This window comes from Staphylococcus pseudoxylosus (assembly GCF_003697915.1).
Taxonomy (GTDB): domain Bacteria; phylum Bacillota; class Bacilli; order Staphylococcales; family Staphylococcaceae; genus Staphylococcus; species Staphylococcus pseudoxylosus.
In genome coordinates, this window is record NZ_RCVN01000003.1 from 1 (window position 1) to 57,671 (window position 57,671).

The following is a 57,671-nucleotide window of genomic DNA, read 5'->3' on the forward strand; positions in this document are numbered from 1 at the left end:
TACAACGGTATAACCATACTGCACCATACGCATAGCGTATGGTTTTTTTATAAAAAAAAACTGTCAACAAAGTTGGAAAATTTGTCGACAGTCTGGGACTAATCCGCCTTCATACGGATTAGTCTTTTATTTTGTTAATGTAACTTTTGTACTACTATTCATCTTAATATATCTTTATACTACTATGTTTCAATATTTTTATTTTTCTTTCTATATGACAAAGCATAAGTTACGCCAAATGCTACGATAAATGCAATGATCATTGCTATCCCGTAATGTAACCAACCATTATTTTGACCACTAATAGATATAAATCCTGGTATACCTGCAGTACCTAATGCAATCGCTTTTACTTTAAAGCATGCTATATAGGCAGAACCGATACCTGAACCTACAATGGCACCGATAAATGGATATCTTAGCTTCAAGTTCACACCAAACATGGCTGGTTCTGTAATACCTAGTAGCGCAGATACACCTGCAGCGGATGCGACACCTTTTAATTTTTTATTTTCTTTTATAATAAAGAATGCTGCAAGGGCAGCCGCTCCTTGTGCAACATTAGACATTGTTGCAATCGGGAATATAAATGAACCACCTGTTGAAGAACTGTCAGCGATAAGTTGAGTTTCAATTGCAATAAAACTATGATGCATACCTGTAATCACGATCGGCGCATATAACAAACCAAATATAAGCCCACCGATAGCACCACCAAATTCATATAGCCACGTTAAACCGTCTGATAACCAATATCCTAAAGTACGTGTTAACGGACCAACAAATGAAAATGTTATAAAACCAGTTGATAATATTGCTAATAAAGGTGTTAATAAATTATCTAATACGGTTGGTATAACTTTCCTTAGGCCTTTTTCAATTGTTGCAAGAATATATGTAGCTACTAGCATTGGTAATACTTGGCCTTGGTATCCTACTTGATTAATTTCAAGTCCAAATAAGTTCCAATGAGGAATCTCTTTACCCGCTTCTAATGCTTTTGGATAATCATAAGCACTCATCAATTCTGGATGAACCAATATCATTCCAAGTGCTGCTCCGAGGTATGTATTACCTCCAAATCGTTTTGCAGCACTAAAACCAATGAGTATAGGTAGTAATGTAAACGGCGCATTAGCAAAAATGTTAATCATTTCAGCTAAGCCACTAAACTGATTTTGTACTTCTATTAATGATTGATTATCATAAAAAATACCAGGTGCAGTTAATATATTATTGATACCCATAAGTAAACCACCAGCTACAATGGCTGGTATGATTGGAACAAAGATATCTGAAAGCATTTTCACAAACCTTTGAAAAGGATTCATGTTTTTAGTGCCTTGCGCTTTCACATCTGACACCGAAGACGCTTCTTTGCCGGTAATCTTTTCTAATTCACTAAACACTTTATTTACCGTACCAGAACCAATGATAACCTGAAATTGTCCCCCTGTTGAAAACGTACCTTTTACAACATCCATATCCCCTAATGCCTTTTCATCAACCAACCCTTCATCCTTTAACACAAGTCTCAAACGCGTTGCACAATGTGTCATTGCTTCAACATTATCTTCCCCACCAAGCGCTTGCAATATATTTTCTGCAGCCTTTTTATAATTCATTATATAACCTCCTTTTGAACGGAACCGGTACCAAAAAACTTTATAATCATATTGTAATCGGTTCCATTAAATAACGCAATCCTATTTTTGTATATTCTTTGTGACTAAATTTAAAGTGTTAATTATTAGCCAACTACTGACATATCACTCTCTTTTATATTGACGTAATAAGATTTAATCTTGTCTATAAAATAGTCCTGTAGCATTTTCATATTGTCTTCATTTGTAGGTGCATTATCCAAATGCATTGACCAAGCTCTTGCAGGACATTCCGTATCATAAAACATTTTATGCAGCTTTACGGTCTCTCTATTTACTGGTAACTGATATTTTTTCAATAGTAATGCTGCAATCCAATAACTCGCTTCTTCATTCTTCATAAATTGTTCATCAGACAATATGCCATTCATTTTTGATTGGCAACGTTCGATACCTATATAATGCTCATTCGCAAAAGTATTACCACAGTGCCATTCTACATATGGAGATGGATGAAACCAATAACATGTCTGCTTATCAACATATGCACACGCCCACCCTTTTTCCAATTCATTATTATCTATCCTTTGTTGTAGCCAAACGATATAATCCTCTGCACTATTATTTTCTGCATCGTCATGTAACACGACACCTAATATTTCAGATTTTAATTCCGTTATTTTAGATGCTTGATTGTAAAATTTAGAATAAATGTGTTTCATTTTTAAAACCTCCGTGGCAAATAGAACAATATGAATTTTTAAGTTGATTTCTCAGAAAAAATTATCTACTCATCAAAATACATTGTTCAAAATTTAATTTTTAACATCGAATCTCTTTATAAGATTAAAAAATATTTATATTTAAAGGATTAAAATTCATAACTTTTTGTAATATAATGTATTTTGAACAATATACCATTTTAAATTATTATCAGGAGTTGCCTTTACTATGAATAGTACAACTTTGTGTATTCATGAATTTCTAAACACTCATACACAACGATGTATACATCAAGTCATACTTTTATTTTCATTAAACAATAAGCTAGATGTTACCCTAAATGGCCATCCATTATCTGCTGAAAACCATATCATTATCATAAATCACAATGATTTATATCACATTTCAGATTCTGAACAAGTAGTAGAAATGTGTATACCTATCCAACAATTTACAAAAACAATTAAAAATTTCTTCAATTTTTACTATAACTATAAATTGTTAAATTCCAATGAATATCTTAAGTTCCAAATCTTAACGATGATTCAACAGTTGAGCCAATGTGGACCTACTGAGTCACCTATACTCAATGAAATTATAACTATAATCAATAAGGAAGCAAAAATAGAACATGAGTTTACTCATATTCCATCTATTTGCACAGAAAACGTCTTATTAAACGATATAACTGAGTTTATAAAAGCTCATGTTACTCAAGCACTTTCATCCAAAGATGTTTCGAGTACGTTTTATATTTCTGCGCCTTATATTTCTATACTGTTTAAGAAATATTTAGGTATTAGCTTTAAACATTATATAACTAGCCTTAAGATTGCTTTATCACTCGCTGATCTTATTCAAACGAAACACGCAATTTATCATATATCTGAACATTATGGATTCAATCATTATTCAAATTATATTCATCAATTTAAATTTTTCTTAAATATGACACCTAATGAATTTAGAAAATCAATACATGCTTCACACCAAAACAACATTGTACTAATCAATAATGATTTGAATAGGTTCATGCCTCAAATTGATTTAATAACTAAAGAAAAGCCTGTCTCATCAAATCAATTACGGATTGATACTAAGCAATTAGACTTTAAGGATTTGGCGAAACGCCCTACTATCTTTATTCATATAGACAGTTTAATGGATATTATTCAGTCTGACTTTAATTCTAAATTCAGTTTTAAAGATTTAACTGATGCTTACGTATTAATTAATAATATTAGAAATCTCTCGTTAGAAAATTTAAGTCTCACTGGTATGATTGATTTTATTGATTCACTATTCTCTGATTATATTGGTATTGCACTAAGAATAAAATCTATGTCACAGTTTGATTTTATCGAAAGCTTAATACTGCAATTTTTAAAATTCAAACCAAAATATGCAAAACATCAGCAGAATTATAATTTCCTAATTCTCTTTGATACCTCTCATTTATCATTAAACGAAGTGAATCGATTATATATTAAAATAAAAAATCTGAACTTTAATATAAAAATGGCTATTACCATCGAAGGTGTAATGAACCAGGTTAATTCTTTAAAAAATGCTTTCACACTACTCCAAAGGTTTAACTTTGATTATTATTTTATTGATATAGAGCAAGTACAAGTTCGAAATCTATTAAATAAAAAAGGCGAAGGATTTAATAATTCAATGAGTTATTACGCTTACTTTAATAAAGTAATTAAAGCTTCACATATTGATACATCAAAGTTTGTATACACAAAAATTACAAAGCAATGCTTCAAGTTTTACGAAGAAAGCCATCCTTTAGAAATAGCTGATTTAATGTGTCATATGCTTATTTTGTTAAATAGAGGTTGTGGTGTCGGGTACGAATTAATGCGTAAAGAGAAAGCTGATGTCGCTTTGATGAACAGTCATGGAATTTATGAACCCCTAATGTATATATATCAATTTATTAGACCTTTTATTGGCAAATCAGTTTCTATCCATAAAAACTTTATTATACTCAAGGAAAAAGAAGAAATGCATTTACTTTTATTCAATTCCATAAACCACCGTACTTCACCAAAAGAAGTACTTCATCTGGTCTTAAAAAAAACTATATTAAATTCAAAAATCACATTGTTCATACAGACATTAAACCGTGAACATGGATTTATTGACTATGCTTTGCCACCTTCATTCAACGATATATATATCGAAAGATCATTATTACGATATATTGAACAATCCACTATACCAAAAGCAGAAATTAAACAGTTTACAGAATTTAAAAATAGCTTAGAATTTATTTTGCATCATGATGAACTAAAATATATTCGTATATTACCATCTTAACTTTTCATATTTTAATTACGATAAACTTAACAAGCTTTAAAATTAGTAACATACGTTTAGCTAAATCATGGTTTGTACTTTCGATTGCATAAATTAAATATTTTAGATATAACAGAAGAAAATAGATATAAAGGAGAATGATACTTTGAAAAACAGTAAAATGTTCGCAATTACTATAAGTGCATTAATGTTAATTGTTGCTATTGTATTGATTATTATGATGTTATCGAGTGGTCAAAAAGAAACTTATTATGGCTATATGAAAAATGAAACAACCGCCGATAAAATAATAAGTGAAAAAGATCATAAAATAGAAAAAGATGTTAAGTTACCGGCTGAATCAGGGTTTTCTCCTAAAAAAGGAGATTTCGTTAAGTTAATTAAGGCTGAAGGGGATGGCGCTTTTAGTAAAATGGAGGTTGTCGATCATGACGACATTCCTCATGGTTTAATGATGAAAATCCATGACATGGATGGCATGAAAGGCATGTAAGCTTTGTGCTATAACCTCAATGCAAAAACTTATACATGCACATCTCTCATAACATGCTAATATATAAAAAATGAGGAGAGGTGGGGACAAATAATTAGTCCCTGCCTCTCCTCATTTATTAACAATGTATTCCTATTTATCTTTAGGCTTATAATCTTCCTTAAATTCGTTATGTTTAGCATCTTTGATATTTTTATTGGTTTCACTATCAAAACCTTGTACTAAAATACCTTTAAATGTACTAATTGGTTGCACTGTATACGTATGTTCTGAATCATCTTTAAATTTAACTTGTTTATAATATAAACCCTTTTTAGCACTATACAATGTTTTCTCGGATTCAATTTTTTCAGTTAAATTTTGTTCATCCATATAATGATCTACTAGTTCTAGATTTTTATGTCCCTGATATGTTCTCATGCCAAAGAAAAATACAATAGCAATAATCAGTGACACCACTAATAGACCTATGATTTTAAAAAATGTTTTCATCATTAATCTCCTTTAGTTAAAACGATAACTTTCTAACTGATAGATGAGTAGTTACGCCCCTCATTAACGCCTTATTACACCTTTTTTATATAATAAAACACATAATATTACCAGTATGACTGATTACAAACCATTTATAAAGTCATATAGACTTTTTGTAACAAAATCTCCTTAAATTAATTTCAAACCTAAGATCATTTTTTATCTTCTAAAAGCATACTTTATTAATTTAAAAGCACTTCATATTACAGTACTTTTTCACTATATTGTTTCTAGTTAAGTAAACGTCGATAAATATTATTTTTTTAATAGAAAGAGGTGCGCAACCGTTCCTTGACAACAACCATAGTTCATAATATGGTTAAATTTCAAAAGGGGTGATTAAATGGAGGAAAAAGACAGCTACTTAGAAAGACAACTATGTTTTCTTTTTTATGTGTCTTCTAAAGAAATCATTAAGAAGTATACGTCTTACTTAAAAGAATTCGATTTAACATATACAGGCTATATTGTGCTACTTGCAATTAAAGTAGATGAAAAACTCAATATTAAAACGCTTGGCGAACGTGTTTATTTAGATTCAGGGACACTTACACCTTTACTTAAAAAACTTGAGAAAAAAGGCTATGTAACTAGAACACGTGAAATTGATGATGAGCGTAACCTACAGATTGCACTTACTGAAAAAGGTGCAAATGTTAAAGAACCACTCTCTAAAATATCAAAACGTGTGTTTAGCGAATTCGATATGGACATGGATGAAGCTATTAATCTAAAAGAAACATTACAACACTTCGTTAATAAACATTTTTCTAAAGATATTTAATCTGTCAGAGGTAAAGTTAAAGTTAGAAGTTCTAGTTTTCATGTTATTATTTTTAACTTTACTTGCCTCTTACTTAAATCTTTTTACTACGCCCCACTCCGTCACAACCCCACCAATGGTACTAACTCAATCAAGCTAATATTTAACTCTTTTTTATTTTTACATAGTTTGACTTTGACTTTCTTTGACTAACGTATTATACTGTATTTGTAAGATAAAAGGAGAGGTGAATAGAGATGATACAAAGCACTAACAATCTTACTAAAGATTTATTAGAAAGTTTAGTCTCAGACCATCACGATTTCAAAGTAACTGTACACCAAGCACAAGATAGCTATACAGTTGAAGCTGAACTTCCTGGTTATCAAAAAGATGATATTACTATCAATTTCGAAAATAAAACATTAACTATACTAGCAAAACGTGCGTCTAATTTAGAACAACAAGGTACTTATTTAATTAACGAACGTAATTCTAATAAGCAAAGTAGACAGTTTATCTTTAAACATATAGACACAAATAAAATAAAAGCATCTATGAATGACGGCATCTTAACGATAAAACTGCCAATCAAGCAAACAAAGACACAAATTTCAATCGACTAAATCTAAAAAATTAAGGAGAGATATATCATGGCTTTTGATAAAAAACCGTATAACAATCCATTTTTCGAAGGTGATCCAACCGAATTATTTAGAGATTTTGGACGTCAATTTTTTGAAAACTTTCCTGAAACTTCAAGCATTAAATCAGATGTGAGAGAGTTAGACCATGCCTTCACCATCGAAGCTGAACTCCCTGGTTTTAAAAAAGAAAATATCAGTTTACAATTTGAAAATGACACTTTAACAATTGAAGGTCAGCAATCAAACGATAATAAAGAACAAGATGAAGATGGTCGCATCCTTCATCAAGAACGGACTTTTAGCGATGTTAAACGTCAATATCCTTTTGAAAATATAGATGAAACTGCTATTAAAGCATCATTTGAAAATGGTATATTAAATGTAACACTACCTAAAAAAGAACAAGAAGAACACTCAGCATCAAATATTCAAATAGATTAATATAGTCATTTTGTTGGCTACTGATAATCTTTATAAGATAAATTTAAAAGCTGAAGTTAGATGAATGATCTAACTTCAGCTTTTTTATAATGTCGGATTTAATTTTTCACGTTTCATAATATGAATCATGGTAACTAAAGCAATCACTCCGAATATAGCCAATAAGATAAAAGAGAAATGACTGGTTCCAGTGAGACTTGTTACATAAGCTATGACTAATGGTGGGAAGAAACCGCCTAAGCCCCCCATCATCGAAACGATACCATTAGCTGATCCAGCCTCTTTTCCAAAATAAGTTGGCACGAGCTTAAATATTAGGCCATTACCGACGCCTGCGCACATACTAATAAGTAAACATCCAATTGTAAATAATAAGATATGATCTGATAGACCTAGCGTAATCGCACCTATAATCATTAATATAAAGTCACAAATTAGTAAAGTTACAGCATTAAACTTATCACCTAATACGCCCCCTAGCGGTCTTAGGAAAGTTGCTAATGCGATAAATACCCCTGCTCTTATACCAGCATCAACTTCGCTGATGCCAAAATTTTGTACTAAGAAATTAGGTAAAAACAATCCAAAAGCTACGAATGAACCAAATGTAATAAAATACCACAGTGATAAATAATATAATCTTAAATCTTTCATCAATATTTTATATTGTTTAACTAAAGGGACTTTAATTTTTGGTTCTTTACTGTCACCTAACAGAAACATAAAAATTGCAAAAAGTACGATGACGATTAAATAACCTCTAACTGTTGATTGCCAACCTATGATACCAGCAATCGGAGGCGCTAAGAATGAAGAAATGGCAGTTCCTATATTTCCCATCCCATATATACCATTTGCTAATCCTACGCGCTCTTTAGGAAAATATTTAGGAATAGATGTCACACCTACTGAAAATACAGCACCACCTACACCAAGAAAGAAACCTGACGCCATTAACATCTTAGGTGATTGTGCATGGCTTAGAAAGTAAATCGGAAATAATAATATGATAAAACTACAAAAGAATACCCATTTCGCACCAATAATATTTGTTAAATAGCCAAAAGGCACTCTTAAAATAGAACCTAATATAACAGGAATAGCTAAAATAATAGAAAGTTGGCTACTTGTTATATGTACATCCTGAGAAATAAAAGGCATTAGTGGCGCAATAATACTCCATGCCATGAACCCTACAACAAGACTTAAAGACTGCAATGTTAGTTGAAAACCACCACTTGCTTTGTTCATTCATTTCACCTTCAATTTATAATTATTTTGATAAATTAGGCCAGTATTTGCATATAGTTGAAGTGCTGTATTTCTCTATGACAATTATAAATATTAGCACCGGTGTAATATGAGTAAGTATAAACGTTTCTATTAGCAGAATACTGACCACATTATTATTATAAAATCTTTGTGAAAAATTGAACATAAGGATTATCCCTTAACAAATAGAGGAATTTCCCTACTTAATTGAGGGGATTCATATAAGAAAAATATACTTAGAATTTAAAGTTATCCACGATTCCTCCTTTTATTTAATAAGTCCTAATCAACAAGAAAGAGCCAACCTACGCCTGATTATTTAGGCAATTAAGTTAGCTCATTTATATAAGTACTATTTTAAAAATCAATCAATTTTTTCTTCATGGCATATTCTACTAATTCCGGCTTTGATTTTAATTCTAATTTTTGCATGATATGTGTTTTATGTGCCTCGACTGTTTTCACAGAAACAAATAACTTCTCAGCGATATCTTTGTTCCCATAACCTTTTGCTATTAAAGGTAATATCTCTATTTCACGTTTTGATAAAATTTTATAAGGATCCGTTGTGGTTTGCTTATCGTTCCCTGAATTATTCACGAATTCATTGACTAACGATGTCGTCAATTTCATATCTACATATGTTTCACCTTTAAATACTGTTCTAATTGCTAGTATCAATTGTTCATCTGGGGCATTTTTTAAAATATAACCTTTAGCACCATTTCTCAATACGTGAAATAAATATTCTTCATCATCATACATTGTTAATATTAATATTTTTGTATCTGGAAAACTTTCTGTAATTTTACTTGTTGCTATAAGCCCTGACTCGCCAGGTGGCATACTTAAGTCCATAATTAGTACATCAGGCTTGTACTTCATCACTTTTTGATAAGCTTCCACACCATCTGCTGCAGTCCCAACGACTTCCATATCTTCTTGATAATTTAATATCATTGAAAATCCAGTACGCACAACTGCATGATCATCCGCGATAACTATTCTCAAAATTAATGTCTCCTTATCCCCTATATTGGAACTTCTAATGTAACAATTGTGCCTCGACCTATTTGAGTATCAATATTTATCTGAGCATTTACGAGTTCTGCACGCTCGTTCATACCATAAAGTCCCAAGCCAGTTCCCTTTGGCTGGTCTGTCTTTATAAATCCATTGCCTCTGTCTATAATTTCTGCAATTAGTTTACCGTGACTAACTTGTACCTCAACTTCAATTGTATCAACATTTGCATATTTAATGGCGTTAAACAAAGCTTCTTGTACTATTCTATAGACTACAGTTTCAATTTCATTATCAAACCTACGCATCGTTAAATTAGATTGATAGATAATATTGATACCATAATTTACTTCTACCTGTTTTAAATATGTCTTAAAGGCTGCGTCTAATCCTAAGTCATCTAATGAAGATGGTCTAAGTTCTACAGATAAATTACGTATATCATCAATTAATTTAGACATCAACCCTTCTATACGCTTAGAACCATTAACCAACTGCTCTATTTCTTGTTGATATTTTAAGAGTCTTAATTCAACATCTATATTTAACATTTCTTGTACTACACTGTCATGTAATTCTCTAGATATTCGTTTTCTTTCATTTTCTTGAGCAGAAATTGTTTTTTGCATCATTTTTCGTTGATACATCTTATCATGTCGTTCTATTTGCGGCGACACATTTTGTAACGTGAACGCTTTAATTCCTTTGGATTCGTCAATTGTTTGATAGGTAGCTGCAAAAGGCTCAACTGTACCACGTGTCGTTTTCATAAATACCTGAAAGCTTGTATTCCCAACATTTTCAGCTTCTAAAAAGCAATATCTACAAGATTGCAAATCGAATTCATTAGTATAACCCTCACAATGATTACATATGACATTGGTCATGCCTTCATAGTCATTATCCAATGAGATAATATCACTTGCTGCCTGGTTCATTGCAATCACTTGGCCACGATTATCGACAAATACAATTTTTTCACTCGTATTGTTAAAGTATTGCATTAATAATGCTTCCATATCTAGCTGTTGATTGCTTTCCATTATAATCACCTAATCTTCTTCATTAAATATACCCAATTTACTTTTAAGTGATATGCTTTTATATGTTTTGGGCAAGGGTTGTTGATTTCGCTGACCTAGTAGCAAAACACCATAAACTTTCTTTTCATACCATAATGGTATGGCAACCATCGCTGTTAATAACTCACAAAGGACGATAGGATATTTATGTTGTTCATGTGAAGATAATAATTGCCCTACATTTTCTATCACCATACGCTTACCCGTCTTCATCACATTACCTGCTAATCCTTTTCCTTTGCGCAGTACAATTAATTTATAACGATTATTTAAATTTCCAGAGGCGTAGCACCATTTAATTGGCGAAATATCACTTTCTTGCTCATAAAATGCGATTGCAGCAAAATCAAATCCTTCTTCGATTCGAATTGAGTCTAATATTGATTGGTAATTAATACTTTCTCTTAACGATAATGCATTCAACTTATCGCCTCCATTCAAACTTTATGTTTACGATAAATAATATAACTACGACTTGCATATGTGAGTGGCACACTCCATACATGCACGAGTCTAGTAAACGGCCAGAATGCCATAATAATAAAACCTAAAAGTATATGCATTTTAAAAGCTAGCGGCACCTGTAACATCAAATCGGCATCTGGAGAAAATATAAATAATTGTCTAAACCAAACTGATATTGTTTCTCTATAATCAAATGATGGTATTGTTGCGTTAGTTACTAGTGTTGCGTAGCATCCCATAAAAACAATTGCTAATAATAAGAAATTAACAATAATATCAGATGCTGAACTTAGTCTTCTAATATTTTTTTTAGTTATACGTCGTGCAGTTAATAACAACATACCAATCAGTGTTATTATACCAAAAACACTTCCAATATAAACAGCTCCAATGTGATATAAATGATCACTTACACCTACTGCTGTTAGCCAAGAAGCAGGCATAAGCAAACCTATTATATGTCCCATTGCTACTGGTATAATACCCAAATGAAACATCAAACTTCCCCATTTAAGTTGTTTCTTTTCTATAAATTCACTAGATTTTGCAGTCCAAGAAAATTTATCAAACTTAAATCTAGCAAGATGTCCGAGGAAAAATATAGCTATACATAAATAGGGTATAATCACCCATAAGAATTGATTAAACATGTTGCTTCACCTCATTTACAGGCTCTATACAAGCTTTTAACGTCTCTCTTAACCCTTTTATCAAGAAATAATAAGGACTATTTTGCTCTGCCAATTGATTTGCCATCGCATACGTACCATCCTCAATAATCATAATGACAAATTCAATGTTCCCTTTTGCTCGTGGATCATTTTTCCACTGGGCAATATATAAAAATTCAAGCATTAATGGCAGAAAATCAGATAGTTCATTATCTGCCATTTTCAATCCAAACATTTCGTATAGCACTTTTAATTTAGCTAATAATTGCCCTCTTTCTTTTTGAGTATCAAATTTATTATATGTCATATAGAGTGGCGCAGTTTTATTAAAATCAAATGTATCGGAATACAATTGCTTTATTTGTAATAAACTTAATTCATACATTTGTTCACGATACTGAATTAAATCTTGGTATGCAGGATGTTCCTTATGAATAACTTCTTCAAACGTTTTAGGGTGCAATGTCAGCTTATCTGGAAATATTAATTGCTGTGCAAAGTATCCAAGTGCCTCTTGATGTTTATTAAACTGCGTTAAATTAATCACGGAAAATCCCTCCATAGAAGTTATCATTATAGATTTCTTGTCCTGATTTTCCAGAAGAAGTAGTTACGGGTACACCGCATCCTTCACAATTTGAACCGAAGTATTCTCCTCCATATCCTTCGCTACCTTGTGCACGATATGTGTCCATATATGCTTCTTTGTGTGATTTAGGTATGACAAAACGGTCCTCGTGTTTAGCAATTGCCAATAATCGATACATATCTTTAGTTTGTCTTTCTGATAACCCAAGTCTTGATAATCTATCTACATCAAAGTCTTTTTTTGTTACCTGTGCACGCATGTAACTTCTCATCATTGCCATGCGTTGTAATGCAGATTTCACTGGTTCAGTATCACCTGCTGTGAATAAGTTAGCCAAATATTGAATAGGTAACCTCATTTCTTCGATTGCTGGAAAAATCATATCGGGATTTCTATTCGCTTTTGTTGCAGTTTGCCCTTCAAAATAACTCATAATAGGGCTGAGTGGTGGACAATACCATACCATTGGCATTGTGCGATATTCTGGATGTAAAGGAAATGCCAATTTATATTCAATAGCTAATTTATAGACTGGAGAATTCTGAGCAGCTTCTATCCATTCTAATGAGACGCCATCTTTTTGTGCTTGTTCTATAACCGCTTCATCATAAGGATTCAAAAATAAATCCAATTGTTTTTCGTATAATGCTTGTTCATTTTCAGCTGTAGCAGCTTCTTCTACTCTATCAGCATCATAAAGTAATACACCTAAATAACGCATTCTACCTGTGCACGTTTCTGAACATACCGTTGGCATCCCCGCCTCAATACGAGGAAAACAGAATGTACATTTCTCTGCTTTATTTGTTTTCCAGTTGAAATAAACTTTTTTGTATGGGCAACCTGTCATACAATATCTCCAACCACGACAAGCATCCTGATCTACAAGAACAATACCGTCTTCGTCACGTTTATACATTGCTCCAGATGGACATGATGCTACACAACTTGGATTCAAACAATGTTCACATAATCTAGGTAAATACATCATAAATGTTTGATCAAATTGAAATTTAATATCTTCTTCAATACGTTTAATATTGGGATCTTCTGGTCCAGTAACATGCCCACCTGCCAAATCATCTTCCCAGTTTGGTCCCCACTCTAAGTTTAATTTATCACCTGAAATCAATGAGTGTGCTGTAGCAACCGGCGAGTGATCTCCAGCTTTAGCTGTTGTAAGGTTTTCATAATTATATGTCCAAGGCTCATAGTAATCTTTAATCACTGGCATATTAGGATTGTAGAATATTTTCCCTAAAGCAATTTTCGATAACTTACTGCCTGATTTCAGTTCTAATTTACCTTTTTTATTTAAATACCAACCGCCCTTATATTGCTCTTGATCTTCCCATTGTTTCGGATAACCAATACCAGGCTTCGTTTCTACGTTGTTAAACCACATATATTCCGCGCCAGGACGGTTAGTCCACGTACTCTTACAAGTAACACTACACGTGTGGCAACCTATACATTTATCTAAATTTAACACCATTGCAATTTGCGCTTTAATCTTCAAGCCAGTCAACCTCCTTCAGCTTTCTCACTGCTACATAAACATCTCTCTGATTCCCTATAGGTCCATAATAGTTAAAGTGATAACTAATTTGTGCATAACCTCCAACAAGTTGTGTTGGCTTTAAATGAATACGTGTTGGGGCATTATGTGAACCACCCCTTGTGTCTGTTATTTGTGATCCTGGTGTTTCAATATGTTTATCTTGAGCATGATACATAAACATCGTGCCTCTTGGCATTCTATGAGATACTACTGCTCTTGCTGTTACAACACCATTGCGGTTATAAATTTCTAACCAGTCATTATCTTTGATATCATGTCTTTCCGCATCCTCATTGGAAAGCCATACAGTTGGCCCACCTCTAAATAAAGTCAACATATGTTGGTTATCTTGATAAGTGGAGTGGATATTCCATTTACCATGTGGTGTTAAATAGCGTAAGACAAGCGTACTTTCATCTCCCGTTAGTTTCTTGTCTCTCGTACCGAATACCATTGGCGGTAAAGTTGGTTTATATACAGGTAAACTTTCACCGAATTGTTGGAACACTTCATGGTCAACGTAATAACTTTGTCGTCCTGTTAATGTTCTAAATGGAACTAAACGTTCTATATTTGTAGTAAATGGTGAATAACGTTTACCATTTTTATTTGAGCCCGGGAACACAGCTGTTGGAATGACTTCTCGGGGTTGAGCAGTTATATTTAAAAATGAAATTTTTTCTGATGCGCGTTCACTTGAAATATCTTTCAACGGCATACCAGTTTGTTGTTCTAAATCTTCATAAGATTTTTGCGATAACTTACCATTTGTAGCTGAAGATAAATTTAATACAACGTCTGCAGCTCTTCTTGCAGTATCTAATCTCGGTCTATTATTTTTTATAGAATCCTCGACCTCTTCATTCCATGTTCCTACCATGCTTTTTAACTCTTCATATTGTTCTGCTACTGAGAAACTTACGCCATGAGCCCCTATTTTAGCTTTTTCTAATAAAGGACCTACTGTAACGTATTTATCAAATATTTTAGTATAATCCCTATCGACTACTGCAAAACCTGGCATTGTTTTTCCAGGTATTGCTTCAATTTCGCCCTTCGTCCAGTCTTTAATTATGCCATTCACATTAGATATTTCTTGTTTTGAATCGTGTGCAAGTGGTGCTGTAACGACATCTTTATAAACATCTTTAAGATGTATTTTAGCCATTTCTGATATTTCTTTACTCAATGTTTTAAAAATATCCCAATCTGAACGTGATTCCCATAATGGGTCTATCGCCGGATTAAACGGATGTACAAATGGGTGCATATCTGTCGATGACAAATCATGCTTTTCATACCAAGTGGCAGCAGGTAAAACAATGTCTGAATACAATGGTGTGGATGTCATTCTAAAATCTAGGGATACAAGTAAATCCAGTTTACCTTCTGTATCTTCTCTCCATTGAATTTCTTCTGGCTTCACCTCTTCGTTTGGCTCAGCTAATAAACCTGATTTTGCACCGAGTAAGTGTTTCATAAAGTATTCTTGCCCTTTAGCAGAACTAGATATTAAATTAGAGCGCCAAAGGAACAATGTTTTTGGATGATTCTGTTTTGAATCTGGATCTTCAATTGCAAATTTCGTTTCTCTAGACTTCACGGACTCAATCGCACGTTTCAAGATTGCTTCATTATTAAATTCTCCAGCGTCTTTCGCTTCCTCACCAAAAGATAAACTGTTTCTATCAAATTGAGGATAAGACGGTAACCAACCACATCTAGCAGCTAAGACATTGTAATCAGCAGGATGTTGATGTTTAATATTTTCTGCCAAAGGAGATTTCAAACTATCGATATTTGATTCTTCATATTTCCATTGGTCTGTTGCGAAGTAAAACCAACTTGTTCCATTTTGTAATCGAGGTGGTGCTTGCCAGTCTTTAGCAAAGGCAATCGTATTCCATCCTTCGATAGGGCGACATTTTTCTTGTCCAACATAGTGTGCCCATCCGCCGCCGTTTATACCTTGACATCCACATAATAATACTAGATTCAAAATAGAGCGATAAATCGTGTCCGAATTAAACCAATGATTAATACCTGCTCCCATGATAATCATTGAACGACCTTTGGTATCAATTGCATTTTGCGCAAACTCTCGACCAACTTGGGTCACAACACTTTGTTTAACACCGGTAATTTTTTCTTGCCATGCAGGCGTATAATATGACGCTGCATCATCATATCCTGATGCCTCAAGTTCATGATTGAAACGTTTCACTCCATACTGACTCGTCATTAAGTCAAATACAGTGGTAATATATTTCTCTTCACCATTTGCTAATTTAACCTTTTGTACAGCAATAGGACGCTCAAATATACCGTTACCTTCATTATTAAAAAATGGAAATTGTATGTGTTTTAATTCATAGTCATCTTCAACAAAACTCATTGCTGGGTCAATCTGCTTACCTTCTTCATTTTCTAATTTCAAATTCCATTGTTTGCCTTCTTCCCAACGCTGACCCATCGTGCCATTTGGAACGGTTAATTGTTTTGCTAATTTATCAAAAATCACAGGTTTCCAGTCGCCATTTTCAGTGTGTTGCCCTAAATCCTGCGCACGTAAGAAACGCCCAGCTTTCAAACCGTTATTATCTTCATCTAACATTAGAACAAATGGCATATCGGTATATTGTTTTGCATAATTAATAAAATAATCATTCGGTTTATTCACATAATGTTCTTGTAAAATAACATGCGTCATCGCCTGTGCGACTGCAGCATCTGTGCCTGGGTGTGGAGCTAACCAATTATCAGCAAATTTAACATTTTCTGCATAATCAGGCGCAACTGATACTACTTTTGTACCTTTATAGCGAACTTCTGTCATAAAATGTGCATCTGGTGTTCTTGTTAATGGGACATTAGATCCCCACATCATAATATAAGCTGCGTTGTACCAGTCACTAGATTCTGGCACATCTGTTTGTTCACCCCATATTTGTGGAGAAGCAGGTGGTAAATCAGCGTACCAGTCATAAAAGCTCAACATTTCTCCACCTAATAAACTCATAAAACGCGCACCAGAAGCATAACTTAACATAGACATAGCTGGGATCGGCGTAAAACCAGCCAATCTGTCTGGACCATATTTCTTAATTGTATATATAATTTGAGCTGAAATGAGTTTTGAAACATCTTTCCAATTCGTTCTTACTAATCCACCCTTACCTCTTGCTTGTTTATAGGTTTTAGCTTTTTCTTCATTTTCAACAATCGATGCCCAAGCAGCTATTGTATTGTTTTGATGCGTTTCTAATGCTTCTGTCCACAACTCCCATAACTTACCACGAATATAAGGATAACGGATGCGTAAAGGACTATATTCATACCAAGAAAAAGAGGCACCTCGAGGACATCCACGGGGTTCAAATTCAGGTAAATTTGGTCCACAACTAGGGTAATCTGTTTGTTGGTTTTCCCAAGTAATGACACCATTTTTCACAAATACCTTCCAGGAACAAGATCCTGTACAGTTCACACCATGTGTTGTTCTGACTACTTTGTCATGACTCCAACGTTCTCTATACATTTTTTCCCATTCCCGACTTTTACTTTCTAAGATTGACCAATCACCATTAAATTTTTCTGTTGGCTTAAAGAATTGCAATCCAAATTTTTTCATTTTATACATCCTCTCACATCATTCATGTATAATTTATATAGCATTCACAAATTTTGTATTTCTTTAATTCTTATAATCATTGTACATTTTTTCACAAAGTCTAAATATTAGGGATTTACCTATTTAGGCAAAAGAATCCCCTAATAACTTTTCGAATATAAAAAAACTCCCTTTACTCGTAATAATGATTACCACCATTACAAGTAAGGGAAGCTTTGATTAAAATTTGAAAGTCATATTTCTTTTATTTATACGGCAACTGCTTGTTCTTCACGTGCCTCTACACGCATTAAATGGTCAATAATACCAGTATAAAATGCTTCAAGTTCTTCTCCTGTACGTTTTCTATCAAGGTTATCAAGCCCTACGAAGTCTACATGATCCCAATCATTTTTAACTGGCATCACATTCCAAACACCTTTTTCTGTAGCTTGTGTTAAATCTTTTACTTTTTTAGCGGGTTGTCCAGTTGGACTTAATGCAGAAGTAACTGCTACAACACCATCATTTTCTTGCCAATCTTCTCTAGAATCTTTACCTATCAATTTACTTGTTAAATCCATTAGTCCAAACAAACCTTTATTAGGTCTGTGATGACCAAAACTATTTTTCTTCGTTGCTTGTCCTGCAAAAGATGTGTATACAATATTAGGGTTAACTAATGTATTTAAGTTCAAATCTTCTGCACCAAATGTTGTTAAATCTCTAGTTGCGACATCTTCCGTATTCCAAATTGGGCTATCTTTCAATCTATTTACATATTCTATATAAGTTTCATTAGGCTGCTGTTCGAATCCCCATTGTGAAAGTCCAAAATCAATTTTAGATTTTTTATTATTACCTAATTTCGCTATATTGTTTAATACATTTTTGATAAAATTTGTATTTGCTAACTTATCAGAAGCTTGAGAGCCTTTATGCTGTGTTGCCAATGTAGTAATTGATGAAATCATATTATCTTTTTGTCCTTGGAATAATGGAGAAATTGTACCGCCATGTAGTTTTTGATATTCAATCTCTTCTGGATTTCCAAAACGTAAAAATTGCTCAAGTAAACGAATCGTTTGTCCACCCATACTGTGGCCAATTAGATGTACTTTCTGACCTGGCTTCCAATTGGGCATAACGCCTTCGTATGTCTTACCGTTTTAGGCTCTTGTTTTACTTCATTTTTATTTGGGTTAAAACCATTTTTTGTTTTTAAATTTTCTAACTTTTTGCTATTTTCATCATTTTTATTTTCAGTGTCTGTTTGTGCTTCTGCTTTATCCGGAGTTGCTTCTTCTTTTTCTACTTCCGCTTTATTTGGAGTTACTTCTTTTGCTATTTTATTTTCATTATCAATATCTGCTAACTGCATTTGATCAGTATTTTGATTCACACTATTATTTTTTTCAGTAGTTGTATTTTCTTTCACTGTTGGTGCATCTTGAATAGTAGGAGCCTTTTGTTTTACTAAGTCATTGTGGGATGCAGGAGATATTTCAGATGATTGCTGACTTAATGCTTCAGATGCATTACTTGATTCTAATTTAAAATTATTTTCAGAAGGGGCTTGTTTAACTTGGTTTGAATTTAAGTCGTTATCTTTATCGGCGTTAATCATTGTAATATTGTTTCCATTATTACTTTCTTGTGCATGATTCAATTCACTTGCTTCAGAAACATGTCCACTTGCTATAAAAAATGTTGCTGCTAATACTGAAACCGTTCCGACTGAATACTTTCTAATACTGAACCTTTGTACTTCTGTTTTTGTAGATTGTTTCTCATTTCTTTTCATTAAAATCACCTCATAGTATATTTTTTAAAACTACACCCCTTAAAATAAAATTGCTTCCCCAACTAATAACTGTACGTTTATAACTTAACACATTTTATATTGTGATAAATTAATTTAATGTAAAATTTCAATGACATTATTTTTATATTGTATTAATATATTTGGTTTTTTAAAATAATAAGACTTAATTTATGATCGCTTTTATATAAATTAAAACCTTTAACCATCGTATTCAATCCGGCTTATCTAACTACTATTAGTACAAATAAAAAAATGACAAATTACTATGTTAGTAATTTGTCATTTTTTTATATTGCTTATTAAATTATGAAAGTTCTACAAATAGAATTATCTAAGCTTGATAATTATCCGTAAATATATGTTCATCAAATTCTAAATCTTTTTCCTGCTGTTCATAAAGTTTAAATTGAGATTTATGATAAGGCCGTTGGGGATCTATTTTAATCAAGCAATAATGTCCCGCTGCATATAATTCAAAAGCCTTTTCAATAGCTAAACTGCGCTTTCCAGAAATCAAATAATTTTTTCGTTTCTTATTATCAATGTTTCTGGACATTTCATTTGTTATATCCATGACTTTACCTATTATAATGATACCTGGTGTCATTCCTAAATCTTGCTCTTCTACTTGTTTGATTATTGTAGTAAGGTGGCCAGAAATCATTTGTTCATGATAAGTAGACACATTATAAAAAATGGCTATAGGAAAATCTATTTTTGTTTCTTGATATATTTGTTTTACTATTTGCGGTAACCTTTTTATGCCCATATAAATAGCCAAGGTGTCTCCGTGCATAAGACTGTGTAAATCAAGTGCCTCTATTTGCCCTTTACAGTGAGAAGCAGTTGTAAAAGTAATAGCTTTAGCAACATTTCTTGCAGTTAGCCCTATACCCATTTTAGCAGCCGCAGCACTAGCTGATGTAATACCTGGTACAATTTCAAAAGGGATTCCCTGTTCAGATAATGCCACGGCCTCTTCTTGTACTCTTCCAAATATTGCAGGGTCGCCACCTTTTAATCTGACTACACACGAATAACGTTGTGCCGCTAAAATGATTTGTTCATTTATTTCAGTTTGTTGTATATGCTTTTGGTAAGGCCGTTTTCCCACATCGATAATTTCAATTTCTGGTTTAGCTAATTGTAATATGAAAGGATTTACTAACCTATCGTAAAATATAATATCTGCACTTCTTATCAATTGCTCAGCCTTTCTTGTTAAAAGTGTTGGGTCACCTGGACCAGCACCAACAATATGCACTTTGCCTGATTCTACTAAATGCATATATAAACATCCCCATCGATAATTTCAACTTTATATACTTCTACACATCCTGTATCTGGTTCTTGCACAATGCCTGTCTTTAAATCAATCTTTTGATCATGTAAGGGGCAATATATAAAGTCACCACTCACTGTCCCTTCCGAAAGTGCCCCTTGTTTATGAGGACAAATATTATTAACTGCATGAATTTCACCATTAGCCGTTAAAAAGATACCTATTTCGTGCTCTTTAACTCTTACTTTCTTTCCTATTAATGGTGTGAGTTCATCCATACTCGCCACCTTTACTTTGTTTGTCGCTATCATACTTTCACTTCCTCCACTTCAAATATACTTTGTGCAAATTCACTTTCTACAATCTGTCTCCACGGTTCACTATCTACTGCTGCTTTCGCATCCATAATACGATCAAATAATTTTTGTTGTTTTTCTGAATCTAATAGTACTGTTTGTACATTTTCAAAGCCCATTCTGTCTAACCAAGGTGCAGTACGCTCAGCATAATTTGCAGTTTCTCTATAATACTGCATCAATGCACCACATAATAAAATCACTTCATCTTCAGTTTCTACAGTAGTTAAATGCTGTCCAACGGTTACTTCTGTTCCACCGTTACCACCGATATATATTTGAAAACCGTTTTCCACACCAATGACACCAAAGTCCTTCACACCTGATTCTACACAGCTTCTTGGACAACCAGACACACCCATTTTGAACTTATGCGGCGTATCAATATACTCAAATGTTTTTTCTAACCTGATTCCTAGTTGTGTTGTATGTTGTGTACCAAAACGACAAAATGATTTTCCTACACAACTTTTAACTGAACGTGTCTTTTTACCATACGCAGAAGCAGAACGCATCTCTAGATCTTCCCAGACTTGTGGCAATAACTCTTTTCTAATACCGTATAAGCCGATACGTTGAGAGCCTGTTACTTTCACTAATGGTACGTTATATTTTTTAGCTACTTCCCCTAATCTAATTAATTGATCTGCATCTGTCACACCACCACGCATTTGTGGAATTACAGAAAAAGTACCGTCTTTTTGAATATTTGCATGATAACGTTCATTAGCAAATCTTGAAGCAATTTCATCTTCATGATCAAATGGATATACCATATTTAAATAATAATTTAATGCTGGTCTACATTTAGGACATCCATCTTTATCTTTAAAGTTCAATTGATTTCTCACGTCTTCAGACGTTTTTAATTGTTTCGCTCTTATTTGCGTCACAATTTGGTCACGTGTTAAATCAGTACATGCACAAATTCCTGTAGGTTTAGCAGCAATGAAGTCATCACCTAATGTAAACTCTAATATTTGACCAATTTGTCCTTTACATTTACCACATGAGTTACCAGCTTTTGTCGTCTTTGTTACTTCTTCCACATTTGTTAGTCCGTTTGTTTTGATGGCTTCAACAATCGAACCTTTTGATACACCATTACAACCACAGATAGTTTCATCGTCAGCCATATCTTCAACACTAAGTCCTGATGACTCTCCGCCTTTATGTAGTAGCGATACCATCGTATAATCATCAAGTAATTCTGATTTTTTCATCATGTTAAAGAAACGTGGCCCATCTTCAATGTCACCATATAATACTGAACCTACGATTACATTCTCTTTTAAAAACACTTTTTTATAATGTTTTTGTTGACTATCAAAAATTTCAATACCTCTAACATCTTTATCTTCAATAATATGACCCGCACTATACAAATCACACCCTGAAACTTTTAATGAAGTAAATGTTGTAGAACCTTTGTAACCTTCCGTACTACGTCCTGTTAAATAATCAGCTAGAACTTTTCCTTGCTCATATAAAGGAGCAACTAACCCATATACTTTTCCATCATGTTCTGCACACTCACCTACAGCGAAAATAGCTGAGTCATTAGTTTGCATATAATCATTTACCTGAATACCTCTATTTACCTCAAGTCCACTTTCTTTAGCAACTTCCGTAAATGGTCTTATCCCGACAGCCATAACTACTAAGTCCGCTTCCAAAATCGTTCCATCTGATAGTTCAATACCTGTCACATCTTCATCACCAAGTATGGCACTTGTACTTGCTTGTAATTTAAAGTTCATGCCTTGTGCTTCTAAATCTTCTTTTAATAGTTCTCCGGCTTTTTTATCAAGTTGCATTTCCATTAACCACTCCGCCAAGTGAACAACAGTAACCTCCATGCCTTGATCCATTAATCCTCTCGCACATTCTAACCCGAGTAATCCTCCACCAATCACAATGGCGTTTTTTTTGGATTGTGCTATTTCAATCATACGTTCAGTATCTTCAATAGTACGCCAACCAATTACGCTTGGTAATGAGGCACCAGGTATTGGTAATACAAATGCTTTTGAACCAGTAGCAAATATACACACATCATATTCAAATTTAGATCCGGCTTTTGTTGTTACATATTTTAATGAACGATTAACTTCTACAACAGTATCACCGGTAACAAGTTGTATATGGTTTTCTTTATACCAATCGTAGTTATTCATAATAGTTTCTTCGACTGTCATTTTCTTTTGTAAAATATTCGACAACATGATTCGGTTATAATTAGGGTATGGTTCTTTACCAATTATCGTTATTTCATACTTTTCAGCGTCCCGTTCTAATATTTCTTCTATTGTACGTAACCCTGCCATACCATTACCAATCATTACTAATTTTTTCTTAGTCATGTTTCTCCTCCTTATAAACCTCTGTTAAATAAGTTTGTACTGCTTGTGATATTTGCTTCACTTTTACACAATCATTTCCATTGGATCTCAAACAAATTTTTATATCTTCGAATTCTATCTCTAACATATTAAAGAAATCGGACTGTCTCTGATCACTTGTATGATTAACAAGCTGGTGCGCCTTTGCATCTCTTTTTATTTGGTCGTTAACCTTTGAATCATCAGTAGCAGCTATAATCAAAGCTGCATTTTTAATATCATTTTTGTCATAACACTTTGTTAATAGCTTTACTTTAGGATGTTCAATCTCAAAAAATTGAGGTAAAAATTTTTTACTAATAATCCTTATTGAACAAGCATCTTCTTTTAATATTTGCATTAGTTTTCTATATGCAATCTTGCCTCCACCTATAATGACAATTTGTTTGTTGGTTACATTAAGTTGAATAGGATACATTGGCTAATTCCTCAATTTCTTGTATTCTGTCTTCTATTATTGCTGAAAGCTCATTATTAAAATTAATCACATCGCTATAATAAACACGCGACGCTATATTTAATTGGCTAATTTCTTTTTTTATTTTATTTACTAAAAAGCCGTTATAAAGAAAAACTGGCACGATCAATATACTTTCACCTTTATTTAAATACTGTTCTATGTGCAATTGATAGCTATAGTCGCCATACACTGTCATCATCTGTATTGGTGTATTAAAGCCACTGCAATCGGTCATTAATTTTTTTAACGCGTAATCTGGCTCTTTATAATAAGAACTTCCATGTGCAATCAAAATAATTCTGTTTACATGACCTGCTGATACTAAAGCATTAGCAATCCGTCTGTTAATAATGTTCGGCAGTCCTCTATGTGTGCCCAATGGTTGTGCAATATTGCTTGTAATATGAGGATGGTCTCTTTTCAAGGATTTCAAAACTGATGGTATATCATGTAAATAATGTTTTGCCGGAAACAACAACAAAGGGATGATATTAAATTCAAAATATCCTTGTCGTATTAAATTGCTCATAACAACTTTCAAATTGCACGTTTCACACTCTAAAAATGCAATATATACATGTCTATGTTTTGACATCATCAATTGTTTTACAAATTCATAAATTACGTTGTTTTGTTTACCTTTTCGCATGCCATGTATTACTAAAATATTTTCAGCCATTTCCTCACCACCCATCTTATACTTGCATTGTAATACAAATCCACGAACGAATGTGAATTTATTCACATTAATATATAAAAATAGGGAATCCCCTTATACCTAAGATAAAAGGATTCCCTGACATATATGCTTATTAATTAATGAAAAGGTGGCATACCTAAAACTGCTTCATCAAATCTTTCAGGTATTAACACTTTACGCATGATTACACCTAAATCACCATCATCACTTTCATGCTCCGCGTATACTTCATAACCACGTTTTTTATAAATATCTAATAACCATGGATGTTTACGTGCGGAAGTACCTAAAGTTACTGCAGGTGCTTTAAGTGTATCTCGTAAGAATGTTTCTTCGACATAATTTAAAAGTTTACTACCATAACCTTTCCCATCATAAGAGGGTTTTGTAGCAAACCACCAAACGAATGGATAATGAGAAATACGACGTTTACCTTCCCAAGGATAACGAACCGTAATTGTTGAAATAATTTCCGACTCATTTTCCAATACAAATGTCGTACTTGTAATGATATTTTTTTTGACCAAATCTACATTTGCATTAACAGATGGCCAATCAATACCTAACTCTCTTAACGGTGTAAATGCTTCATACATTAGTTCTTGTATTACTTCTGCATCAGATTCTACCGCAACTCTTATATTATAATCAGACATGTCGTCACTCCTATCTATTGTTCGCTCATTTATCCACTAAAATATTCCTATAATAATAAACAATTTTGCAATCATATCAATACAATATGGCTTCTTAATAATTGAGTCAATCGATACGTTTTATAAACCTAAATTAAATAAAGAGCAGTGAAACAATCATCTATTCTTAATGAATAAACTTTCGTTACCTCACTGCTCGAGAGATGCTCAGTATTTAAATTACTTAATTTGCTTGCTAAGATTCAACTTCAACTTTGTCATATCATATTAAAGTCATAACTAGTATTTTAGTTAAAGATAAATTAATTGCTCAAACTATCTCTTCTACCGTTTAAATATGCATATACAAGCCCAACAAAAATACCACCGCCAATATAGTTACCAATAAATGCGAATATAATATTTTTCAATACGTGTAACCACGCCACGGCGTCAAAATCATAAAAAATCATACCTGAGTACAATCCAGCATTAAATACAACATGTTCATAGCCCATAAATACAAAAACAACTACACCACAAGCAATAAAGAATGCTCTAGATAAACCATCCTTAAATTGAATTGACACATAAATACCAATATTAATAAAGAAATTACAAAAAATAGCTTTCACTAAAATAGCGTACCACGTCGCATCAACTGTTTTTCCATTAACCATTTTAGTTAAACTGTTAACCATTTCTGTTGTCATAATAGGTGTAAATTTCATTAATCCAAATAGTATAAGACCACCTATAATGTTAAAGAAGAAACAGACAAGCATAATTCCAAATGCTTTATTCATACCAATCATTTTATAATACCAACCGACAGTTAAATACATAAAATTACTCGTTAATAATTCAGAATGTGTTAATACAATTAAGACTAATGCTAAACTAAAAGAAATTGCCCCCATTAAATTAACTAAACCTTCATTTGTTCCAGCAAACTGCGTCTTGATGCCTAACATAAATACTGTAACAATAGCTAACAAAAATCCTGACATCACAGATTTAAGCGCATAACGTCCTGGCGTCTGATTAAACATAACTTCTTTCATTTGTACTTGGTTGTTTATGTTTTCAATAGTTTCATTCGACATATATGTATCTTTTATAGCCTTGTTATTATCTATCATTGACATGTAAGCACCTCTTGTAATTCATTTTTCAACACTTTTCTATACTAATAACCATATTATATTGGTTTCGCTTGATATTTAATAGTGTATTCAGCAATTTTTTATAAATTTAATTTATTGCGATTTTGCAAAATCAGCGTAAACTTCATGCGTATAAACAACTAACACAAGTTTATAGTTAAGCGTTATTACTGTAAACATACGGTTTTCAGCGTCGATACATATGCTTAGTTTATTAGGCACAAAATATGTGCCTAGGTCTAGTTATTTTATTGTAAACAGTAACAATAGCAATGCTACACGTGCTAGAAAATGATGTCGTCACCTTTAAAGATGTCATTAACCAATTATAAAAAGCTTGTGCTACCTGTTTACGACTCATTTAATACATTGAGTAAAGCTCATCACACAAGCATTTTATTTTTGTGAAGGTATATAAAAATAGGCATTTTGATAATGATAGTGTAAATGAGAACAATCAAATGGAACCCCTGTCGTGGTATAAAATACTTGCTCATAATTTAAACAAGGATCCCCTGCTGCTAATTCCAACTTGTCTGCATCTGACGCATTTAATTTGTCTACGGTAAAATAAATATCAGAAAAACCGATTTTAACTTTTAGATGTTGCTCTAAATAATTAAAAATAGAATGCTCAGCAATCGACTCATTTAAAAATAATACGATATCTTTATTAAAATAAGATCTTTCATAACAAAGAATATCACCATTTACGTATACGATACGCTCTAGTAAATAAACTGACACGTCACCTTGTAGTTTTAATTTTTGTTGAACACTTTCAGGTGGGGTCACTTCCTCTACTTTCAAGACTTTATTAGTCACTTCTAGACCTACAATCTCATCACTAAATCCTCCGGTAGAGAATAGATTGAGGTAGCCTTCTCTTTGTTTATTACGTACATAAATGCCACTGCCCCGAGCTTGATATATAAATCCTCGTTTCTCAAGTACTTCTAAAGCTTTAATCACTGTACTTTTACTCACTTGATATTGCTCTTTTAAAGTTTCAACACTTGGTAATTTATCCCCTGCTTGAAAATGCCCTTCTTCTATAAATATATTAATCTTTTGCGCAATCTGTTCATACTTGAGCATATATTTACTCCTTTAAATTATAAATTCAATTCATTATAACATGTACACGACATAAATAAACTGAATTATATTTTTGTAAGGGTCTTTACAAATTATACCGGTATAATTATAATGAAGTTTAAATGAAACGCTTACATTTTATTTGTGTGCGTATATTAAGGAGTTGAAGCATGTGGCTGATAAAAACGAGATACTGGCACAACACATTTTAGATGCAGTGGGCGGTGAAGAAAATATTGTCAATAGTACGCATTGTGCTACGAGATTACGTTTAGTATTAAAAAGATCAATTCCTGATGCTAAACAAAAGGTATCAGGAATCGAAGGTGTTGTCACAGTCGTAGAAAATAACGGACAATTCCAAGTCGTAATTGGTAATAATGTTGGTGAAGTATTTAAATCTTTTGAAGATTTAACAGGTGAACGTCAAAACGATAACAATGATCACTCTGACAACAAAGGTTCTATACTCAATAGAGTCATTGCAACCATGTCTGCAGTATTTGCACCATTCATTTATATTTTAGCTGCAGCAGGTATTTTACAAGGTTTATTAATTGTCATAAATCTTATTATTCCATCGTTTAAAGACACAGGGACTTATGAAGTATTTAACTTTATGTCCTGGGCACCTTTCACTTTTTTACCAATATTTATTGCTATGACAGCTGCTAGACATTTCAATGTCAACGTCTATATCGCTGTCGCTTGTACTGCTGCACTTGTTAGTCCTGATTTAACTAACATAATTGAAAGGATACAGGATGGAGAAGCAATCAAACTGTTCGGCATCCCTTTAACAGAAACAAGTTATACGTCTTCTGTTTTACCACCACTATTCTTAGTATGGATACTTTCTTACGTTGAAAAATATTTGAATAAATGGATTCATGATGTGGTTAAACCTTTATTCACACCATTTTTAAGTATTGTCATCATGGTACCAATTACATTACTAGTTATTGGACCTATCACAACAATAGCTGCACATGGTATTGCAGGAGGATTTAATTATCTTGTAGACGTCGCACCATGGTTAGCAGGTGCCCTTATTGGTGGTTTATGGCAAGTATTTGTCATTTTCGGAGTACATTGGGGGATTACACCTATGGTACTAGCTAACTTTGAACAACATCAAAGCGATGCCTTCCAAGCTTTCCAAACCATTGCTGTAATTTCACAAATTGGCGCTGTTATAGGCGTCTTAATCAAGGCTAAGCGTACAGAGATTAAACGTGTAGCTTCATCAGCAGGTATTACAGGCATATTCGGTATTACCGAACCATCAATGTATGGGATTAACTTACGCTTCAAAAAACCATTTATTATCGCATGTATAAGTGGTGCAATTGGTGCTTTTATCGCTAGTTTCTTTAATCCTAAATACTATGCATACGCTGGCTTACCAGGACCTATTACAATCGTTAACGGTTATAGTGCTGATAATCCTTCATCAATTTGGGGAATCATAATCGGATCAATGGTTGCTATACTCTTACCGATTATTTTAATTCAATTTTTAGGATATGGGGACGATACAACTGAAGAGGTTGATAATAAAACCGACTCAACAACTAATGTTCAAAACACAGACACGCCTTTAGAAACGATTGCCTATGCACCTATTGAAGGACAAGTCGTATCGCTTTCAAAGGTTAACGATCCTATATTTGCTGAAGGTATGATGGGAGAAGGTATAGCTATTAAACCTGAAGGTCAAACCGTCCATGCCCCTTTTGATGGTGTTGTAAGTATGGTTGCAGCCAGTAAACATGCTATAGGGATTACTTCTTCAACAGGAGTAGAATTATTGATTCATGTTGGTTTAGACACTGTTCAATTGAACGGAGAAGGATTCAACATTTTAATTAATGAAAATGACTCAGTACAACAAGGTCAACAGATATTAAAATTCGATAAAGCCTTACTTGATTCAAAAAATTATGACAGCATTATCCCTGTTATTATAACTAATTCTGTTGAATTTAGTGAGACTATAGCAACAAAAGAATCAAACATAACTACAAACGATGAATTACTCACTGTCATTAACAAATAATAATCTACTAGGAGGCAATTAAAAATGACAAAATTACCAAAAGACTTTTTATGGGGTGGCGCGCTCGCTGCCAATCAATTTGAGGGTGGCTATGATCAAGATGGCAAAGGACTAAGTGTCATAGATGTTATGACCGGTGGCGCTCATGGTAAAGCACGTGAAATCACTCAAAATGTAGAACCTGATAAATATTATCCAAATCATGTTGGTATCGACTTCTATAATCGCTACAAAGAAGATATCGCTCTATTTAATGAAATGGGATTGAAATGCTTACGTACTTCAATCGCTTGGTCTCGTATTTTCCCAAACGGTGATGAAACTGAACCAAATGAAGCAGGTTTAAAATTTTACGATGACCTGTTTGATGAATTATTAAAATATGATATTGAACCGGTCATCACATTATCTCACTTCGAAATGCCCTTACACCTAGCACGTGAATATGGTGGTTTTAGAAATAGAAAAGTAGCAGACTTCTTTGCACATTTTGCGGAAACAGTATTCACTCGTTATAAAGATAAAGTTAAGTATTGGATGACATTCAATGAAATTAATAACCAAATGGATACAGACAACCCTATTTTCTTATGGACCAACTCAGGTGTAATTGTTGAGGAAGATGAAAACCCTGAAGAAGTTTTATATCAAGTTGCCCATAATGAACTTATCGCTAGCGCAAAAGCAGTTAAAATTGGTAAAGAAATCAATCCAAACTTTGAAATTGGTTTAATGATTTCTCATGTCGCAATCTATCCTTACTCATCAAATCCTGAAGATATGATGGAAGCAGTTAAAGCAAATCGCCTACGCTTCTTCTTCCCTGATGTACAAGTACGTGGTTATTATCCAAGTTACGCAAACAAAATGCTCGCACGTAAAGGTTACGACATAGGTTGGCAAGATGGTGATGAACAAATTTTAAATCAAGGTACTGTAGATTACATTGGCTTTAGTTATTACATGAGTACAGTTGTTAAACACGACGCTGAAGCATACACTGGCGAAAATGTTACAAACGGCGGTTTAGCTAATTCAGTAGATAACCCTTATATTCAACAAAGTGATTGGGGTTGGGCAATTGACCCAACAGGTTTACGTTACACGCTAAATATATTATATGACCGCTATCAAATTCCATTATTTATAGTAGAAAACGGTTTCGGCGCAGTAGATGAGATAAACCATAATGGAGAAATTAACGATTCATATCGTATTGAATATTTAAAAGCGCACATTGATGCTGCTATTGCTGCTGTTGATGAAGATGGCGTTGACCTTATAGGCTATACACCTTGGGGCATTATAGATATTATTTCATTTACTACAGGTGAAATGAAGAAACGCTATGGCTTAATATACGTAGACAGAGATAATGAAGGTAACGGCACGTTAGAGAGGAAGAAAAAGGCATCCTTTGATTGGTATCGTAAAGTTATTGAATCAAATGGTGAATTATTAGATTAAATATATGCACAATAAGAAGGACCGAAGCATAAATATATGTCTCGGCCCTTCTTATTATTGTTTAAACTTACTTAATATGTGTAATCCATAGTCAAAAATACCATATCCAGCTAATGTACGTAATACCCATTTCAATGTATGATTGGGTACTAATTTTTCAGTTGCTATGATAGCTGGTATAAAAGTACTAAAAGAATATAATCCAAGTACTTTAATATATCGTTTTTTCATTTAGACACACCTCTTTTCACTCCCTATTATATCTAAAAGAGTGGTGTCCTAACTGCGACATTTTTAACATTTCTTTGACTTTTATGCTTTTAGTTATTTTCAACTAATCTTGCCAAGTTGTCAAAAGTACTATTCATACCTTCTTCAACACCCATATCCAACAACTGTTGTGCTGCTTTAGGGTCTGGTAATTCGGCTGTAGATTGAAGCGTTGTAGTACCATCATCATTTTCTGTCAGATGAATGATATTATGCATACCTGCCATCTTTTCATCTATATTGCCATCTTTATCAGCAAAATAATCATTATAGTCAATTTTTTGGGGTTCAACAACGTCGTTATACTGCGTCACTGTATAACTTGTACCTTGAGGTGCACGGATTGCAAAAAATGCACCACCTCCCGTTTGTACATCAAATTTATATACTTCTGTGGTAGCGCCTTGAGGGTGAAACCATTTTTCAAACAATGATTGATCTGTATAAGCGTTAAATATTTTTTGGGCTGTTGCTTTAAAGTCTCGTGTAAAAATGATTTTATTTTCGTCTATTTGAATACTCATTTAAGATTCTCCTTCATTCATAATGATATATGATGTGATAGCTTTAACTTTAGCATCTTTACTGTGACTTTCAAATTTAAAAATGTCTGTAAAGTACACTATTGAGCCATCTTGTGCTATTTGAGTTCCATGTATCGCGCCAACTTTCCCATGTGAAATATTATCCTTTACTTCTAGAGAGGCAATATTAACTTGATGATCTTCAAGCTCTTTATAAAAGTCATCAAAGCCTTCTAACTTAAAGCTACCCGGAACTTCCCATACAAAGTCATTGGTAACTAAGTTTGATAATTTCTTTTTATCAACTGTCGCTGAAGCGATTATAAATGTTAACATTGTCCTTCTCTTTGGCGCATTATCACAAGACAAATCACCTGTTAACTCAAATGGAACTTCAAAGTTTGTTTCATTTTTAAAATTCAAATCATTAGCTTTTAATGCTTCTTCAAGAAGTTCAATCGCTTTAGGACCAACTCCATGAATACCTAGTAGGGCAGTACGCTCGTATTTAGATACCGCTTCTAATGACTTCACCCCTAGATTATGCAAAGCATTAGTTGCTGGTTTACCTATCTTTGGTAAATCTATGGACATAGCATCGACCTCCTCTTTTATGCTTACTATACCCAAATTAGTAACAATTAATTTCCACCTCAACTATCTTATTATAAAAGATAGTTGACAAACCTAATTTCCTTTACTATCTTATATAGTAAGATAGTGAGAAGAGGGATGTCATGTCAGTTTCAAATCAAATGATGAAAGGATTGTTAGATGGTGCAATTTTAGGTCTAATTGCTCAAGGAGAAACTTATGGCTATGAAATTTTAGACAAATTGAAATCTCAGCAATTCCCTGAAATTAGTGATGGTAGTATTTATCCCGTATTATTAAGATTAAGTAAAAAAGGATATATAACTTCTAATTCAAGAAAATCAAATACAGGCGGTCCACAACGTAAATATTATAGTATCACAACAGAAGGCAAAGAAGAATTAGCTAATTTTATTTACAAGTGGAACTATTTAAATAATGGTATGAACAATTTAATGAGGAGTGTTTATGATGTTGAGTAAAAAAGCAGAAGATTTCTTATTAAAATTAAGAATCGAATTATTATTTCGTGGGAAAGATGAACATGAGGTAAATACAATTGAAGAGGAATTACGGGACCATATTACAATTGCTGAAGAAAATAATGAAAATATCGACGCTCTATTAAACACACCTATTAAGTCTTACGCAGACAAATTCTCAACACATTTAAATATGACACAAGGTTTGTTCAAATATATTTTATATTTCATATCCTTCATGTTTATTATGACGACAATTCCTAGAATGTTAGATAATTCTTTTCAGTTAACGGTTGCTTTAATTTGTTATTTCCTCTTTATTTTTTTGGGATCATTTATCTTTATTTTATACTTTGCCAAAAAAGTAATTATGCGCTGGGGAGACAGCAAAATAACTTATACTATTATTGGAATTTCATCTGCAGCTATTTTTGGTATATATATATTAAGTGAATACTTATTACGCAACTACCCGCTTTATATAATTTGGTCACCTAATCAAACAACGAATTTCACACTAGGATTAACGCTCTTATTATTAACAATGCTGACTTGCTTTATTTTAAAACAAAAATTTTATGCTGGTCTTATTCTATTGTTATGCATACCCAATCTGATTGGTACAGTATTTACAGGCGGTGACTTTACGAACAAAGACTATGTAATTATTTCTTCAATTGTCTTACTGATTATATCTTGGAGTTTTATCATTTATACAATTATCAAATATTATCGCGACAAAAAGTTAAATGACCCAAATCAATCGTAAGTATAAGTGAGAGAAGATAAACTCGAACTACCGCGTAACCATCGCGGAACCATCGCGCAAGCATCCATGCACAGTCAAAATCATAAGATATTTATATAAAAAGGACTAATCCGAATTAAAAAAACGGATTAGTCCTTTGTTTTGAGAATAAGTATTATGACTATGACTCATTCTACTATATTTAAAAACTGTATTAGTCTTCTAAAGCAAATTCTAAACTTACTTGGAATAATACATCTTTACCAATCATAACGCCACCTGTTTCAAGTGCTTGGTTAAATGTAATTCCATATTTTTCACGATTAATTTTACCATTAACGATAAATCCAGCTGTTGTAGCACCATTTAATGGATTTTTACTTTGGCCTTCATATGATAAATCAAAAGTTTCTTCATTTGTTACACCTTTAATTGTTACATTACCTGTAACAGATGAATCATCCGCTTTTGTTAATTCAAATTTAATTTCAGGATGGTTTTCAACATCTAAGAAATCTCCACTACGTAAATGACCGTCACGATCTTCTACACGTGTATCAATTGAATTAGCGTTGATAGTGAAATCACCTGATAATGAACTTAAATCATTTAAGTCACCCTCTAAATTTGCATCAAATTCTGTAAATCTACCTTTAATATTAGATATCATTAAATGTTTAACCGAAAATTCAACTACTGAATGTGCTGGGTCAAAATTAAATTTTGTCATTATAAATATACCTCCAAAGTATTTAAGTTTTATTGATATACTAATGATATCAACTATATAATATATATCAACCATAAAAGCTTATTTTCTTTGTTACTTTAAATTTTATTCCCTTTAAACAGAAATTTATGCATTCAAAATATAAAATTTAAATGTAGGTATAATGATTTTTAGTGCGCCAACATCTCTTCTTTGATTTCAGTTTCCGTTAATTTTTCAGGGTAATAAGTTGGCCAGTTATCTAGTTCTTTTAACACTTTATCTTTGTCATTACCTGTAAAAATATGGAAGTGTTCTGTCTTCTTAGGCGCTATATTATGATCGCTAAATTGAACATATTTTGGTAATGCTTTATTATCATCTACTAATTTATATGTGTATCTAACGCCTCTATTACCTTTTTCATATTTCAAAATATCTTTACCATCGTAACTATATTTTCCAGTGATATCTTTACCATTTTTGTTAAATGTAATTGTATCGTCAGTAATTTTTATCTTATCTACATCTGTTTTATACCCTTTATCATAGTATGCCTTATATGCTTTAGTAGTCATAGTGTCATCATCTTCAGCTTTATGTTTCATCACCTCGTCTAAAATGCCATCTTTGAGATAAGGATAAACCGATTGCCAATCTCCTTTATAATCAGATAATGCTCTATCTTTAACTTGTTTATCTTTAAAATAACCATCAGAAATAGCCTTATCATGTTTTGATTCATGCTTATCATCATCACTATGGATATTGTCACTTAATGCTTTATCAATATTTTTAATGTTCTCTTTCATTAATTTTTGATAAGTTAAATTTTCATCTTTTTGCTGTTCTTTATTCAATGATTCCATATTATAGAATTTTAATGGTTTCGCTGATGTTTCTTTTCTTATAGTATCTGTCACTTTATTAGATACATTATCTTCGTATAATATATATTTGGCACCTGATTCTTTGATTTCTTTGACAATTTTAGTAAGTGCTTTTTGTGATGGGTCTTCTGCATTCATATTCTGAACGCCTTTTTGAACAAAGCCATATCTATCAGCTAGATAACCAATAGATTCATGTGAAATAAATACAGTGTTGCCCTGCTTCTTATTACTCGTTTCTTTCATCTTCTCATCTATGTTTTTTAATTCGTCATTTAATTTATTGTAATTTTTTTCATAATACTTCTTGTTATCAGGATCTTTTTTAATCAATTCATCTTTAATTGCTTTTGCAAAAACTTGATTATATTGAGGATCTAGCCAAACATGTGGATCATATCCACCATGATGGTGGTGTTCACCCTGTTCGTGTTCATGCTCCTCTTCATGTTCAGATTCACCGTGACTATGTTGATCAGTGAGCAATTGTGATTTGTCTAATTTATTTTCTAAAGATAATTTCTTGTCATCTTTTTTAATTGTAGCTGCAACTTTTTTTGCAACAGGATCTAAATTATCGCCAGTATACACAAATAAATCCGCTTTTGAAGCATTTATAATATCCTTTTGCGTTGGTTCATAACTATGTAAATCTGTGCCCGCTGGATAAATAGACTCCACTTCTACATGTTTGCCACCAATTTCTTCAGCAAATGATTTTAAAGGAAATACGGTCGTATTAACTTTTATTTTTTCGTTTCCCTTATCAGAATCAGCTTTGCCACACCCTGCTAGCACCATTACTAAAGCTATCAAGCTAAACATGATATATGTATATTTTTTCATTTCTAAACCCCCAAATAGTAATTATTACGATTTATAATTATAAGCTCCTTTTTTCTAAAGTGCAATAGCAAATAGAGAATTAATCGTAATTTTTACGATTTAAAATATATTAAAAAAAGCGACATAACTGGACTTATATAGCCTAATAAGTCGAGTTATGCCACTCCAATAAAACATTTTATTATAAATTTTAGTATTTTTTTGTATATTATACATACAATTATGTTTATTTATCTAATATTTCTTTATAATTTTTAAATTTATAAGGGTCTTCTAATTTTTCACCGCCAACATATACAGTTGGTGCTGTTTCAACATGATTTTCTTTAGATTGCTGTTGATCTTTCTTTGCAGCCTTCCAAGATTTACTGTCTGTCGTTGTATATTCCTTTTTAATTTTATCTTTCATATCTTGGTTTATCGGTAATTTATCTATTTGATTATCTACTAATGATTTATTAATCCATTCCTTTTCAGAATCTGGCTGCTGCTCAAACATTAACTTTTGAAACGTTAAATATTGATCAGGTGCAACGTGCTGAACCGCGTGACCAGCTCTCGAACCTATAATAGAGTCATCACCTAAAAATGCCATATTTACGAATTGATAATCTACCTTGTCTTGGTCGATATATTCTTTTTTTAATTTAGGCATTACATTAGTTTCTACCTTTTTACAGTATGGACATTTAAAATCACCGTATTCGATTATTTTAATTTTGCCATTTTCATCCATTTTATCATTTTTATGTACATGTTGATCATTTGAACATGCTGTGACTAATATCATAATAGCTACTAATCCCATACATAACCATAACTTTTTCATATTCCTATTAGTACACCTCTAACTCATTATTTTATTTTTTTGTTATTCTTCCAGATTCATATTTTCTTCTTTATAGTCTGGTTCATGTTTATGCAAGTAACCTTTAGAATTAAAATCTTTTATATATTTGGCCTTTCCATCTTTAAACTTATAAGTATAATAATGAACTTCCTCATCATTTTTTAATGGTTTATAAGCAATTGTAACGTGTTTTCCTTTTTCATTAACGTAGATATTAGCATCTTTTTTATCGAATTTACGCTCGACATCGCCTTTATGTTGATTAGCAAGGTTTTTTTGATATTGCTGTTGCTTATTTACTGCCTTATCTATTTTATCAGCATATTTTCCACTGCTACATCCAGCAAGTACCAGTCCAAATATAGCAAGTAAAATCAATATCTTCTTCATAGTATAAAACTCACTCCTAAAACATATCTACCTCAAGTAGATATTTTAATATACATTGTCACCGTAAATCTTATCATACACCGAATATATAAAATATACTATATTAATCTGTTATTAAACACATGGTTTCCCATAAAAAAGCGTTGCAAAACTTATGATATAAAACAATATTTTGGTATAATGAAAACATATCACACAACTTATTATTGTAATATTGTCATTTAAGGAGGGAAAACAATGTTATTTGTGGAAATTACTCCTGGAGAGTTCGAAAAATTCACACAAAAAAACTTTTCACATTATACCCAAACACGTATCAATTATGAAGCTCAATATGAAGCGCATTTACTAGGCGTTAAAAATGACGTTGGGGATGTCATTGCTGCAGGTATGTTTACAGAGGCGCGAGCACTCAAATTTTTCAAATATTTTTATAGTCAACGAGGTCCTATACTAGATTATTCTGATATTACATTAGTTAACTTTTTCTTTAAATCACTAACAACTTATTTAAAACAACATAATTGTCTTTATGTCTTACTTGACCCCTATATCTTAGAAAATTTAAGGAATGCCGATGGTGAAATATTAAAGTCATATGATAATCGAATGTTAATATCTACGTTAGAGCAACTAGGATACCGTCATCAAGGTTTTCCTGTAGGTTATTCAAAATCCAGCCAGATTCGTTGGTTATCTGTACTGGATTTAAAAGATAAATCAGAACAACAACTATTGAAAGAAATGGATTATCAAACACGACGTAACATCAAAAAAACTGAAGAAATGGGAGTTAAAGTTCGTCAATTACCCATCGATGAAACAGCACGTTTTTTCAAATTATTTCACATGGCTGAAGAAAAACATGGCTTTAGTTTAGAGATCAGCAATATTTTGAACAATTACAAAAAGACTATCAAGGTTACGCGTCTATACAATTAGCATATATTGACTTGAATGAATATAAAGATAGTTTAATTAAAAAGTTAGATTCACTACAAAACCAATTGATTGATGTCCAAGAAGCATTAATAGAAAGTCCAAATTCTAAAAAACAAAAATCGAAACAAACACAACTCAGACAACAAATCACTAGTACGCAGCGTAAAATTGACGATACAGAAGCTATTATAGTATCCGATGGTTCAATATTGGACTTAGCTGCTGCTATTTATATTTATAATGATTATGAACTATATTACCTATCTAGTGGTTCAAATCCTACATACAATGCATATATGGGTGCTTATAAATTACAATGGGAAATGATAAAATTCGCTAAAGCACACGGTATTGATCGTTATAACTTTTATGGTATTACCGGTGATTTTAGTGATACCGCAATTGATTACGGTGTACAGCAATTTAAAAAAGGATTTAACGCGCACGTTGAAGAATATATCGGTGACTTTGTAAAACCTGTCAGACCTGTATTATACAAATTAGGAAAATTAATAGGTAAATTATAACAAGTTAATATGATATAACCATTTCTATAAAAAACACCCATTCTTTCTATAGCTATGTATTGCTTAAAGGTTAGGCTTGAAAGCCAACTTTTAGCTACATACTAAAGTAATGAATGGGTGTTTTGAGTTATATCATTTAGTCTATTTTATACGATTGAAACTATTTGGTTATTAATCGAATTTCAATCGCTAACGCTCCATAAGCCAACTCATCTGTTTGTGAGTATATCTGATAAATTGATGCTAATTTTTGTGATAGTTGTATATCATTGCTAAAGCCAGTCACTTGATTTGAATAATGAGTCAACAGAGCTTGAAACGATGTAAATACTTCGGCTCCAATAACCTCAACTGTTATTTGCTCTGCCGATTTTAAATTTGTAAAAGTAATAAAGTCTCCACTTTGTATTTCCTGTCTTTTAGCATCATTCAGTCTCACTTCAATGGTCTTTGTACCTTCTTTTACTAATTGAAATGGTTCATCATTTAATCTCATCGAATGTTCTATAAGGCTCACGCTCCATTATTATAAATTTTCTTGTTCTTGTTCAATTTTACGTTTACTTTTCAACATAAACACGCTAATTAAGCTAATAAATGAAATAATTACAGCAAACCAAAAGGCTGCATGATAACCACTTAAAAGTGCTTCATGTTGTATTTGCATAGCCATTTCTTTTTTACCCATGCCTTTATAATCACTCATATTAGGTGTAAAGTCTTTTGCTACTTGACTCATGATTGTAATCAGACCTGCTGTCCCTATTGAAGCAGATATTTGTTGCACTGTATTAGTCATAGATGAACCATGGGCATTCATATCACGAGATAATTGATTCATTGTATGTGTCATTAATGGCATTAATCCAAGTGCAATACCAATCATACGAATCGCATAAACAGTTGCTAGTACTGCTGCGGAAGTATTTTCATCCATTATAACAAAGTATGAAGTTGTAATTACTACGATGAGCATCCCGATAAATGCTAATATTTTCGCGCCATACTTTTCATATAAGAAACCTGAAGCTACAGACATAATCCCCATGACGATTGCACCAGGTAATAATATCAATCCTGATTGAAGTGCTGAATCATTCATTATATTTTGGACAAACATAGGCAGTACAGTCTCAGAACCTATCATTGATATCATTGTAAATGCCATAATAACAATACCTACTGCAAATTGACTATTTTTAAATACTGAAAAATCAAGTAATGGTGTTTCTAGTTTTGTTTGACGGAAAATAAAAATCGCAACAAGTATTATACCTCCTATTACTGACGTTAAAACAATAGGATCATTCCATCCGTCGCGTGAAATTGAACTTGTACCGTACAGAAGTCCGCCAAATCCTAATACTGATAAGGAAATGGATATGATATCAATCGGTGCTTTCCTATTTGTTCCTACGTTTTTCACAAACTTAAATGCACCTATAAACGTCAATGCTGCAATTGGAGCAACTACATGGAATAATGAGCGCCAATCAAAATATTCAACAAGATATCCTGATAAAGTTGGACCAATTGCTGGAGCCAAACCAATCACTAGACCAAAAGTCCCCATATATTTACCACGTTCATGTGGTTCAAATATATCTAATATCGTTGTCATCATTAAAGGCATCATGATACCTGAACCAAGTGCTTGAACAATCCTTGCACTTAATAAAACTGTAAAATTCGGACTAAAGCCCGCAATCATTGTACCAATAAAGAATATTGAAATTGCTGTTAAAAACACTTGTCTTGTCGAAAAGCGTTGTATCACCATTGCTGATAATGGTATAACGACACCATTAGTTAACAAGAACGCTGTAGTTAACCATTGTACTTGCGTATAATCTATATTAAAGTCCTTCATTATACTTGGTAATGCTGTGGTCAATAATGTTTCATTTAAAAGTCCAAAGAAACCACCAAACAACATCATCAATATCATTATTATTTTAGTTTTTTGAGTCATTTTTATCTCCTACATTTTCTTATAGTTTAGCCTTTGATAAATTAGCCACATTGGTGCATTATACATATATTTTGAAAATATAACATTAAAAATACTCAAAAATATTGTAATTTTTACATATCATTAATAAAAGTGATTGTTTTTGAATAAATCGTAATAATTCCTATTTACAAAACTGTATATTTCATCCATAATTACTTCTGTGAAGGAGGTCATAATTTATGAAATTAGATTTACAAACAGCGCGACGTAACTTGAATAGCCCAAACATTAAAACAAGAAAACGTGCACGTAAGATTATTCAACAACATAAGCGTGCTAAATAATGCACTAAATCCTTATTTATTACAGATCATTAATTTGGTGGTAATCTCCCTAATCTTAAAACAGTTATTAAAAAGATTTGATAAGCCCAATCTCAATCCTTAAATCATAACTGAACAATCAAATATACATGTGTTAAAACACATAAAACAGTCCGAGACATGAAATCAATGCCTCGGACTTTTTCACATAAACGTTATTTATTATTTTCACTATAAATAGTACTTATCTATTACTTGTAAATCATCTGTCAATTCATATATTAATGGTGCACCTGTTTTTATTTCATAGCTAATAATATCTTCATCAGATACATTTTCCAAATATTTAATAAGTGCACGCAATGAATTACCATGTGCAGAAACGAGCACAGTTTTACCATCTAAAAGTTGTTGGGAGATTTGATCATTCCAATATGGTATTACTCTTATTAACGTATCTTTCAAACTTTCTGATTCAGGCATAACTCTTCTATCTAAATGTTCATATTTTCTATCATTTAAATAGTCATTTCTTTGTTCTTCACTTTGTTTAGGTGGCGCAACGTCATATGAGCGTCTCCAAATATGTACTTGTTCTTCGCCAAATTTTTCACGTGCATCATCTTTATTCAGACCTTGCAAGTCACCATAATGTCTTTCATTTAGTCTCCAAGATTTTATAACTGGGATGAACAATTGATTAGATTCATTTAACAGGTGAAACGTAGTCTTAATTGCTCTTTCTAATAAAGAAGTATATACAATATCAATTTCGATACCTTGTTCCTTTAATTTTTTACCGGAAGTAATAGCTTCATTTTTACCCTGGTCAGATAAATCTACATCTGCCCATCCCGTAAATAAATTTTCAGCATTCCAAACACTTTGTCCATGTCTACATAAAATTAATTTTGGCATATTATTCCTTCTTTCATTAAATAAAATATAATTCTTCTGTTTTTTACAGAAATGTTACAACAAAAATAATTTATGAAATATATCATAAATGCTTTTATAAAGGCATTTACATATTTATCTTGATTCTCTATATATTAAAATTATAACAATTTACACACATTTTTGAAATAAATGTCTTCTTTTATTCACAAAAGATACTTTATTTTTATTTCACTGTAACCTACGCGCTTTTTTATAGTGTTATAGTTGTAAACGTTGAATTAAGAAATTAAGAATAAACAAGTAAATACAACACATAACTATAAGAAATATATAAACCTGTATAGTTCATTTTCTGACACAGGTAAAATCAATTAGGAGGATTTTTAACAATGAAAAAATTATTATTAGCATCTTTCGCATCGATTACAATTGCAGCAACTGGATTGGGCGTAAGCTCAAATGTATCAACAGCTGACGCAGCTGAAACACCTGTACAACAAACAACACAATCAACAAATGATGTGTACGATCAATTTATTGAAGCAGGTGGTACTAAAGCATTATGGGACAATATTGTAATGCCAGAATCAAGCGGTAACCCAGATGCTGTAAATGAATTAGGCTATAGAGGTTTAGGACAAACTAAAGAGTCTTGGGGGACTGGATCAGTTGAAGAACAAACTAAAGGTATGATTAACTATGCCGAAGAACGTTATGGTTCAATTGACGCAGCAATTGATTTCCGTGTAGCTAACGGCTGGTGGTAAGTATAATACCTAATTTCTAGGTTTAAATAATATAATCAAAGGCTGGGACATCAATCCCAGAAAAATAGCACTCAGATGATTTAATTAATTCATCTGAGTGCTTCTTTTTGTTTATTCAATATTTCGTATTGTTGGCTCGTTTTCTTAAGGGACAGCTTCAACCTGTAGTCTTCTACTTGTCCTGTTCCCTCAAGAGTCTCGCCAAAATACGTCACATTAATATGTAATTTTACATTGAAATACATTAAAAAAATAAGGCACCTCCTTAATTTAGTTTAATAAACACTACTAAACTAAATTAACGAGGTGCCTTGTATATTAATCTTATAACATGGCTCAACTCATATTATCTTCTGTTTTGATTCACTACAACGCAACACACTATATTAGCTTTTAGCGTTGATACTATATACCTATTCAGTTGTATGAGCTTGATAAATGATATATTTTATAATAATAATAATCAGTTTTACTGTATTGAAGCAGGTTCAGGGTGCACATACACAGATGATATGCCTTTACCATGCATATGTTGTTCTACTTTATCACAAATATGGTGCGCCTCTTCTAATGATAAGTCTGAATCTACAACGATTGTTACATCGACAAAAATACTGGTTCCATGATATCTACCTTTAATAGTATGAACATCAATCACTTCTTCAATGTCTAACACATAATTCTTATAAGCTTCTAGCTCCTGTTCATTAAATCCGTCACTTAATGTAAATATAGCCTCTTTGAAAATACCGAAACCTGTATATATAATCAGTAAACCTAAGACTGTTGCTAATAATGTATCAATGATTGGTAAACCAAACTGAGTAAAAACTAAACCTATCGCGGTGCCAATACTAACTAAAGCATCTGATAAATTATCTTTTGCCGCAGAATTAAGTGAACTACTATTTGTACGTTTGGCAAGCTTTTGATTGATAATAAAAACGACTAACATAATCACGCCACTGATAATACTGACATAAATCGTAATCGCATTCGGTGTACTGTGTTCATTAGAAAATATGTTGGGTAAATTTTCAATTACTACTTGAATACCAACAAACATAATAATAAATGAAACCAATAATGATGAAATATTCTCGGATTTCAAATGACCGTAGGGATGATTCTTATCTGCAGGTTTAATAGAAATTTTCAATCCGATAATAACTGCTAATGAGACAATAATATCAGTCATATTGTTGATACTATCAGCTCTTACTGCCGCCGAATCATAAATATACCCTACTATAAATTTCAAAATAGAAAGTATAATATAGACGATTAAACTCAGATATGCACCTTTTTGTGCAAGTTTTAAATTCTCACTTTGTGTCATGTGCTACATCCACCTTAATTGATATTGGATTATATATTATGACCTATCACAAGCATATTTACAACATTTTTTATTATAAAATTATTTAATATTTTTTAGTTAATTAATTTTTTAGCCATTCCTAAATTATACTGTTAAATTGTGCAAAAATTAAAATCAAAATCTCGAATTTACAAACGCTCCTCTAGGTATCTCTATCAGCGTTCTGCTGGATATTTTCTAAAATATCACAGTATTAAATAAAAAAGCATTATTACAGCCCCTCCATAAATACAGATAGGCAACTAATAATGCTTAATCATACAATGCTCTTTCGTCAACATTTCATTTAATATCAGTCTCTCAATATATATTTAGAAAGTACAAATGTAATGGGTATAGTAATAATAAGTCCAGCAAATGGTGCGATCACAGATGAAATGTGGAACCATTGAACAAATATATATAGTAAGAGGGTTTGCATCCCCATATTAACAACTTGAGTTAATGGGAATTGAATAAATTTGCGCCATGTCGGTTTTACTTTATATACAAAATAGCAATTGAGATAATAAGAAACTATAAAACTAACAACAAATCCACTGATATGACTGACTAAATAATTGATATCAATTAACTTTAATAAAAATAAATAAACCACGTAATAATTAAAGGTGTTCATACCACCAACAAGAATAAATTTTATAATTTCATATTGTGTCTTGGTTAAATGCATCAATGTTCTCCTTTGTGTGACAATCTAAAATGTCCATACTACAATAAAACATAACTTGTCTACCAACTTGAGATATGTCTTAAAAATATATTGCTTATTAATCAGTATTTCAACATAATATATTGTATTATATATTAAAAATAATATCTTAAACAATGTGCACGCATGAAATATGTAATTTTGTCATTGCATTTATATTCACGTGTGCGATAATAATCTAGTTACTGAACATTCAATTTTTTATTATAATAACGTAACTAACTGTGCTTAAAGGAGTACTTTATATGGATAAAATTACAAATCGCCAACTACCTTTGATGGTCATTATTATGTTAGGTATTATGACTACTTTTGGGCCTTTAACAATAGATATGTACGTCCCTTCACTACCAAATGTACAGAGTGATTTTGGTACAACTACTTCACAAGTACAACTTACACTGTCGTTTGCTATGATTGGACTTGCAATTGGACAATTTACATTTGGACCATTATCTGATGCATATGGTCGCAAAAAAATAGCATTACTTATTATTTCAATATACGTCATTGCTTCATTAATAGCAGTATTTACAACATCACTAACACTGTTACTTATAATACGCCTTATACAAGGGTTAACTGGCGGAGGTGCTATCGTCATTGCCAAAGCATCCATTGGCGATCAGCATAAAGGAAAGTCTTTAGCAAAAGGACTCGCCTCTTTACTAGTTGTTAATGGGATTATCACTATTCTTGCACCTTTAATCGGCGGGTATGCCTTAAGCGTTTCAAATTGGAAAGCAATCTTCCTAATTTTAACCATTGTCAGCTTTGCAATATTAATTTTTGCGTTTTTTAAAATGGAAGAAACGAGAGATACAGATCTTACCAAACTTAACTTTTCCTTAATATTTAAAGATTTTGGGTATCTACTAAAGAAACCTGCGTTTATCATTCCAATGCTATTGCAAGGGTTAACCTATGTGATGCTCTTTAGTTTTTCTTCTGCCGCACCGTTTATTACGCAGAAAATTTACGATATGACACCACAACAATTTAGTATTTTATTCGCGTTAAATGGTATCGGCTTAATTATTATGAGTCAATTAACCGCCTTACTCGTTGAATATATCAATCGCTATTTTCTCCTTGTTCTGCTGACATTAATACAAATTGCAGGTGTTGTGTTGATTATTTTCACACTTATATTCCATTTACCATTGTGGGTATTAATCATCGCCTTTTTCCTTAATGTATGTCCTGTAACAGGAATTGGTCCTTTAAGTTTCACATTAGCTATGGAATCTCGAACAGGTGGCAGTGGTAACGCATCAAGTTTGCTTGGGTTATTCCAATTTATTTTAGGTGGCATTATGTCTCCTCTTGTTGGATTAAAAGGTGAATATAGTGTTATGCCTTATCTCATTATCTTAACTATTACTGCTATATTAATTATTTTATTGGAAATACTATTAAAATCTATCATGCTGAAGCGAAATGTGTAATCTAATGGTGTTAACAGCATCGATTAGCTCGTCAAAATAACTAAGATAAAAAAATTATATATATGTATGGTTTCTACCTTAGCCACGCTTAATGGGACAGGGATACTAAATCAATTTTAAATTTTTTGATTTGTATCCTGTCCCTTTTTTAATTAAGCTTTTCCTTTTAATTTAAACAATCGGTAACCAGATTTCTGTAATATAATCCTCAGCTCTAATTTCTCCTTCTTTATAAAACTCAAAAAATGGCGCATTTCGCAATTCATAATCTAATGTTGGTAAAATATGTCTATTAATAGATTCCATTGCATTTTTTATAGAACCTGGCACTGGTCCTTCAGCATCAAATACAAGGTATCTCCCACTTGCTAGTTCTGTTTGTTGCCATATTTCATCATCCTCATCACTCGTAACACCTATTAAATAATGCATTTCTCCGTTATCAAGTGGTTTACATACTCCTAATAGGCCTGGTAAATGTTCATTACCTAATTTTAATAAATCGTGTTTTTTGCCACTTTCATCAAAATCCATCCAGAACATAAAAATATTTTCTTGTGCTTTTTGTCCAGTGGCATATTCTCTTTTTTCTCCTAATACAGACAACGTTGGTAGTGTTTCAATTCTATGTTTCATATGTAATCTCCCACCCTCTTTTTTATGCTATTATAACCAAAACATCTTAACAATATCTATTCTAAGCTATTGTCATATTAGGTTAAGCATCTTAATAGGCAACTTTTAAGAATAGCTATATAATAAATACAATGTAAAATTGCTTTATTTTTACATTGAAGTACAAATCATTAGGGAGAGCATCATCATGAAATTAAATATATTACCTGTTAAACCAATTAGTCAATTATTTCCAATACCAATGATTATGGGCTGTGAAGGTGTATCCACAGCAATGATGTTACAATTCAATCAGCACAAAATACCCTCCACTCAAATAATGAAGCATTGGCCTAAACATAAAAACAACCCTTATAAAGGATACGTAGGACATCACTTATGGATTAAATGGGGACACCATCAAACTATTTTCCCTTCCGCGCTCGTCCCACATCTCAAACGATATGACCAAAAAATTGTAGATAGTACTGGTCAGTCGTTAACAGATTTATGTGCAGTTTTAGACAATGGTCAACCCGTTGTTATTTATCATACTGTACTCGGACAGCGACCTTTGCGTCGTACTTATAAATTTGATAATCAACCTACTCAATTGGTCTCTAATATTCATGTCACTTTACTCATTGGCTATGATGATGATCATTACTATTACATCGATCCACTTTGGTCTCATATAGGAAAATTAATTGTATTTCCAGCACTAATGCCGAATAAATATCAAATAATAAAAATTAATAAAGCAAAGTTAGCGCAAAGTTATGACGCACCTGGTCGTTTGAGTTTTCATATTCAACCATAACTACTTTTGCGTTGGCTTAGCACAAATGAGTCACTTATCAAATAGTCATATTAGGCGCTGCTATAGATAATTACAATAAAATAAGCGACCATGTCCATTTATGGTCGCTTATTTCACTATACGTTAATTGTATATAAAGCATGATTAATTTCTTGTTCTATATTATCAGAACGCCATTCTCTTTGATAACCAAGACACGAGCAAATATATGTTATCCCCTGTTCTTCAAAGGCTTTTCTAAAGTGAACATGTCCCGTAATGCTATATCGAATATCATATCGCTGATAAACCTCATCAAAATCAGAAGTCCCAATAAAAGCATTAAAATAATCAAATATTCTATGAGGCATTGGCACAGCAAACCTAGGGTGTGTCACAATATGCGTCATTAAAATAATACGTTTATGTTTCACTTGCTCCATATCTTTAATTGTTTGTTTTGCAGCAATAGCTGATAGCTTTCTATCCTCCATAGGCCAATCTATTTTGACTTTGTCTTGCCAAGTGGCACCATAGTATTTTCTACGAGCAATGCGCTCAAGTGAAAATTCTGGACTTGCATACGTATAGTCATACCAACCTGTATTACCAACAATCGCCCATGAGTCATTGAGGTGATAAGGTTTCCCTATCAAACACGCTTCCATATTCATATAGTACTCTAAAATTTCAGCGGACGATGCATCCGTATCTGTAGCCCAAAAGTCATGATTTCCTGGAATAAATAGTATTTTTATATGTGACTGCGTCTCTACATCATTGATAAATCGATGCGTTAACTTATAATTATTAGAAATATCTCCTGCAATAAGTAAGCATTCTATCTTTCGCTTCTGTATGACTTTTACTAATTCGTGGGTATAATCCTCTGGTGTTAATTTCTTGTGGCGATCAATATGCAAATCTGATATGACACCTATTTTCATTACAATCACAATCCTTTATTATCTTAACAGCTCTATTATGACACATTTCTATATTCACTTTTAAATCATGCGCCTATAAATTAATTAAGTATTGAAGTCTATTATATTTCCAAAAAAATAACTATCTATGCTTTTGTGATAATGGTAATATAAAACAATCAAAAAAATAAGGAGTAAGTATGTTATTATTAGAAGCTTTTTTAATATTTATTATTGCAGTAATTATAAGTTCAATTATACATAACAAGTTTCCACAGATACCTATGGCGTTCATTCAAATTGGGTTAGGCGTTTGTTTATATATCCTTCCCATCCCTTTACATTTTGAATTTGAACCAGAAGTATTTATGATGGCTGTGATTGCCCCATTACTATTTGTTGAGGGGACACATGTATCTCGGTCTAAACTGTTAGAATATCGCAAACCTATTATTTTAATGGCAATGGCGTTAGTATTTACAACTGTGATAGGTGTAGGTTATTTCATTGGATGGATTTGGCCTGAGTTACCAATGCCTGCTGCCTTCGCAATAGCAGCCATTTTATGCCCAACAGATGCAGTCGCTGTACAAGCTATTACTAAAGGTAAAATTCTACCGAAGGGTGCATTAACTATTTTAGAAGGTGAGTCGTTATTAAATGATGCTGCTGGTATTATCTCTTTCAAAATTGCTGTTACAGCACTTGTTACAGGTGCATTTTCTGCATTCGATGCAATAGAACAATTTATTATTTCAACGATTCTAGGCATATTGATAGGTGCAATTTTTGGCTTTATGATTGTACGACTACGTGTTTATCTTTCTATGCACAAAGGTCTTAAAGATGGTAATACAATGATTTTCATTCAATTATTAACACCTTTCGTCGTCTATTTTATCTCCGAAATGTTGCATGCATCGGGTATCATTGCAGTTGTAGTGGCTGGTTTAATACATGGATTTGAACGTGAACGATTGATTCGTGCTCAAACCGAACTACAAATGAACTATAACCAGATATGGAGTACATTAAGTTATGTTCTTAATGGCTTTGTCTTTGTCGTATTAGGTTATATTATACCTGAAGTTGTTTCCGCAATATTCAAAGACGAACCGCAAAACATTATATTCCTGATCATTACAACATTACTAATTGCGCTAGCTATTTATGTTTTCCGTTTTATATGGGTCTTTATATTATTCAAACAATTTTACTATCCAAATAACATTCAATCTTATCTCAATGACCAATATGAAGTACCGCCAAAACGTGCACACTATGCGTTCATTATGACAATGTGTGGGATCCACGGAACAATTTCTCTATCTATGGCATTAACATTGCCTACATTATTAGCCCAACAACAAACCTTTACTTATAAAAATGATTTATTATTTATTGCCTCATTAATGGTAATTATTAGTTTAGTCATGGCTCAAATCGTGCTACCTATTATTACACCTTCGGAAGAGAAATCAACATCAACCACTATGAGCTATGCGGTTGCCAAAATTTATATAGTACAACATGTTATTAAACATTTTAAAACAAAGTCTAACACACACACATCAACAAATTATAGTACCGTTATTTCTGATTATTTTGATGAACTATTCTTCTTACTGCAGATGACACCTGAAGAAAATAATGCTAAAGAAGTAAAACGACTAGAAACAATTGCTAGCGAAATAGAGACAGAAACGTTAGAACGTTTAGTAACTCAAAATAAAGTTGACCGTCAAACGATTTTGAACTATCGCTCAGCTATAGAAACTTCAAAACAATTTAAGGAATCATCAGCTGTTCATAAATTTAAAGTTGTGATTAAAATGTTAATCTTAAGATGGAGAGCAAAGAAACATGTAGAAAGTTCACAATTAAAGCAATTTAAATCGAATTTTCAAGAAGTGAAGAAAGTTATGCGTATCGTACATCATAATGTTGCACTGCGTTTAAAGGAAGAGCAAACTAACGAAAACGTATTAGAAGTAAATATTGTTTTAAACCAGTATTACAACAGACTTCACAGGATCAGAAGAAATCGTAAAACACAAAATGAAACACCAGACACAATCACTGAAGCGCATAAATTAGAAGGATTATACATCCAGAGAACATATCTTGATGAACTAATCCAAAATAAGCAAATAGATGCGCATGTTGCTGCACAAGTAAGAGAACATATTAATTACAATGAAATCATCTTAACTTCAAGATAAAACGACTGTCACTACACCCTATTTCAAATGGAGGGTAGTGACTTTTTTCATTATTGCAATATAAAGTATACAGCTAACTTTGTATTTTTATAGCCTTAAATTCACATTTCAATTGTGTTAAAGTTATATTTAATAATACATTAATTGGAGGAAATATATCATGTATAGGAAAAGGATCTTGGTACTATTAGTCCCCTTGTTTTTAACGGGTTGTGATTATTCTAAAGATGGAGCTAGAAGTGGCTTATTTTATTCAATTTTTGTCCAACCCATAGACATGTTGTTACATGGATTAGGACATTTATACAGAGATAATTATGGTTTAGCAATCATCACAATTGTGTTACTAATAAGACTTTTTCTACTTCCTTTTATGCTTGCACAAGTAAAAAACATGCATATGATGCGTGAAAAAACAAAAGTTGTCCAATCGCAGATTGATGAGTTAAGAAACAATATTAAAATTGCAAATTCACAAGAAGAAAAAAACGAAGCACAAAAATCGTTAATAGATTTTTATAAACAATATGACATTAATCCTTTAAAAAATGTTCTAGGATGTTTGCCTATACTGATTCAATTGCCTATATTATTCGGCTTAATAATAACTTTAAAGTATCCTACAGGAGATGGTATTGATCGTTATCCAGACTTTTTGTGGTTTAACTTAACCGAACCAAATTTTTGGATTTCACTAATTGCAGCAGTAGTATATTTCTTCCAACCATTCGTAAATGCACGTCATTACCCTAAAGATCAAAGAAAAACACACTATGTATTAATGGTTTTATCACCTATATTTATCACGTATATTTCCCTACATTCTGCTGCAGCACTTGGACTATATTGGACCGTTGGTGGATTATTTTTAATTATTCAAATGCATTTTGCGCATGCTTATTACGGTAAACTTGCACGCAACAAAGCAATACAGCTTCAAGATGTGTTAGATGAGCGTAAATTGACTTAAATGTATTTTAAAACTTTGTTATTTACCCACTTAATATTATTGCTTTTTATAATTTTTTAAATTGAAAAATTTCTTTTTTTAAAATAATGATGCTATAATAACATCAATTTAGTTTAGCGAGGGGGCATTCTATGGATTTTACAATTAGAGCGTTGACGGAGGAAGATCGTCATGGTAAAGCCAATGTCCATTACGAGAGTTGGTTAAAAACATATAACCATATTTCTGAAAACGACTACCTAGAAAACCTTGATAAAGAACAATTTATCAAAAAGTCCTCTATACACGATCTTCCTACCTTAGTTGCAACTGTTAAGGATGAGATTGTAGGGTTTATCACTTATGGTAAAACAAAATCTATTTCAGAATCTGACAATTGGAGTGAGATATATGCGTTGTATCTTTTAGAAGCGTATCAACGTCATATGATTGGCTATGCTTTAACACAACGAGCACTAGAACTGTCTTATCCAGATAACGTGACACTCTGGGTTGTAGAAGAAAATACTAACGCTATTAATTTCTACGAACAAGTTGGATTTAAAAAAACACCATATAAACAACCCACTTTCTTCGGTAAAACATATAATGAAATTCGCATGGATTACACACGTACTGAACACGATAATTAAATTTAACTCAAATAAAAAGGGCTAGGAAATCTTGTTTTAAAGATCTCGTAGTCCCTTTGTTTATATTATTCAATAGAATTTGTTAACTTTTACTTTAGTGTGTTTCCCCAAGTGCGACTTTAATATCTTCGTCAGACTCAATGATAGCTTCTAATGCAGCATTTAATCCCTTCCGAATCGTTTCCACAGACATTGAAGGTTTTTCGGGTTTATCTACAACTTGTTCAGGGATAAATGGCACATGAATAAAGCCGAATTTTATATTAGGAAATTGTGTTGCATGTAAGTAACCTAATTGATACAAAATATGATTACATACAAAAGTGCCAGCCGTGTTAGATAAACGTGCAGGTACACCACTCGCTTTAATAGCTTCAGTCATACGTTTTACGGGTAAGTTTGAAAAATACGCCTGTGCCCCATCTGGATGAATAGATTCGTCAATCGGTTGTTGACCTTCATTATCCGCTATTCGTGCATCATCAATGTTAATACCAACACGCTCTGGCGTTAATTCAAACCTTCCTCCTGCTTGTCCAATTGCTAGCACAATATCATAATCATATTGTTTCATACGTGCTTCGATTACATGTTTACTTTTATGAAAGACAGTTGGTATTTCTAACTTATCTATCGTATGTCCTTCAATATTATCTGGTAATAGTTTCACCGCTTCTAATGCAGGATTAATTTCTTCTCCACCAAATGGATCAAATCCAGTTATTAAGATTCTCATTTTAAAACGCCCCTTTTTTATTGAAATCAGTTAAAACGCCCATACATACATTAAGCCAATATGTATTACTATAAGTATAAGTGCAATCGGCGCTTGTGCTTTGATAACCCCAAATTCTTGTTTCATTTCTAACAATGCTACCGGCAATGTATTGAAATTAGCTGCCATTGGCGTTAGTAAAGTGCCACAGAATCCACCAGTCATAGCTAGTGCACCTGCGATAACAGGATCTCCACCTTGTGCGATGACAAATGGAATACCGATGCTTGCAGTAATCACTGTAAAGGCGGCAAAAGCATTTCCCATTAACATAGTAAAAAATACCATACCTAATATATATGCAGTTGCACCTACCAAATGATTTCCTTCAGGTAATACCGATGAAATACCTTTCGATATAACATCTCCAACTCCACTTACTGTAAATAATACCCCTAAAGCAGCTAAAAATTGAGGTAATATACCCACGGTACCAATTTGTTGTGTTAGTCGATCACTATCATAAAATACATATTTTATTTTAGGTTTAATTACTATATAGGCAGCTATTAACCCTAATATAGAAGAAACACCTAAACCTATTGCACCACCTAAAGGGGTCCAATTTGAAACAGCAATCGCCGCAATTGCTAAGATGACAGCTGGAATAAATAGTTTGTTTCCATATTTTTGGGCGCCATGCAGCCCTTCTTCTTCAGTTACATCGACAATGTTATTAATTGTCACTTGTTTAAATAAAGTCAATACCCCCATCATTAAAATGAATAAACCATTAATTACATTTGGGATATATGGACCAACAATAAATGTTCCAGCTAGCAAAATCCAAAATAACGCTGTACCGTATTTCTTTTTATGTGTAGAAGATTTCAAAATTCGAAACGCAGTGTATAGTAATTGTAAACCTATTAAAATATAAAAAACTTCTAAGATATTATTTAATACTTGTTCACTCATCACGTTTCACCTGCTTTGAGTCATATTTTTTATCTAAATATTTATCAAATCTTATATTATTAAGCCAGACAAGTACTAATACAATGAGTGCTATGGGTACTGATGCCAGCACTAATTCAATTGCGTCTACCTTAATGCCTAATGATTGAAATGTTCCTACCATTAATAAAACGCCTGCAGCACCAACGAATAAATTTTGCCCAAAGAAGTTTCCATAATTTTCCATTGCAGAAGTTTGTGCCTTTATCTTTTCAATGTCTGCTTCATCAACTTCGTCGTCTTTTAAATTATATCTAGTTTTTAATGCACCTTGAACCATTGGATTAATCAGTGGACGCACAAATTGAGGATGACCACCGATACGTATTGAAGCCACGCCAGCTATTTCTCTAATTAATAAATATATAGTCATTAGACGTCCACTTGTAACTCGTTTCACCTTTCCTATCATGTTAGAAGCTTGTTTTTTTAAACCAAATCGTTCGATTAAACCGACCATTGGTAACGTTAATATAAATAATGTAACTAAACGATTATCAACAAACGCTTTACCTAGTGTTTCTAAAATGGAATAAAAATCTAATCCAGAAACGATACCAGTAACCACAGCAGCAATTAAAATCACTGCAATCGTATCAATCTTAAACAGGAACCCTAATATAATAATTAGAATACCAATTAACTTTAACCACTCCATAAAACCCCTCCTTATGCCTACATTATAATTTTAAATTTTCTAAATACAATAAAAATCATCAAAAATTCAATAGTTTATAACCTTTTGTCATAATTATTAGTAACTTAAATATTACTATTAGAAAAATAGACAAAAACACTTACACTTAACCAGTCCAAACTAGTACCAATGATTACTATATCGTTCATAGCAATCCAACATGCACACGCTACCTTAAACATTTTATAATGTTTTTAAGGTATGGTAATTTGTATATAGAAAAAGGCAATACACATATGTGTATCGCCCGATATTCCCGTTACAAAAACGGTAACTTATATAAATCAATGGCTAATAACCCTCTATCCAATTTACTCACTTTTTTATTCTAACTTCACCCCATTTTCAACTTATGTAGCAGAGAAAATAAAGTTTAATACGTTATCTAATTTTGGTAGCTTTTATTATTATCAAATGGTTAAAATTGCAGTTATTTCTATATTAAAAAAGCTATATCCTTTAATATCAAGGGATATAGCTCTTTTAATATAATCAGAATATTGAGTTGGTGGCACCTATACAGGGGCTTCATCTCAGGTAAAACCGTTAGCTCTTTTAACTCTAGTCAGCTTTGTAGATGCCGGACGACGAAATCTCTTTAAAATAAATTAGATTTCTGTACCACTTTTTTTAAGACTAGGCATGTATGTCCCAAACTCAGTCGTATCATTTAAAATAACTTTCGTCATTGTATAAAATTACAACCATTTTAATTCTGAATCGGCTACATTACGTGATGGTAATAATGTTTCTACCACCAGGATCATTGTACAGATTAACGAAATGATATTTAATGATATAGCAACACTATTAATTTGAATAATATCAAAGGTAATATTAATAAATATAGATAATACAATTAATATGATTGCTGTTGCACGTTTTCTACCGGCATCATAAAATCTGCGCAATGTAATTGCAAACATTGGTAAGATTATCGCTAGCGCAAATATACCCACAAAAACTGATAGTACTGCCGCTACAATAAAGGTACCTGTAATAAAGCAAACGACACCAATGAGCGCAATAATGAATATAATAATGATATGAATTAATACCGGTGTCCAAAATTCTAGTCTGTTTGATTTGCCATTAAAATCTATATATCTTCTCCAAAAATCTTTATACGCCTCTAGCATGTGCTTACCACTCCATTTTCTTCTTGTGGAACTTTTAAAGTACATATCTTCACTAATATATCGTAATACCCTATTTTTTCAAAACTTATACTAAAAATATTAGTAAATTTAAAAACATTATATCAAATCATTACTTATATTGTTTTAAATATATGACTTTACGATACGATTTAATACGAATGGTAATTCTATAAATGCACTATCCTTATGTAGTCTTTCACTTAATTGATGTGCATCTTTACCGATTGGTCCACAAAGTATGACTGGCGCACTAATAGCTTGTATCGCTTCAAAAGGAATCAAGTAAGTTTGATTAAAATTAGGTGCGTTTTGCTGATAAGTAATCATTTGAGACATGTCGCCTGAAAAATTCAAGTAACTACTATCACTAATACCATTAAAATAATGAATACGTTCACTTTTACGTTGAAATTGTTCTTGTAAAGTTTGACGGACCAATTCAATAGTTTCCTCAACTTTTTCATCATAAGACGTATTAACTGCTGGATAATATGGCGTTGCAAAAAAAGTCACGACCGCTGGCGCAATATTTCTGCAAATTTGCATTAATCTATCTGTCACTTTAATACTTTGTAAATGGAGCTCTTTAGTTTGCTGTATCACTGCTGTTATTTCTTTATTTATAAATGCTTCACCATGATGTTTAATCGCATATGCTTTCAATTGCTCAAATGTCAGTACATTAATTTTAGTATCAAAAGGAATCTCTTCACTTTCTAAAATTGATAACCAATCACTTTCACAACGTTCTGTTGCTTTTATTACTGTATCTATAAATTGTCTATATAAGTCAGCAGGTTTCTGTTTGAAAAGGAACATATTAAATAATGACATTGTTCTAAATGGCGTTTGTACATCGTATGTTTGCTTAATATCTCTTGTCATTAATGAAACTGGCAAAGGTGTCGTTTCATTTTCAAATGTTTCTTTAAAAACAGCATTATATTCTATTGCTTGATTAATATAACTCATCATAAAGTTAGAGCTCAATCCGTCCATTGGGTTTCCTACATGTGTTTCTTTTCCATAACATAATACACCTGGCATTATTTTTCCAATAGAACCAGAATATATATAATGCTGTTCATCTGCACTAGCCTGTTGAAAAGTTGGTTCACTGTTTAAATGAAGCTGAATATCTAACTGATGTTGTTGTTTTAATCTTGCAATGGTCTCTACAGCTTTGCGCATACCTGAAGAATTCACTTCTTCATCTGGTACTGTGACTAAAATTAAATTAATATCCCATGCTTCGATACTCGCTTGTTCTATTAAGGATAAATGTAGCATTAAACCTGCCTTCATATCCATGACACCACGACCAAATAAATATGTATCACGATTTAAATCCTCAATAGCATCTTCACTAAGATAACTATTATGCTCTTTAAAAATATCCTTTAAG

Annotated in this window: 55 protein-coding genes and 2 pseudogenes (1 of these 57 running past the window's edge); 17 read left to right on the top strand and 40 right to left on the bottom strand. The window is 32.4% G+C overall.

Annotated elements, in window-relative coordinates:
* Positions 1–182 precede the first annotated feature (182 nt).
* Both D9V42_RS03085 and D9V42_RS03090 read right to left on the bottom strand, forming a co-directional pair.
* Positions 183–1,625, bottom strand: a complete 1,443-nt coding sequence (locus D9V42_RS03085) for a sucrose-specific PTS transporter subunit IIBC (RefSeq protein ID WP_107556355.1) — start codon at positions 1,623–1,625, stop codon at positions 183–185.
* Between the two features lie 125 nt (positions 1,626–1,750).
* The gene (locus tag D9V42_RS03090; protein WP_107556356.1) at positions 1,751–2,326 is read right to left on the bottom strand and encodes a peptidoglycan recognition protein family protein; all 576 of its coding nucleotides are present in this window, start codon (positions 2,324–2,326) and stop codon (positions 1,751–1,753) included.
* Between the two features lie 229 nt (positions 2,327–2,555).
* On the opposite strand from D9V42_RS03090, the gene rsp reads away from it, so the two are divergent.
* Both rsp and D9V42_RS03100 read left to right on the top strand, forming a co-directional pair.
* The gene (gene rsp, locus D9V42_RS03095; protein ID WP_122063018.1) at positions 2,556–4,655 is read left to right on the top strand and encodes an AraC family transcriptional regulator Rsp; all 2,100 of its coding nucleotides are present in this window, start codon (positions 2,556–2,558) and stop codon (positions 4,653–4,655) included.
* A gap of 145 nt (positions 4,656–4,800) precedes the next feature.
* On the top strand, positions 4,801–5,148 hold the full coding sequence (locus D9V42_RS03100) for a DUF4889 domain-containing protein (protein WP_122063020.1): 348 nt from the start codon (positions 4,801–4,803) through the stop codon (positions 5,146–5,148).
* 132 nt (positions 5,149–5,280) lie between these two features.
* On the opposite strand, the gene D9V42_RS03105 is transcribed toward D9V42_RS03100, so the two are convergent.
* Positions 5,281–5,640, bottom strand: coding sequence for a DUF3139 domain-containing protein (locus D9V42_RS03105; RefSeq protein ID WP_107555343.1), 360 nt, complete (start codon positions 5,638–5,640; stop codon positions 5,281–5,283).
* A gap of 385 nt (positions 5,641–6,025) precedes the next feature.
* Here D9V42_RS03105 and D9V42_RS03110 point away from each other — a divergent pair, with 385 nt between their 5' ends.
* From D9V42_RS03110 to D9V42_RS03120, 3 genes are all read left to right on the top strand, one after another.
* Positions 6,026–6,466 carry a MarR family winged helix-turn-helix transcriptional regulator gene (locus D9V42_RS03110; protein ID WP_017723260.1) on the top strand — a complete coding sequence of 147 codons (441 nt, stop codon included), beginning with the start codon at positions 6,026–6,028 and terminating at the stop codon, positions 6,464–6,466.
* Positions 6,467–6,702: 236 nt separating this feature from the next.
* Positions 6,703–7,071: an Hsp20 family protein gene (locus D9V42_RS03115; protein ID WP_107555342.1), complete on the top strand. Its 369-nt coding sequence runs from the start codon at positions 6,703–6,705 to the stop codon at positions 7,069–7,071.
* A 27-nt stretch (positions 7,072–7,098) separates the two neighbouring features.
* Positions 7,099–7,533, top strand: coding sequence for an Hsp20/alpha crystallin family protein (locus tag D9V42_RS03120; RefSeq protein WP_107555341.1), 435 nt, complete (start codon positions 7,099–7,101; stop codon positions 7,531–7,533).
* Between the two features lie 84 nt (positions 7,534–7,617).
* Here the strand turns inward: D9V42_RS03120 and D9V42_RS03125 are convergent, their stop codons facing one another.
* The 18 genes and pseudogenes from D9V42_RS03125 to D9V42_RS03210 all read right to left on the bottom strand — a co-directional run bounded on the left by D9V42_RS03125 (position 7,618) and on the right by D9V42_RS03210 (position 27,730).
* A complete protein-coding gene (locus tag D9V42_RS03125) occupies positions 7,618–8,784 on the bottom strand; it encodes a nitrate/nitrite transporter (RefSeq protein ID WP_107555340.1) in 1,167 nt (388 codons plus the stop codon).
* 378 nt (positions 8,785–9,162) lie between these two features.
* A complete protein-coding gene (gene nreC, locus D9V42_RS03130; protein WP_107529987.1) occupies positions 9,163–9,816 on the bottom strand; it encodes a nitrate respiration regulation response regulator NreC in 654 nt (217 codons plus the stop codon).
* Between the two features lie 20 nt (positions 9,817–9,836).
* Positions 9,837–10,871, bottom strand: coding sequence for a sensor histidine kinase (locus D9V42_RS03135; RefSeq protein ID WP_122063022.1), 1,035 nt, complete (start codon positions 10,869–10,871; stop codon positions 9,837–9,839).
* A gap of 9 nt (positions 10,872–10,880) precedes the next feature.
* Complete coding sequence (gene nreA, locus D9V42_RS03140; protein WP_107529989.1) at positions 10,881–11,333, bottom strand: nitrate respiration regulation accessory nitrate sensor NreA; 453 nt, start codon at positions 11,331–11,333, stop codon at positions 10,881–10,883.
* Between the two features lie 14 nt (positions 11,334–11,347).
* Positions 11,348–12,025 carry a respiratory nitrate reductase subunit gamma gene (gene narI / locus D9V42_RS03145; protein ID WP_122063024.1) on the bottom strand — a complete coding sequence of 226 codons (678 nt, stop codon included), beginning with the start codon at positions 12,023–12,025 and terminating at the stop codon, positions 11,348–11,350.
* The gene (gene narJ / locus D9V42_RS03150) at positions 12,018–12,593 is read right to left on the bottom strand and encodes a nitrate reductase molybdenum cofactor assembly chaperone (protein WP_107555337.1); all 576 of its coding nucleotides are present in this window, start codon (positions 12,591–12,593) and stop codon (positions 12,018–12,020) included. Before narJ ends, narI begins: the two co-directional genes overlap by 8 nt.
* Positions 12,586–14,154, bottom strand: coding sequence for a nitrate reductase subunit beta (gene narH / locus D9V42_RS03155; protein WP_122063026.1), 1,569 nt, complete (start codon positions 14,152–14,154; stop codon positions 12,586–12,588). Before narH ends, narJ begins: the two co-directional genes overlap by 8 nt.
* Positions 14,144–17,827: a nitrate reductase subunit alpha gene (locus D9V42_RS03160; protein ID WP_122063028.1), complete on the bottom strand. Its 3,684-nt coding sequence runs from the start codon at positions 17,825–17,827 to the stop codon at positions 14,144–14,146. The genes narH and D9V42_RS03160 overlap by 11 nt, the downstream gene beginning before the upstream one ends.
* 248 nt (positions 17,828–18,075) lie before the next feature.
* Positions 18,076–18,972 (bottom strand): annotated as a pseudogene (locus tag D9V42_RS03165) (lipase-like domain-containing protein); the annotation flags it as partial.
* Complete coding sequence (locus D9V42_RS03170) at positions 18,915–19,610, bottom strand: YSIRK-type signal peptide-containing protein (RefSeq protein WP_122063032.1); 696 nt, start codon at positions 19,608–19,610, stop codon at positions 18,915–18,917. The gene D9V42_RS03170 and the pseudogene D9V42_RS03165, both read right to left, overlap by 58 nt.
* Before the next feature lie 352 nt (positions 19,611–19,962).
* Complete coding sequence (gene cobA, locus D9V42_RS03175; RefSeq protein WP_107555332.1) at positions 19,963–20,919, bottom strand: uroporphyrinogen-III C-methyltransferase; 957 nt, start codon at positions 20,917–20,919, stop codon at positions 19,963–19,965.
* On the bottom strand, positions 20,910–21,224 hold the full coding sequence (gene nirD, locus D9V42_RS03180; RefSeq protein WP_122063034.1) for a nitrite reductase small subunit NirD: 315 nt from the start codon (positions 21,222–21,224) through the stop codon (positions 20,910–20,912). The genes cobA and nirD overlap by 10 nt, the downstream gene beginning before the upstream one ends.
* Complete coding sequence (gene nirB, locus D9V42_RS03185) at positions 21,221–23,632, bottom strand: nitrite reductase large subunit NirB (protein WP_122063036.1); 2,412 nt, start codon at positions 23,630–23,632, stop codon at positions 21,221–21,223. The genes nirD and nirB overlap by 4 nt, the downstream gene beginning before the upstream one ends.
* Complete coding sequence (locus D9V42_RS03190; protein ID WP_122063038.1) at positions 23,625–24,089, bottom strand: precorrin-2 dehydrogenase/sirohydrochlorin ferrochelatase family protein; 465 nt, start codon at positions 24,087–24,089, stop codon at positions 23,625–23,627. Before D9V42_RS03190 ends, nirB begins: the two co-directional genes overlap by 8 nt.
* Entirely contained in the window at positions 24,070–24,810 is a 741-nt protein-coding gene (locus tag D9V42_RS03195) for a sirohydrochlorin chelatase (protein ID WP_158593174.1), read from the bottom strand. Before D9V42_RS03195 ends, D9V42_RS03190 begins: the two co-directional genes overlap by 20 nt.
* A 137-nt stretch (positions 24,811–24,947) precedes the next feature.
* Positions 24,948–25,487, bottom strand: coding sequence for a GNAT family N-acetyltransferase (locus D9V42_RS03200; protein WP_122063042.1), 540 nt, complete (start codon positions 25,485–25,487; stop codon positions 24,948–24,950).
* Positions 25,488–25,789: 302 nt separating this feature from the next.
* Entirely contained in the window at positions 25,790–26,608 is an 819-nt protein-coding gene (locus tag D9V42_RS03205) for a formate/nitrite transporter family protein (RefSeq protein ID WP_107555345.1), read from the bottom strand.
* A gap of 420 nt (positions 26,609–27,028) precedes the next feature.
* Positions 27,029–27,730, bottom strand: coding sequence for a GntR family transcriptional regulator (locus tag D9V42_RS03210; RefSeq protein WP_122063044.1), 702 nt, complete (start codon positions 27,728–27,730; stop codon positions 27,029–27,031).
* A gap of 172 nt (positions 27,731–27,902) precedes the next feature.
* Between D9V42_RS03210 and D9V42_RS03215 the strand changes: the two genes are divergently transcribed.
* The gene (locus D9V42_RS03215) at positions 27,903–29,789 is read left to right on the top strand and encodes a beta-glucoside-specific PTS transporter subunit IIABC (protein WP_122063045.1); all 1,887 of its coding nucleotides are present in this window, start codon (positions 27,903–27,905) and stop codon (positions 29,787–29,789) included.
* Between the two features lie 24 nt (positions 29,790–29,813).
* A complete protein-coding gene (locus D9V42_RS03220) occupies positions 29,814–31,256 on the top strand; it encodes a 6-phospho-beta-glucosidase (protein ID WP_122063047.1) in 1,443 nt (480 codons plus the stop codon).
* Between the two features lie 54 nt (positions 31,257–31,310).
* Here the strand turns inward: D9V42_RS03220 and D9V42_RS15235 are convergent, their stop codons facing one another.
* From D9V42_RS15235 to D9V42_RS03230, 3 genes are all read right to left on the bottom strand, one after another.
* Positions 31,311–31,487 carry a hypothetical protein gene (locus tag D9V42_RS15235; protein WP_167456079.1) on the bottom strand — a complete coding sequence of 59 codons (177 nt, stop codon included), beginning with the start codon at positions 31,485–31,487 and terminating at the stop codon, positions 31,311–31,313.
* Positions 31,488–31,576: 89 nt separating this feature from the next.
* Entirely contained in the window at positions 31,577–32,050 is a 474-nt protein-coding gene (locus D9V42_RS03225) for an SRPBCC family protein (protein WP_122063049.1), read from the bottom strand.
* A complete protein-coding gene (locus D9V42_RS03230) occupies positions 32,051–32,644 on the bottom strand; it encodes a helix-hairpin-helix domain-containing protein (protein WP_122063051.1) in 594 nt (197 codons plus the stop codon). It abuts the gene before it with no gap.
* Between the two features lie 143 nt (positions 32,645–32,787).
* On the opposite strand from D9V42_RS03230, the gene D9V42_RS03235 reads away from it, so the two are divergent.
* Positions 32,788–33,126 carry a PadR family transcriptional regulator gene (locus tag D9V42_RS03235; protein WP_122063053.1) on the top strand — a complete coding sequence of 113 codons (339 nt, stop codon included), beginning with the start codon at positions 32,788–32,790 and terminating at the stop codon, positions 33,124–33,126.
* Positions 33,116–33,895, top strand: a complete 780-nt coding sequence (locus tag D9V42_RS03240; RefSeq protein WP_122063055.1) for a hypothetical protein — start codon at positions 33,116–33,118, stop codon at positions 33,893–33,895. Before D9V42_RS03235 ends, D9V42_RS03240 begins: the two co-directional genes overlap by 11 nt.
* A 193-nt stretch (positions 33,896–34,088) precedes the next feature.
* On the opposite strand, the gene D9V42_RS03245 is transcribed toward D9V42_RS03240, so the two are convergent.
* From D9V42_RS03245 to D9V42_RS03260, 4 genes are all read right to left on the bottom strand, one after another.
* Positions 34,089–34,604, bottom strand: a complete 516-nt coding sequence (locus D9V42_RS03245; RefSeq protein ID WP_122063057.1) for a YceI family protein — start codon at positions 34,602–34,604, stop codon at positions 34,089–34,091.
* Between the two features lie 170 nt (positions 34,605–34,774).
* Positions 34,775–36,319, bottom strand: a complete 1,545-nt coding sequence (adcA, locus tag D9V42_RS03250; RefSeq protein ID WP_122063059.1) for a zinc ABC transporter substrate-binding lipoprotein AdcA — start codon at positions 36,317–36,319, stop codon at positions 34,775–34,777.
* 226 nt (positions 36,320–36,545) lie between these two features.
* Positions 36,546–37,148, bottom strand: a complete 603-nt coding sequence (locus D9V42_RS03255; RefSeq protein ID WP_122063061.1) for a DsbA family protein — start codon at positions 37,146–37,148, stop codon at positions 36,546–36,548.
* 42 nt (positions 37,149–37,190) lie between these two features.
* Complete coding sequence (locus tag D9V42_RS03260) at positions 37,191–37,559, bottom strand: cystatin-like fold lipoprotein (RefSeq protein WP_122063063.1); 369 nt, start codon at positions 37,557–37,559, stop codon at positions 37,191–37,193.
* Positions 37,560–37,796: 237 nt separating this feature from the next.
* Here D9V42_RS03260 and D9V42_RS03265 point away from each other — a divergent pair.
* Positions 37,797–39,028, top strand: a pseudogene (locus D9V42_RS03265) (aminoacyltransferase).
* A gap of 160 nt (positions 39,029–39,188) precedes the next feature.
* Here the strand turns inward: D9V42_RS03265 and D9V42_RS03270 are convergent.
* Together D9V42_RS03270 and D9V42_RS03275 are read right to left on the bottom strand one after the other, a co-directional pair.
* On the bottom strand, positions 39,189–39,524 hold the full coding sequence (locus D9V42_RS03270) for an ASCH domain-containing protein (RefSeq protein ID WP_122063065.1): 336 nt from the start codon (positions 39,522–39,524) through the stop codon (positions 39,189–39,191).
* Between the two features lie 30 nt (positions 39,525–39,554).
* Entirely contained in the window at positions 39,555–41,000 is a 1,446-nt protein-coding gene (locus D9V42_RS03275) for an MDR family MFS transporter (protein WP_107556257.1), read from the bottom strand.
* A gap of 221 nt (positions 41,001–41,221) precedes the next feature.
* Between D9V42_RS03275 and D9V42_RS03280 the strand changes: the two genes are divergently transcribed.
* Positions 41,222–41,326 carry a putative metal homeostasis protein gene (locus D9V42_RS03280; RefSeq protein ID WP_107530011.1) on the top strand — a complete coding sequence of 35 codons (105 nt, stop codon included), beginning with the start codon at positions 41,222–41,224 and terminating at the stop codon, positions 41,324–41,326.
* Between the two features lie 210 nt (positions 41,327–41,536).
* On the opposite strand, the gene D9V42_RS03285 is transcribed toward D9V42_RS03280, so the two are convergent.
* Complete coding sequence (locus D9V42_RS03285) at positions 41,537–42,223, bottom strand: 2,3-diphosphoglycerate-dependent phosphoglycerate mutase (protein WP_122063067.1); 687 nt, start codon at positions 42,221–42,223, stop codon at positions 41,537–41,539.
* 371 nt (positions 42,224–42,594) lie between these two features.
* Between D9V42_RS03285 and D9V42_RS03290 the strand changes: the two genes are divergently transcribed.
* Positions 42,595–42,972, top strand: coding sequence for an aggregation-promoting factor C-terminal-like domain-containing protein (locus D9V42_RS03290; protein ID WP_122063069.1), 378 nt, complete (start codon positions 42,595–42,597; stop codon positions 42,970–42,972).
* 469 nt (positions 42,973–43,441) lie between these two features.
* On the opposite strand, the gene D9V42_RS03295 is transcribed toward D9V42_RS03290, so the two are convergent.
* Both D9V42_RS03295 and D9V42_RS03300 read right to left on the bottom strand, forming a co-directional pair.
* Positions 43,442–44,311, bottom strand: coding sequence for a cation diffusion facilitator family transporter (locus D9V42_RS03295; RefSeq protein WP_122063070.1), 870 nt, complete (start codon positions 44,309–44,311; stop codon positions 43,442–43,444).
* Positions 44,312–44,645: 334 nt separating this feature from the next.
* A complete protein-coding gene (locus tag D9V42_RS03300) occupies positions 44,646–45,026 on the bottom strand; it encodes a GtrA family protein (protein WP_122063072.1) in 381 nt (126 codons plus the stop codon).
* Positions 45,027–45,310: 284 nt separating this feature from the next.
* Between D9V42_RS03300 and tcaB the strand changes: the two genes are divergently transcribed.
* The gene (tcaB, locus tag D9V42_RS03305) at positions 45,311–46,513 is read left to right on the top strand and encodes a putative multidrug effflux MFS transporter TcaB (RefSeq protein WP_107554377.1); all 1,203 of its coding nucleotides are present in this window, start codon (positions 45,311–45,313) and stop codon (positions 46,511–46,513) included.
* A gap of 171 nt (positions 46,514–46,684) precedes the next feature.
* On the opposite strand, the gene D9V42_RS03310 is transcribed toward tcaB, so the two are convergent.
* Positions 46,685–47,149: a GyrI-like domain-containing protein gene (locus D9V42_RS03310; protein WP_107554376.1), complete on the bottom strand. Its 465-nt coding sequence runs from the start codon at positions 47,147–47,149 to the stop codon at positions 46,685–46,687.
* Between the two features lie 187 nt (positions 47,150–47,336).
* On the opposite strand from D9V42_RS03310, the gene D9V42_RS03315 reads away from it, so the two are divergent.
* Positions 47,337–47,948: a C39 family peptidase gene (locus tag D9V42_RS03315; protein WP_122063074.1), complete on the top strand. Its 612-nt coding sequence runs from the start codon at positions 47,337–47,339 to the stop codon at positions 47,946–47,948.
* Positions 47,949–48,064: 116 nt separating this feature from the next.
* On the opposite strand, the gene D9V42_RS03320 is transcribed toward D9V42_RS03315, so the two are convergent.
* Positions 48,065–48,874 (bottom strand): metallophosphoesterase, encoded by an 810-nt coding sequence (locus D9V42_RS03320; RefSeq protein ID WP_122063076.1) that lies wholly within the window; start codon positions 48,872–48,874, stop codon positions 48,065–48,067.
* 179 nt (positions 48,875–49,053) lie between these two features.
* On the opposite strand from D9V42_RS03320, the gene D9V42_RS03325 reads away from it, so the two are divergent.
* From D9V42_RS03325 to D9V42_RS03335, 3 genes are all read left to right on the top strand, one after another.
* A complete protein-coding gene (locus tag D9V42_RS03325; RefSeq protein ID WP_122063078.1) occupies positions 49,054–51,075 on the top strand; it encodes a cation:proton antiporter in 2,022 nt (673 codons plus the stop codon).
* A 160-nt stretch (positions 51,076–51,235) separates the two neighbouring features.
* On the top strand, positions 51,236–52,045 hold the full coding sequence (gene yidC, locus D9V42_RS03330; protein WP_122063080.1) for a membrane protein insertase YidC: 810 nt from the start codon (positions 51,236–51,238) through the stop codon (positions 52,043–52,045).
* 131 nt (positions 52,046–52,176) lie between these two features.
* The gene (locus D9V42_RS03335; RefSeq protein WP_107551506.1) at positions 52,177–52,677 is read left to right on the top strand and encodes a GNAT family N-acetyltransferase; all 501 of its coding nucleotides are present in this window, start codon (positions 52,177–52,179) and stop codon (positions 52,675–52,677) included.
* Positions 52,678–52,771: 94 nt separating this feature from the next.
* Here the strand turns inward: D9V42_RS03335 and pcp are convergent, their stop codons facing one another.
* The 5 genes from pcp to D9V42_RS03360 form a co-directional block, all read right to left on the bottom strand.
* On the bottom strand, positions 52,772–53,413 hold the full coding sequence (pcp, locus tag D9V42_RS03340) for a pyroglutamyl-peptidase I (RefSeq protein WP_107554372.1): 642 nt from the start codon (positions 53,411–53,413) through the stop codon (positions 52,772–52,774).
* A gap of 30 nt (positions 53,414–53,443) precedes the next feature.
* Positions 53,444–54,370, bottom strand: coding sequence for a DUF979 domain-containing protein (locus tag D9V42_RS03345; RefSeq protein WP_122063082.1), 927 nt, complete (start codon positions 54,368–54,370; stop codon positions 53,444–53,446).
* Positions 54,363–55,067, bottom strand: a complete 705-nt coding sequence (locus D9V42_RS03350) for a DUF969 domain-containing protein (protein ID WP_107554370.1) — start codon at positions 55,065–55,067, stop codon at positions 54,363–54,365. The genes D9V42_RS03345 and D9V42_RS03350 overlap by 8 nt, the downstream gene beginning before the upstream one ends.
* 737 nt (positions 55,068–55,804) lie before the next feature.
* On the bottom strand, positions 55,805–56,245 hold the full coding sequence (locus tag D9V42_RS03355) for a DUF805 domain-containing protein (RefSeq protein ID WP_122063083.1): 441 nt from the start codon (positions 56,243–56,245) through the stop codon (positions 55,805–55,807).
* 144 nt (positions 56,246–56,389) lie between these two features.
* Positions 56,390–57,671: the 3' portion of a M20/M25/M40 family metallo-hydrolase gene (locus D9V42_RS03360; RefSeq protein ID WP_122063085.1), read on the bottom strand. Its footprint extends 317 nt past the window's final position; only the last 1,282 of its 1,599 coding nucleotides appear in the window; its start codon lies beyond the right edge, outside the window; its stop codon occupies positions 56,390–56,392.

Bases quoted from the DNA above. Each gene is read 5' to 3' on its own strand.
- D9V42_RS03085 (WP_107556355.1), bottom strand. From the start codon at position 1,625: ATGAATTATAAAAAGGCTGCAGAAAATATATTGCAAGCGCTTGGTGGG.
- D9V42_RS03090 (WP_107556356.1), bottom strand. From the start codon at position 2,326: ATGAAACACATTTATTCTAAATTTTACAATCAAGCATCTAAAATAACG.
- rsp (WP_122063018.1), top strand. From the start codon at position 2,556: ATGAATAGTACAACTTTGTGTATTCATGAATTTCTAAACACTCATACA.
- D9V42_RS03105 (WP_107555343.1), bottom strand. From the start codon at position 5,640: ATGAAAACATTTTTTAAAATCATAGGTCTATTAGTGGTGTCACTGATT.
- D9V42_RS03110 (WP_017723260.1), top strand. From the start codon at position 6,026: ATGGAGGAAAAAGACAGCTACTTAGAAAGACAACTATGTTTTCTTTTT.
- D9V42_RS03115 (WP_107555342.1), top strand. From the start codon at position 6,703: ATGATACAAAGCACTAACAATCTTACTAAAGATTTATTAGAAAGTTTA.
- D9V42_RS03120 (WP_107555341.1), top strand. From the start codon at position 7,099: ATGGCTTTTGATAAAAAACCGTATAACAATCCATTTTTCGAAGGTGAT.
- D9V42_RS03125 (WP_107555340.1), bottom strand. From the start codon at position 8,784: ATGAACAAAGCAAGTGGTGGTTTTCAACTAACATTGCAGTCTTTAAGT.
- D9V42_RS03135 (WP_122063022.1), bottom strand. From the start codon at position 10,871: ATGGAAAGCAATCAACAGCTAGATATGGAAGCATTATTAATGCAATAC.
- narI (WP_122063024.1), bottom strand. From the start codon at position 12,025: ATGTTTAATCAATTCTTATGGGTGATTATACCCTATTTATGTATAGCT.
- D9V42_RS03160 (WP_122063028.1), bottom strand. From the start codon at position 17,827: ATGAAAAAATTTGGATTGCAATTCTTTAAGCCAACAGAAAAATTTAAT.
- D9V42_RS03170 (WP_122063032.1), bottom strand. From the start codon at position 19,610: ATGAAAAGAAATGAGAAACAATCTACAAAAACAGAAGTACAAAGGTTC.
- cobA (WP_107555332.1), bottom strand. From the start codon at position 20,919: ATGCATTTAGTAGAATCAGGCAAAGTGCATATTGTTGGTGCTGGTCCA.
- nirD (WP_122063034.1), bottom strand. From the start codon at position 21,224: ATGATAGCGACAAACAAAGTAAAGGTGGCGAGTATGGATGAACTCACA.
- nirB (WP_122063036.1), bottom strand. From the start codon at position 23,632: ATGACTAAGAAAAAATTAGTAATGATTGGTAATGGTATGGCAGGGTTA.
- D9V42_RS03190 (WP_122063038.1), bottom strand. From the start codon at position 24,089: ATGTATCCTATTCAACTTAATGTAACCAACAAACAAATTGTCATTATA.
- D9V42_RS03195 (WP_158593174.1), bottom strand. From the start codon at position 24,810: ATGGCTGAAAATATTTTAGTAATACATGGCATGCGAAAAGGTAAACAA.
- D9V42_RS03200 (WP_122063042.1), bottom strand. From the start codon at position 25,487: ATGTCTGATTATAATATAAGAGTTGCGGTAGAATCTGATGCAGAAGTA.
- D9V42_RS03205 (WP_107555345.1), bottom strand. From the start codon at position 26,608: ATGATAGATAATAACAAGGCTATAAAAGATACATATATGTCGAATGAA.
- D9V42_RS03210 (WP_122063044.1), bottom strand. From the start codon at position 27,730: ATGCTCAAGTATGAACAGATTGCGCAAAAGATTAATATATTTATAGAA.
- D9V42_RS03220 (WP_122063047.1), top strand. From the start codon at position 29,814: ATGACAAAATTACCAAAAGACTTTTTATGGGGTGGCGCGCTCGCTGCC.
- D9V42_RS15235 (WP_167456079.1), bottom strand. From the start codon at position 31,487: ATGAAAAAACGATATATTAAAGTACTTGGATTATATTCTTTTAGTACT.
- D9V42_RS03225 (WP_122063049.1), bottom strand. From the start codon at position 32,050: ATGAGTATTCAAATAGACGAAAATAAAATCATTTTTACACGAGACTTT.
- D9V42_RS03230 (WP_122063051.1), bottom strand. From the start codon at position 32,644: ATGTCCATAGATTTACCAAAGATAGGTAAACCAGCAACTAATGCTTTG.
- D9V42_RS03235 (WP_122063053.1), top strand. From the start codon at position 32,788: ATGTCAGTTTCAAATCAAATGATGAAAGGATTGTTAGATGGTGCAATT.
- D9V42_RS03240 (WP_122063055.1), top strand. From the start codon at position 33,116: ATGTTGAGTAAAAAAGCAGAAGATTTCTTATTAAAATTAAGAATCGAA.
- D9V42_RS03245 (WP_122063057.1), bottom strand. From the start codon at position 34,604: ATGACAAAATTTAATTTTGACCCAGCACATTCAGTAGTTGAATTTTCG.
- adcA (WP_122063059.1), bottom strand. From the start codon at position 36,319: ATGAAAAAATATACATATATCATGTTTAGCTTGATAGCTTTAGTAATG.
- D9V42_RS03255 (WP_122063061.1), bottom strand. From the start codon at position 37,148: ATGAAAAAGTTATGGTTATGTATGGGATTAGTAGCTATTATGATATTA.
- D9V42_RS03260 (WP_122063063.1), bottom strand. From the start codon at position 37,559: ATGAAGAAGATATTGATTTTACTTGCTATATTTGGACTGGTACTTGCT.
- D9V42_RS03270 (WP_122063065.1), bottom strand. From the start codon at position 39,524: ATGAGATTAAATGATGAACCATTTCAATTAGTAAAAGAAGGTACAAAG.
- D9V42_RS03275 (WP_107556257.1), bottom strand. From the start codon at position 41,000: ATGACTCAAAAAACTAAAATAATAATGATATTGATGATGTTGTTTGGT.
- D9V42_RS03280 (WP_107530011.1), top strand. From the start codon at position 41,222: ATGAAATTAGATTTACAAACAGCGCGACGTAACTTGAATAGCCCAAAC.
- D9V42_RS03285 (WP_122063067.1), bottom strand. From the start codon at position 42,223: ATGCCAAAATTAATTTTATGTAGACATGGACAAAGTGTTTGGAATGCT.
- D9V42_RS03290 (WP_122063069.1), top strand. From the start codon at position 42,595: ATGAAAAAATTATTATTAGCATCTTTCGCATCGATTACAATTGCAGCA.
- D9V42_RS03295 (WP_122063070.1), bottom strand. From the start codon at position 44,311: ATGACACAAAGTGAGAATTTAAAACTTGCACAAAAAGGTGCATATCTG.
- D9V42_RS03300 (WP_122063072.1), bottom strand. From the start codon at position 45,026: ATGCATTTAACCAAGACACAATATGAAATTATAAAATTTATTCTTGTT.
- tcaB (WP_107554377.1), top strand. From the start codon at position 45,311: ATGGATAAAATTACAAATCGCCAACTACCTTTGATGGTCATTATTATG.
- D9V42_RS03310 (WP_107554376.1), bottom strand. From the start codon at position 47,149: ATGAAACATAGAATTGAAACACTACCAACGTTGTCTGTATTAGGAGAA.
- D9V42_RS03315 (WP_122063074.1), top strand. From the start codon at position 47,337: ATGAAATTAAATATATTACCTGTTAAACCAATTAGTCAATTATTTCCA.
- D9V42_RS03320 (WP_122063076.1), bottom strand. From the start codon at position 48,874: ATGAAAATAGGTGTCATATCAGATTTGCATATTGATCGCCACAAGAAA.
- D9V42_RS03325 (WP_122063078.1), top strand. From the start codon at position 49,054: ATGTTATTATTAGAAGCTTTTTTAATATTTATTATTGCAGTAATTATA.
- yidC (WP_122063080.1), top strand. From the start codon at position 51,236: ATGTATAGGAAAAGGATCTTGGTACTATTAGTCCCCTTGTTTTTAACG.
- D9V42_RS03335 (WP_107551506.1), top strand. From the start codon at position 52,177: ATGGATTTTACAATTAGAGCGTTGACGGAGGAAGATCGTCATGGTAAA.
- pcp (WP_107554372.1), bottom strand. From the start codon at position 53,413: ATGAGAATCTTAATAACTGGATTTGATCCATTTGGTGGAGAAGAAATT.
- D9V42_RS03345 (WP_122063082.1), bottom strand. From the start codon at position 54,370: ATGAGTGAACAAGTATTAAATAATATCTTAGAAGTTTTTTATATTTTA.
- D9V42_RS03350 (WP_107554370.1), bottom strand. From the start codon at position 55,067: ATGGAGTGGTTAAAGTTAATTGGTATTCTAATTATTATATTAGGGTTC.
- D9V42_RS03355 (WP_122063083.1), bottom strand. From the start codon at position 56,245: ATGCTAGAGGCGTATAAAGATTTTTGGAGAAGATATATAGATTTTAAT.